Below are 56,228 nucleotides of genomic sequence, written 5' to 3' on the forward strand. Positions count from 1 at the left end.
GGGGGCGACGGCGCGCTCGGCGATCCGCTCGGCGCCGCGCAGCTCGGCGACGCGGCGGCGGGCCTCGCCGGCGACGAGGGCGCGGAAGTCCTGGATGCGGCGGCGGATCTCGTCGGCGAGGACGACGTCGGAGAGGTCCTGGGTGCTGTTCCGCTCGCGCAGGGCGGCGAGGACGCGGGCGAGCAGCGTCTCCGGGGAGAGCCGGCCGAGCGCCTGGTGGGCCGACCAGCCGTCCGAGCCGGGGGCGGAGCCGGTGCCGTAGCGGCCGAAGGCCTCGATCGCCTCGCCCGCCAGCGCGGCGAGGGCGGCCCGGTCGTCGGCGGCGAGCGCGGCGGCGATGCGCTCGCGCAGCTCGTCGCGGACGGGGTCGGGGCGGCCGAAACGCGGTGCGTCGTCCTGCGGTTCGACGTGGCGTGCGGCCTCCGGGGCGCCGACGCCGAGCGGGAAGAACAGGTCGAACGTGGCGTCGAAGACGGCCCGTTGGCCGTCCGAGCGCAGCAGCGCGGCGGCCAGCCCGGCCCGCATCTGCTCGCGGTCGGCGAAGCCGAGGACGTCGAGCACGGCCGCCGCGTCCACCGTCTCGGCCGGGCCGATCCGCAGGCCGTGCCCGCGCAGGGCGCGCACCAGGCCGGTGAGCCGGGCGGCGGTGTCCCCCGGGCTCGCCGGGCCGACCGGGCTCGCCGGGCTCGCCGGGCCGACCGGGCTCGCCGGGCTCATGCGAGGGTGAGCTTCTGGGCGGCCTTCCGGACGTCGTCCTGGTGCTTGAGGATCACCCCGAGGGTGTCCCGGACCACCGTCTCGTCCAGCGTGTCCGCGCCGAGCGCGAGCAGCGTGCGCGCCCAGTCGATCGTCTCCGCGACCGACGGCGGCTTGCGCAGCTCCATCGCGCGCAGCGCCCCGGCCACCCGCACGAGCGACGCGGCGAGCGTCTCGTCCAGACCCGGCACCTTCGAGCGGACGATCCGGCGCTCCAACTCGGCGTCCGGGTAGTCGAGGTGGAGGAAGAGGCAGCGCCGGCGCAGCGCCTCCGACAGCTCGCGGGTGGCGTTGGAGGTGAGCAGCACGAAGGGCCGGCGGCTCGCCGTGATGGTGCCGAGCTCGGGCACCGTCACCTGGAAGTCGCTGAGCACCTCCAGCAGCAGCGCCTCGACCTCGACGTCGGCCTTGTCCATCTCGTCGATCAGCAGCACCGTCGGCTCGTCACCGCGGATCGCGGTCAGCAGGGGACGGGTGAGCAGGAACTCCTCGCCGAAGATGTCGGTGCGCGCCTCGTCCCAGCCCTCGTCGCGCCCGGCGGTGATCCGCAGCAACTGCTTGGCGTGGTTCCACTCGTAGAGGGCGCGGGCCTCGTCGATGCCTTCATAACACTGCAGCCGAACCAGTCGGGCACGACCGATTTCGGCCACCGCCTTCGCCAGTTCCGTCTTCCCGACCCCGGCCGGCCCCTCGACGAGCAGCGGTTTGCCGAGCCGGTCGGCGAGGAACACCGTCGTCGCCACCGCCGTGGACGCGAGGTACCCGACATCGGCCAACTGCGTTGCGGCGTCCGCCACCGACGTGAAGAAACCCGTTCCGTCGCCGTTCATTGCCCGCTCCGCCTCCGCTCGCGCCGACCGTCCGCCAGCACCCTACCGGCCGGTCACTTCGCTGTCGCGGGGTCGCGTGGGGAGGTGTACGAACCGGGCGAGGCGGGCGAATCGGTACTTTGCCATCACTTGGCTGGATCTATTGCGTACTTATGTCACCGCCAGCCGAATCACGTCGAAAATCAGCCAGTTGGCATGCGATCAAGACGAACTCCTTCCGCCCCTTCTTTTCGGCGTTTTCGGCACTAGGCTTCCTCCGGGCATCGGGGCAACGGCCCTGGTGACAGCCGTTTCTGACGGACCAGGGGACAAGGGGAAGAGGGGGAAAATGGGTAACTCGCCAATGCGCGCTGGACCGCCCGGCCGCATACGCGCCCGGATCCTGTCGGCCGCGACGATGGTGCTGGCCGCGACCGTCATGGGGACGACGGTGGCCTCGGCACTCCCGTCCGACGCGGGCCCGGCGCCGCTGCCGACCGAATACCGCTCACAGGTGGTCGACGCCTGGACGGGCGGCGGCCTCGCCGTCCGCGACGAGGCGGAGAAGGCGCTGCGCGGCTCGGACGCCGACATCACGACCTTCCTGACCAGCACGCGCGCCCGCGCGCAGGCATCGGACGAGCGGTTCGCCGTCATCTCGATGCTGAGCAACACGGGCAAGGGCGTGCGTGACGCCGCGTCGAAGGCGCTGAGCGGCTCGGACGCCGACGTCCACGCGTTCGTGACCAGCGGCTGGCAGAACCCGATGATGGACGACCGCCGAGTGGCGATCCTGTCCATCATCACCGGCGCCGACACCGGCGTCCGGACGGCCGGTGGCAAGGCGCTCGACGACGGCTCGGCCCAGGCCATGGACGACTTCCTGACCAGTGGCCGGTTCAAGGCGCAGGAGGACGACGACCGTGTCGCCGTCCTGCGGCTGATGAGCGTCTACACCGGCGCGGAGTTCACCAAGCAGGCCAACCGGGTGCTCAACGGCACCCCCGCCGACATCCGCGAGTTCCTGCGCAACGGCCAGTACCTGGCCCAGGCCAGGGACCAGGAGACGCTCTCCGTCAAGCAGCTCGCCCAGGCCGCGAGCGACGCCACCAAGCGGGCCCAGACCGAGACCGCCGCGGCCAAGGAGGCCGGCGACCAGGCCGAATCCGCCGCCACGCATGCCAAGGAGGCCGCGCAGACGGCCGCCGCCGAGGCCGCCGCCGCCAAGGACGACGCGGACAAGACCGGCGCCGCCGCCAACAACGCCGCCCAAGCCGCCCAGGCCGCCGCGCAGGCCGCGAAGACCGCGATCGACGCCTCCAACACGGCGGTGTCGGCGGCGCAGACGGCCGCCATCGCAGCCCGCTCGGCCGCGTCCGCCGCCGCTGCGGCGGGCCAGGCCGCCAGCCGCGCCTACAACGCCGCCGCCGGCGCTGCCGGCGACGCGAGCCAGGCCAAGGCCGCCCGCGAAGCCGCCCAGAGCGCGCGCGACGCGGCCGCCGGTGCGCGCGATGCAGCGAAGGCCGCCTTCGACGCCGCCGACGCCGGCACCAAGGCCGGCCAGGCCGGCTCCGCCGCCGCCCGTGCCGCGAACAACGCCGCCGCTGCCGCCGAGGCGAGTGCCCAGGCGGCGAGCTCGGCCGGGTTGGCCACCACCCAGGCCGCCCGGGCCCGCAACGCGGCCACCACGGCGCGCAACGCGGCCAACGCGGCCACGATCGCCGCCACCCGTGCCGAGAACCTCGCCACCTCGGCCGCCGCGGCCGCGAGCGAGGCCAACGTCCGGGCCAACGCCGCCGCCGACCACGCGGAGAAGGCCGCCAAGGCGGCCGACGACGCCGCCAACGCCGCGGGTCAGGCCCAGAACTGGGCGGACATCGCGGGCCGGCACGCGGACGCCGCGGCAGCCGCCGCCAAGACCGCGTCCGACGCGGTGACGCAGGCCCAGAACATCGAGAAGCTCGCCCGTGACGCCGAGGCCGCGAAGCTGGAGGCGGACAAGCAGCTCGGCGTCACCCAGGCCGACCTGCTCCTCAAGGACGAGCAGGCCAGCCAGGTCCGCTTCGACCAGCAGCAGACCGAGGCCGCTTCGCAGGACAGCGCGACCAAGGACCTCGTCAAGCAGGCCGCGGCCCCCGGCGCCGACACCAAGTCGGCGGCGAAGGCCGGCCGCGCGGCGGCGGTCAACCTGCTGAAGTCCACCGGCGCCTGGACCCGCGCCTCGGCCCAGGCCGCCCTCGCCGGGCCGGACGAGGCCGTGGTGAGCTGGGCGAAGACGGACTACCAGCGCAGCATGCGGATGGACGACCGCGAGAAGATCGTCGCCGTCTCGAAGGTCGGCAACGCGACCCTCGCGAGCGCCGCCCAGAAGTCGCTGGAGAGCACCGACCCCAAGGCGGTCGAGGCCTTCCTCAGCGGCGGCGCGCTCCAGGCCCAGTCCGACGACATGCGGATGCAGATCCTCCGGCTGATCACCGGCGGCGGCAAGGCCCTCCAGCGGGACGGCGGCGCGGCCCTGAGTGACGGCAGCGTGCCGGTCATGGCCGCGTTCCTGTCCAGCGGTTACGCCAAGGCGCTCGCCGAGGACGACCGGGTCGCCGCCATCGGGATCGTGACGAACGGCGGGCCGAACGTGCAGGCGGCGGGCGCGGTGGCGCTGGCCGGACCGTCCTGGATGCAGCACGACTTCGTCACGAAGACGCAGTTCAAGGCGGCCCAGAAGGACGCCGACACCGACGCGCACGTGTCCTCGGTGCTGGCGATGATCTCCAACGCGGCGAAGGACGCGGTCACCGCGAGCCAGAGCGCCCAGCTCGCCTACCAGATCGCGGCGAACGCCCGCGGTGCCGCGGCGGACGCGGCGAACTGGGCGAACCAGGCGCAGAATTCGGCCCAGCAGGCGAAGGGGTACGCGGACGACGCCAAGGCCAAGTCCACCGCCGCGGACGCGTCCGCCGCCGCTGCCGCCGCCTCGGCGCAGAAGGCCAGGAGTGCGGCGGCCACCGCCCAGAGCGCCAACCGCCAGGCCAACTACTCCGCCACCCAGGCCACGGCCTCCGCGAGCCAGGCCGTGAACTCGGCGTCGAGCGCGAAGGCCTCGGCCGCCGCGGCCGCCGCCAGCGCGAGCGCCGCGGGCAAGGACGCGAGCGCGGCCGCCCAGGCCGCGAGCGACGCCAACGGGATCGCCGCTCAGAAGCGCGAGCAGGAGCAGGCCGCGGCCGCGGCCGCGGCCGCAGCCCAGGCCCAGGCCAACGCCGCCAACCACGTCGACCCGGTGAACCAGCCGGCCAACGACTCGGTGACCGTCCCGGTGGTGAGCAAGCCGACGCCGGGACAGCCGCCGAAGGACGACAAGCAGTTGTTCCGCGACTACGGCGACTTCCTGGGCAACGTGAGCACCTGGACCGGAATCGCGGCGGGCGTCGCGGCGGTCATTCCGGGCGGACAGCCCATCGCTGCCGGCCTCACGGTGATCTCCCTGGGCGCGGGTGTCTTCGGAAGCCTCTACAAGGGGATCGGCTACGGCTTCTCCAGCCACGAGTTCGTCTTCTCCGCGGCGACCACGGCACTCTCGGGCATCGGAGCCGGAGTGTCCGGCGTGATGGCGTGGGGCCGAGCGGAAATGGCCAAGGCCGGCGTGAAGGTGGTCGAGTCGGTCGGCGAGAAGTTGTCGAACGCCGGGCACAACATCGTCTCGTCCTTCGTCAGCCTGTTCGGGGACGACGACTAGCCTGTCGGTGATCGAACGAACCTGATGGCACAAAGCTGCGGGGCCCGCGCAAGGCGCGGGTCCCGCAGCCCGAACGAGGGGGTGTGCGGTGACTCCGCTGGGGCTGAGCGTCGCGTCGTGGCTGTGGATCGCCGTTCTGGCGGCGGGCGTGTTCTGGGCGGTCGCGGTGCCGGGGATGCCCACCCGTGACCACCGGATCAGGACCGCCTTGGCTCCCGTCGTCGGGGCGATCACCGCGTACGCGTACTACCGCGTGGGGCACAAGGACCCTGCCACCGTGACCGTGTTCTACACGTCGGTCATGTTGGCCTTCACGGCGGGCATGATCGGCCACCGCAAGGAGCTGGCGCGGCGGTTGATGGAGGCGAAGCGCAAGGGCGAGCCGGAGGACGCCACCTGGTCGGTCGCCATGATGGCGCAGGTCCTCCTCTCCCTCGTCGTGTTCTGCATCGCGGCGTTCTGGATCATCTGAAGCCGCATCCAACTTTTTTCAATCCGTATCAATTCACTTTTTCAACAGGGGGTTTACCCATGCGTTCCATCGCCAGGTCCGCCGTCATCGGCACCATCGTCGGCGCGGTCGCCGTGTCCGGCATCGTGGGGGCCGTCGCGGCCGACGGCGGTGCCGCCGTCGCCCCGGTGGCGTCGGCCGACACCCCGCCACCGCCGGCCGTGGAGGACTTCGCCTACCCGGGCGCGGACCAGATCTTCAAGGACCGCGGCATCAAGCTGAAGACCGGCGACGGCAACATCATCCTCGCCGCGACCTGCTCGCCCGGCATGCTGGAGATCGACGCTCGCACGATCAACATCGGACGGTTCTGCTTCACCACCACGGGGGCGAGCGGCCGGCTGACCCTGGAACTTCCGTCGACCGTGGGCGTCAGCACCCCGGCCAACTACTCGGCGCGCATCACCCTGGTCAACGGCGACGCGACCAAGATCCAGGACCTGAAGCCGGGCACGTGGACCGGCGTGGGCGAGACCACCGACCCGCAGCAGCGTCCGTTCACCACGCTGGAGATCACCACCGCCCTCGTCAAGTAGGGCTCCGGCCGAGCACATCGACGCACAGTTCACTTTCCCAACGAGGAGTTCCATCGTGTTTCGCTCACGTCCCCGCGCCGCGTGGATGACGGGGATGCTCGCCTCGGCCGCCGTCGTCGGCAGCCTGGTGAGTGCAGGTACGGCCAACGCCGTGGTCGGCGACACCGTGCCGAACGGCACGTACGCCTTCACCACCAAGCTGAACATAGGCGACGGCCAGCGCTCGTGCACCGGGTCGCTGGTGGACCCGTACTGGGTGCTGACGGCGAGCAGCTGTTTCGCCGACGACCCGGCGCAGCCGCTGGCGCTGCAGGCCGGTGCGCCGAAGCTGAAGACGGTCGCGACGGTCGGGCGCACCGACCTGACGACCAGCACCGGGTTCTCGTCCGAGGTGACGCAGCTGGTGCCGCGCGCCGACCGTGACCTGGTGCTGGCGAAGCTCGCCGCTCCCGCCCAGGGCATCCCCACCGTCGCCGTGGGCGCCGCGCCGGCCGCCGGCGAGACGCTGACCGTGGCCGGCTACGGCCGCACGCGGGACGAGTGGGTGCCCAGCACTCTGCACAGCGCCTCGTTCACCGTGCAGTCCTCGACCGCCACCACCGTCGCGATCACCGGCAAGACGGCCGGCAAGGACGCGATCTGCAAGGGTGACACCGGCGGCCCGGCGCTGCGCGCCACGGCGGGCGGCGGGGTCGAGCTGGCGGGCGTCAACAGCCTCTCCTGGCAGGGTGGTTGCCTCGGCTCGGGCGCGGAGACCCGCACCGGCGCGGTGGAGACCCGGGTGGACGACCTGGCGAGCTGGGTGTTCGACACCCGCCTGCACACGGCCTCTCTGAAGAACAACTACAGCGGCCTGTGTGCCTACGTGCCGTGGCAGACCCCGCAGGACATGGCCAACCTGGTCCAGGTCGGCTGCGACCGCCAGTACGTGGACCAGATCTGGGACCTCCAGAAGGTGGACGGCGGCTACCAGCTGCGCAACGTCAAGTCCAACAAGTGCGCCTACGTGCCGTGGCAGACGCCGAACAACGGCGCCGAGGTGGTCCAGATCTTCTGCGACCCGCAGTACGCCGACCAGGTGTGGAAGCTGGAGCCCGTGAAGGGCGGTTACCAGCTGCGCAACGTCAAGAGCAACAAGTGCATGATCGGCTGGTCGCCGGAGGCGGCAGCCGGCCAGAAGCTGACCCAGTTCGACTGCATCCCTGAGTACTCGGACCAGGTCTGGACGATCTGACGTTCCGTCATCGCCAAGGCGGCGTCCGGCGACTTCGGTTGCCGGGCGCCGCTTCGCGTGCGTGCTCGGTCAGTTCACGTAGATCGCCGGGCTGCCCGCGACCGAGGTGTCGGTGACCGGGCCGTAGGAGGCGGTGAAGTAGCCGGTCTGGAAGCACAGGCCCGAGCCGGAGGAGAGGTTGAACGGCTGGGCGGCGAAGGAGATGCTGGTGTCGCTGTTGGACGTGGTGCCGGAGATGCTGGTCGCCTGCTGGTAGACGCAGGTGACGCTGCCGAGGATGGTGTTGAGCACCACGGTGGTCTGCATCGGGCCGGCCGCGCCGGGGGCGAGGGTGACCGGGCTGCCGGCGCCGTCGCCGACGGTGTTGGTGTAGGCGAGGTTGTCGACGCTGATGCTCTGCACGCCGGTGACACCGAGGACGCTGGAGCTGCAGCCGTCGAAGGTCTGGGTGTTGAGGGACTCGACGGCGTTGCCGGGGGCGGCCGGGTTGGCGGTGACCGTCGAGGAGAACGAGGAGCTGGTGCAGCTGATCCCGTTCGTGCTCGTGGCGCTGTCGTAGAAGTTGGCGGTGGTGCCGGGGGCGAGACTGGCGTTGAGCACGTCGCCGACGGCTGCCGCCGGGCCGCCGAGGCTGCCGGTGGTGAGCACCGCGGTGGCATCGGCCTGGGCGGGGGCGACGGCGGTGGCGGCGAAGGCGAGGGCGGCGAGGGCGGCCGTCCCGAGGGTGCGGCGGATGCGCATGTGGGTGCCTCTCCGTACGGAGTCGGGTGGGGGTTGCCCGCGTGCGGGTGTGGCGGCGTGCACGGCGGGGGAGGTGCGGGGCACGGCGGGTGCGGCTCCCAGCGGGCCGCGCCGGGGCGGGCCCGGCGCCACGGGCCCGCCCTGCGGCGGAGGGGTGCGGAGGTGCGCGGTGCGATGGGGCGCAGGCCGGCGGCTGCCACCGCCGTGCGTGCGTCCGCCGTGGTCCCGGGCCCGGGTGGCGCAGTCGGCGCCGGTGGGCCCTGGCGGGTTCTCCGGTGGCTGGTCGCCCACCGGTTGGAAACCTGCCAGTGTTGTAAACCCGGTGTTGCATCAATGTCAAGACAGAGAACGGGAGTTGGGGATGGAGTGGAACGCCGTCCAGGGGGCGCGTGATGCTCCGGCTACTGGCGGGCATGCCGGCGTTCGCGACGATGGCGTGATCGAGATCGAGGCGATCGGCCCGGCGGGGAGGCGGGATCGCGAACAACTCCCGAAGAGGTTCCGGGCGCTCTTCGCCGAAGTGCCCGGAATCATGAATTCCATTGTGGAGTCGATCATTTGACGTTTGGTCAAACTGTTTCATGGAGTTGATTGTTCGGTGAAGATCCCTTCGTGCACTTCTATTGACCGGGCGAATACCGGGCAGTAGCTTCTCGGTTGCTCCAACCGCGGTCCGACCGGTTCCGCCCCGCTGCCGAGGGGTGGCCGACCAGCCGGCCGCGGAACGCTGTCCGCGCCAGGACAACGTGCCAGTGCCTGCCCATCCCAACCCACTCCAGGGAGCACACATGGCCATGTCCGAGGACGCCGCCGCCACGGCGGAGGCACCCGACACACCGGCCGGGCCCGGAAGAGGACGCGTCCGGCTGAAGCGCACCGCCCTGATGGCCGTCCCGGCCGTCATCGCGGGCGGCGTGCTGATGACGCTCACCGCGCAGGGCGTGCTCGCCGCGCAGTTCTCGATCTCCGGCATGCCGTTCACGATCACCGCCGACCGATTGAAGGGCGACGGCTTCGAGCAGTTCGGGAGCCTCGACCACATGATCAAGAACAGCCCCAACCAGGGGCACACCGGTGGCCAGGTGCTGGTCGCGGTGTCGGCGATCAAGAAGGCAGAGATCACCAACCTCTGCCAGAGCGTCGACCTCGGCGGCGTCAACCTGGTGATCCACGCGGGTGACGCCGGAACCCCGGTCACCGCGCAGGACCTCACCACCGACTCCGACCTGCTGTCCGGCGACGCCTCGTTCACCAACATCGAGATCGGCGGAGACGCCAGCGAGTACACCAAGGCCGGGGTCAAGGGGAAGCCGGGCGTCTTCGGCCAGCAGGCCGACACCGTCGACATGGTGAACGTGAACCAGCACAACTACGCCAGCACCGCGGCCGTTTTCAAGCTGCCGCACCTGAAGCTGAGCTTCAGCTCGAAGGGCTGCTGATGGCGGAGCCCACACCGCCGCCCGCCGGTGCCGGAGGGGGAGGGGCCGAGGGGACGGCTCCCACCCCCGCTGAAGCGGGCGCCGATCCCGCGCCCGGCCCCGGGTCCGCACCGACCACCGGGGCCGCGGCAGCCGTCGCGCACACCCGGCCGGTCCGGCGCGACTGGCGGGGGCGGCGACCGTTCTGGGGCGGCCTGCTGGTGACGCTCGGGGGCGCCGAGGTCCTCTTCACCCTGCGGGCGCCGCTGCCGGTCGTCCTGCACATCGGGATGCAGGGGATGGCCGGCTACCTCGTGCCGGCGGTGATGGTGCTCTGCGGTGTGCTGATCGTCTTCAACCCGGCGCAGCGGCTGTTCTACTCGATCATGGCCGTGCTCGCGTCGCTGGCCAGCTGGCTGACGTCCAACCTGGGCGGCTTCCTGTTCGGGATGCTGCTCGGCGTGATCGGCGCCTGCGTCACCTTCGGCTGGGTGCCCGACCAGCCCCTGCGGCGCGGCCGGGCCCGGCGCGAGCAGCGCAGGGCGCAACGGCGCGCGGCAGGCGGCAAGGCGGCCGGTCCGGCCGGTGCGTGACGGAACCGGAGCGTGACGACAGCGCCCCGCCCCCGGTGTCGGGAGAGCACCGAGGGCGGGGCGTCACTCGGCGTCCACGGTCTGCGATCAGATGGTCGCGACGTCGATCACGAACCGGTACCGGACGTCGCTCGCCTGCACCCGCTCGTACGCCTCGTTGATCTGGTCCGCGCGGATCAGCTCGATCTCCGCGGTGATGCCGTGCTCGCCGCAGAAGTCCAGCATCTCCTGGGTCTCCGGCAGCCCGCCGATCATGGAGCCCGCGAGCGAGCGGCGGCCGGTGAGCAGCGCGTGCGCGTTCACCGTGACGGGCTTCTCCGGTGCGCCGAGCTGGACCATCGTGCCGTCGACGCGCAGGAGCCCGAGGTAGGCGCTGAGGTCGAGGTCGGCCGAGACGGTGTTGACGATCAGGTCGAAGCGGCCCGCCAGCTCGGTGAAGGTGACCGGGTCCGAGGTGGCCCGGTAGTCGTCGGCGCCGAGCTCCAGCCCGTCCTCGCGCTTGCGCAGCGACTGGCTGAGCACGGTGACCTCCGCGCCCATGGCGTGGGCGATCTTCACGCCCATGTGGCCGAGGCCGCCGAGGCCGACGACCGCCACCTTCTTGCCCGGGCCCGCGCCCCAGTGGGTGAGCGGCGAGTACAGGGTGATGCCCGCGCACAGCAGCGGCGCGGCTGCGTCGAGCGGCAGGCTGTCGGGGATGCGCAGCGCGTACCCCTCGTCGACGACCAGTTCCCTGGCGTAGCCGCCGTAGGTGGGCCGGCCGTCGCGGCCGACACCGTTGTAGGTGAAGGTGGCGCCGCCCTCTCCGGTGCAGTACTGCTGCAGGCCGGCCTTGCAGTTGTCGCACTCGCGGCAGGAGTCGACGAAGCAGCCGACGCCGACGCGGTCGCCGACCTTCCACCTGGTGACGCCGGGGCCGACCTCGCTCACGATGCCGGCGATCTCGTGGCCCGGCACCATCGGGAAGATGCCGGTGCCCCAGTCCTCGCAGACCTGGTGGATGTCGGAGTGGCAGATGCCGGCGAACCTGATGTCGATCACGATGTCGTGCTCGCCGACCGCCCGGTGCTCGACGGTGGTCTTCTGCAGCGGGGAGTTCGGGGTGAGCGCCGCGTAGGCGGCGACGGTGCGGGTGGCGCCCTGCGCCGAGTCGTGCGTGTCGTTCGTGATGCCCGTGTTCGTCATGTCCTCAAGGCTGCGTCCGTCCGGCCGGGCCAACCAGACCAACGATCAACGTACGCAACCCGGGTGTACGAAGCCTGAACGTACGCGGGCCGAACGTAGGAGAGCACAACCTACGCACGGCAGTATCACCCTCGCACGCCCCCGGGCGGCCGATCGCCCGCATACTGCTGGCATGGACCAGCGCACCGAACTCAGCGAGTTCCTCCGATCCCGCCGCGCCCGGCTGCGGCCCGAGGACGTGGGCCTGCCCGACCTCGGCACCCGCCGCCGGGTACCGGGCCTGCGCCGTGAGGAGCTGGCCCAGCTCGCCGGGGTCAGCACCGCCTACTACACGCGGCTCGAACAGGGCCACGGCGAGAGCGTCTCCACCGCCGTCCTGGACGCCATCGCCCGCGCCCTTCGACTCGGCCCGGCCGAGCGCGACCACCTCGGCCGGCTCACCAAGCCCGCCCGCCGCCGCTCCGGCCGCGCCGCCGCCCGGATCCAGCAGGTCCGGCCCGCGCTCCAGCAGCTCCTCGACGCGATGGAGGGCGTGCCCGCGTACGTCCTCGGCCGGCGCCTCGACATCATCGCCTGGAACCGGCTCGGCACCGCCCTGCTCGGAGACTTCGGCGCGATGCCGCCCGAGCAGCGCAACATCGCCTGGCAGGTTTTCCTCGACCCGGCCGCCCGCGAGCTGTACGACGACTGGGAGGGCAAGGCCAGCGACGTCACCGGCCTCCTGCGGTTCGAGGCCGGCCGTGACCCGGACGATCCCGGGCTCGCCTCGCTGATCGGTGAACTCTCCGTCAAGAGCGCGGACTTCCGCCGCCTGTGGGCCGCGCACGGCATTCAGGACAAGGGCCACGGCACCAAGGAGCTGCACCACCCGGTGGTCGGTCGGCTCAGCCTCCAGTACGAGACGCTGCGCCCGGCCGGTGACGATTCCGAGCAGGTCCTCGTCGCCTACCACGCCGAGCCCGGCTCCCCGTCGGCCGAATCCCTGCGCCTGCTGGCGAGTTGGGCGGCGACGGAGCTCGCGGCAACGGCCGAGGCGGAACCCCGGCCCGTCGGCGAGGGACGGGAGGCCCGGTCGGAGCCCAAGGGCTGACGCCCGGTCCGATGGTCCTGGGTGCGCCCGGGGCCATCGGCCCTTCCTGCCGGGCCGTGCCAGGCCGTTGACTGGGCGGGTTATGGAGAGCAGCAGCAGTCCCACGACCACCACCGCCGAATACGACCGGCTGATCGCACGCCACCACGCGATGCGCCTCCGGCGTCAACTCCTCACCCCTTCGGCGCCGTTGGAACCGGACGCCGAGGCCTGCGGGTACGACGGCGACGCCGACCAGCGCCTGATCCGGCGCGACCTCCCGCTCGTCGAGCCGCTCGCCGGCCTGATCGACCGCCTCTACGCCGTCATGTTCCACCGCCGCCCCTACCTGCGGCCGCTGTTCCCCGCCTCCATGGAGTTCCAGCGGGCCCACCTGGAGCGGATCTTCCGACACCTCGTCGACCACCTCCACCGGCCGGCTGAGCTCCAGATGATGCTCCGTCAACTCGGCCGCGACCACCGAAAGCTGGGTGTCCGGCCGGTGCACTACGAGGCCTTCGAAGAGGCCCTGTGCGAGGCCCTGCGCCACCGAGCGGGCACCCGGTGGAGCGCGGAGCTGGAGGAGGCCTGGATCCGGATGCTGCGCTTCGCCGTCGACGCGATGACGGCCGGCGCCGACTCCGCGCTCACCGAACCCCCGTACTGGCACGCCGTGGTGACCGGCCACGACCGCCGCCGCCCCGACCTCGCCGTCCTGCGCGTGCGCACCGGCGAGCCCTACCCGTACCGCGCCGGGCAGTACGGCACCGTCGAGCACCCGCTGCTGCCGCACACCTGGCGGCAGTACTCGATGGGCTGCGCACCGCGCGCCGACAACGAGGTGGAGTTCCACGTCCGCCGCACCGGCCCCGGCGGGGTCAGCGCCGCGCTCGTCGAGCGCACCGCCGTCGGCGACACGCTGCGCCTCGGCCCGCCGCGCGGCACCCTGCTGCCCGCCGAGGACGACCGCGACCTCCTCCTGGTCGCCGGAGGCACCGGCCTCGCGCCGATGAAGGCGATCGTCGAGCAGCTGGCCGGACACCGCCCGCGCGGCCGGCGGGTCCACCTGTTCGTCGCCGCGCGGGACCGGGCCGGCTTCTACGACTGGCCGGCCCTTGCCGAACTCGGCTGCCACAAGCCGTGGTTGGAGATCACCCCGGTGACGGCCGGGCCGTCCGGGCGGCGGCTCACCGACGCGCTGTCGGGCGCCGGCGACTGGAGCGAACACCTGGCCTGCGTCAGCGGGCCGGCCGCCATGGTGGCCGCCGTCCGCGCCGGACTGGTCGCGACCGGACTTCCCGCGGCCCGGATCCGCCACGACCAGGTGCTCACCCCGGGCGGCGGCTACCGGTAGCGCCTCCCGATCAGCGGTGGCAATACGAGTCGGAGGACGCGTCGCCGCCCGCGAGGTGGGTCTGGTGCACCCGCAGCCCGCGGAACTCCTCGCCGTGCGGGAAGAACCGCTCGTCCACGGTCAGCCCGCCCGCCTCGGTGTCCGCGTCCAGCTTGACGATCCACGGCTCGATGCCGTCCGGGTAGAACTGGTCGTCCCACGCGCCGTACAGCGAGTTGGTGAGGTAGAGCCGCCGTCCGTCCCGGCTGATCTCGACCATCTGCGGCGCCCCGCTCAGCGGCCGCTGCGGCTCGGCCGGGTGCGGGGTGCGGGCGATGACCCCGCCGAGGCGCACCGAGGCGGTCTTCCGCGGGTGGAACGGGTCGGACACGTCGAACTGGAACAGCTCGCCGGTGCCCCACGCCGACACGTACAGCCAGCGGTCGTCGACCGACAGGTTGATGTCGGTGACCAGCGGCGGCACCGCGCCGAACGGCTGGAGCGCGGGCGGCAGGTCCTCGGTCTTGGCGGCCTCGGCGGGGATGTCGATCACCTTGCGCGCGGTGAAGGCCGGCCCGTCCCGGTACCAGAGCCACACGGAGGACGACAGGTCCTCGACACTCGCCACCACGCCCGCGAAGCCCCACTCCGCCTGCGGGTCGTGTGCCGGGCGCAGCTCCAGGACCATCTGGTACTGGTCGCCGAAGTCGACCCGCTGGAGGTGCCGCCCCGAGTCCAGCTCCCAGAAGTGCAGCGCGTGCCCGTACTTGCGCCCGAGCAGCAGCTCCGGCACCACCCCGTCCTCGACCATCCACGGCGTGCCCCACTCACTGGTGACGCCCACGTTCGTCCCGAGGTGCCACCACACGTCGTACGCGAGGTGCTGCGGACCGCGCTCGGTCTCCCACGCGCGGAGCACGTCGAAGGTGGTGTGGTCGAGCAGCGCCACCCCGCCCGGCCCGTCCGTCCCGTCCCCGGCCCCGAGGCAGGACAGGAACACCCCGTCCGGCCCGCAGTGCAGCGTGTGCGGCCGCGAGTACCCCGCCCGGGCCGCCAGCTCCGCCGCCTCGACCGTCTTCACCAATCGCGGCCGCACCGGATCCGGCCGGGTGTCCATCACGTGCACCCGCGACGACCGCAACCCGGGCAGCAGCAGGTACCGCCGCTCCGGGTTCTCGTGGCACGCGTGGGCCAGCGCACTGGAGCACGCGTTCCACCCGAAGTGGTGCAACTCGTCCCCGAGGGTGGGCAGTTCGGCGAAGTTCAGTACTCTCCCGTAGCTCGCCGACCCCGGGTCGACGTCCACCGTCAGCAGCGCGTCCGGCCGCCGCCCCGCCCGGTCGAACCCGGCGACGTACGCCAACGTCTCCGCCGGCGCCGCCATCGCCTCCGCCGCCGACCGGTACAACGACGGATCGGTGTGCCCCACCATCGAACCCTCACCCTGCGCCATCTGCAGAACTCCTCAACTCGCCTGTCAACCACGGGAAGTGACGCGCGTCCGGGTAGCGTTCCACACCCCCACCGGCGCACTGCAGGCGCACGGGGAGCGGGCCGGTGGTGCGGCGATCCGGGACCCGGCGGTCACCCGCCGGGTGGGCACCGCCGAGCGGGGCGGGGATACCGGCCGGTATGGTCGGGCTCGGGAAGGAACGGTGGAGACCTGCTGCGGCGGGCCCGAGTGCGGATAGGTGCGGCGGAGTGATGGAGTTTCGGGAAGACATCCTGGGTGCCCCTTACGAGGCGGTCGAGCTGCCGTTGCGGCGGGACGACGAGGGGGAGGTCTGCGCGACGCTCGTGCGCCGGCTCGTCCCGGACTCGCGGAAGGCCGTGCTGTACATCCACGGGTACAACGACTACTTCTTCCAGACCAACCTCGCCGACCACTTCGTCGCGCTCGGGTTCTCCTTCTACGCGCTCGACCTGCGCAAGTACGGGCGCTCGCTGCGGCCGCACCAGTCGCCGAACTTCGTGCGCGACCTCGCTGAGTACGACGAGGAGATCGACGAGGCGGTGCGGATCGTCCGCGAGGTGGACGGGCACCGGCAGGTGCTGCTGAACGGGCACTCCACCGGCGGGCTCGTCGGCGCGCTGTGGGCCGGGCGGCGGGCCGGGCACGGGCTGGTCGACGGGGTGTTCCTGAACAGCCCGTTCCTGTCCATGCCGGCCTCGGCCGCCGTGGTGACGGTCGGCGGGCCGGCCGTCGCGGCGATCGCCCGCGTCGCTCCGACGCGCGTGCTGCCGACCGGGCTGAACCCGCACTACACGCACAGCCTCCACAAGGACCACCGCGGCGAGTGGGAGTTCGACCTGCGGCTCAAGCGGCCCGAGGGCTTCCCGCTCTTCGCCGGCTGGCTCGCGGCCATCCACCAGGGTCACCGGCAGGTGCGGCGCGGGCTCGGCATCGACGTGCCCGTGCTCCTGATGGCCTCCACCGCCTCGATCTCCACCACCAAGTGGCACAACGCCCTGCACCACGCCGACGCCGTGCTGCGCGCCGACGACATCGCCGCGCAGGGCCCGCACCTCGGCCGGCACGTCACCGTCGTCCGGATCAAGGGCGGCATGCACGACCTCGTCCTGTCCGGCGAGGCCGCCCGCACCCGGGTCTTCGACGAGCTGGACCGCTGGCTCGCCGTCTACTTCCCGTCCGTACGGGCCGGGGAACGCGCGTGACGGACGAACCGGTGCCGGTGGGGCGGGCGACCGACCTCGGGTTCGCCAAGCTCATGCCCGACATCGACCGCGACGGCGGCTGGCTGCTCACCCTCGACGGCACCCCGCAGTCGTACGTCGACCTCGCCGACCCCACCCACCTGGAGTTCGAGTACACCCGCCGCCTCGGCCACCTCGCCGACGCGCTCGCCCCCGCCGGGCGGCCCCTCGACGTGCTGCACCTCGGCGGCGGGGCGCTCACCGTGCCCCGGTACGTCGCCGCGACCCGCCCCGGGTCGCGGCAGCACGTGGTGGAGGTGGACGGCCCACTGCTCGCCCTCGTCGAGGAGCACCTGCCGTGGCAGGGGCCCGGTGTCGACATCACGGCGACGGTCGGCGACGCCCGCGCCGCCCTCGCCGAGGTGCCGGGCGGCTCGCTGGACCTCGTCATCGCCGACGTCTTCCACGGCTCGCGCACGCCCGCGCACCTCACGTCGGTGGAGTTCGTCGGCCTGGCCGCCGCCGCGCTGCGCCCCGGCGGCTGCTACGCGGCCAACCTCGCCGACGGCCCGCCGCTCGCCTTCGCCCGGGCCCAGGCGGCGACGCTGCGCGCGGTGTTCCCCGAGGTCTGCCTGATCGCCGAGGCCCCGGTGCTGCGCGGCCGCCGGTACGGCAACATCCTGCTGGCCGGCTCGACCGTCCCGCTGCCGGTCGCGGAACTGTCCCGGTCCCTGGCCGCCGACGTCTTCCCGGCCCGCCTCACCGAGGGCGCCGACCTGGCCGCCCTCGTCGGCCGCACACCCCCGGTCACCGACGCCGACGCCACCGACTCCCCACCACCCCCGGACGGCGCGTTCAGCGTCGGGTGAGGGACGCCAGGGTGTCAGAATCGGCGGGTTCGACGGGGAGTACGGCAAAGGGAGTGTGCGATGGGCGGCGCGGCGCGGCCGGAGTTGGGGGAGGTGCCGGAGACGGCGCTGTGGACGCTGTGGCACCGGGCGGTGGAGGCCCGGCGGCCGGACTCCGTCCTGCACGATCCGAAGGCGGTCGAGCTGGTCGGGCGGATCGACTTCCCGTTCGAGGAGCGGTTCGGGCACCATGCGGCGGTCGCACAGCTCCAGGCGCTGCGGGCGGCTTGTTTCGACCGCGAGGTCGCCGACTTCCTCGCCCGGCACCCACGCGGCACCGTCGTCTGCCTGGGGGAGGGGCTGGAGACCCAGTACTGGCGGGTGGACAACGGGCGAGCCCAGTGGCTCACCGTCGACCTGCCCGAGGTGGTGGCGCTGCGCGAGCAGTTGCTGCCCCCCGGGCCGCGGCAGCGCTGTCTGGCCGCTGATGCCACCGAGCTGGGCTGGGCCGACGAGGTCGATCGCAGCCGTGCGGTACTGGTCACCGCGCAGGGCCTGGTGATGTACCTGCGCCCGGTCCAGGCGCGGGAGCTGATCGCGGGCTGCGCCGACCGGTTCCCGGGTGGCTCGCTGGTGCTGGACGCCGTGCCGCGCTGGTTCGGCCGTCGCACCCTGAGCGGCAGGATGCGCACCCGCGGCTACCGGGTTCCGCCGATGCCGTGGGCGATGGACGCGGGTGAGCGGGACAAGCTCCGCACCGCCAGTCCGGCGGTGGCCGCCGTGCGGGACGTCCGGCCTGTCGGCGGGCGTGGGCTGGTCGGCGCCCTGCTGCCGCTCGCGCTCACCATTCCGCCGGTGGCCGGCCGTCGTCCCTCGGTCACCGTCGTGGAGTTCGCCGGGCAGCCTGAACGGCCGTAGACGGGGCGCGGGGGGAAACCGGGAATCACGGATGAACCAATCGTCGGCTTCAGGCCCCGGGCGTCGGCGGTGCCGTCTGGCTGCGTCGGCGGCGCAGCCAGAGGTAGAGCACCAGGCACGGCAGCAGTAGCCCGACGGTGCTGAGCGTGAGAAACGCCGTCAGGCCACTGATGTGGCTGACCAGCCAGTCGAAGTTCTGCCCGAAGAAGCCGACCACGAAGGACAGCGGGAGGAACACGGTCGCGATGATCGTGAGCCGTTCCATCGTGGCGCTCTGCCGGAGATTGATCTTGTTCTGCTCCACGGAGATCACCGCGATGTTCGCCTCCAGGACGGTGGCCAGGAGATCACGCTGGGCGGCGACCTCGTGCGCGCGATGGCCTCCTCACCGTTGGCGGCGCCGCCGACCACGTCGATCCCGGGCACCATGTCGAGCAGGGTCATGAGGCGACGAGGGGACGAGGGGACGAGGGGACGAGGGCGGACGTACAGCCCGCTTCGGCCGTATGCGCCGACCGGCGTAGCGGTCATCTCGCGTACTGTTCTGGCATGGCTCGATCCGATGGCACCCCTTCCGCTGGGCTGCGGGAACGCAAGAAGGCCGAGACCCGGGAGGCGCTGCGTGCCGCGGCCGCGCGGCTGTTCGCCGAGCGCGGGTTCGCCGAGACGACGGTCGCGGAGATCGTCGAGGCGGCCGGGGTGTCGCCGCGGACGTTCTTCCGCTACTTCGACAGCAAGGAGGACCTGCTGCTGCCGGATCTCGCGGAGTCGTTCGACCGGATGGTGCACGAGCTGGCCTGCCGCCCGCTCGAGGAACCAGCGTTGGTCGCGTTGCGCGAGGCGGTGCTGGCGGCGGTGGCCAGTGCCCCGCAGACCACCCTGGTCGCGCTGGCCCATCCGATCGAGGGTGCGGAGGCGTTGGTGACGGACCGGCTGGTGTACGCCTTCGTGCAGTTGGAGAGCCGGCTCACCAAGCTGCTCATGGAGCGGTTGCCGCCCGGCCCCGATGCGGATCTGCGGGCTGCCGTGGTGGCGATGTCGGCGATGTCGGCGGTGCGTGCGGTGGTTCGTACGGTGCGGGAGCGGCGCAAGGCCGAGGAGGTGCCGGTCGGCGCCTTCGCCCGGTTGCTGCCGAGCGCGTTCGCGGTGCTGGCCGAGGCGAGCGCGGACCTGTGACGGTTGCGCGCCCGCCCCTGGCCACCGCCGGTCAGCCGGCCTGGGCCGCCGGGTCGGGCCGGGTGAGGGCCGCGAGGTGGGAGCGCAGCGCCCGGGGGCTGTTCCATCCGAGCGCGCCGGTGACACGGCCCTGCGTGCGGTAGAGGGCGACGAAGGAACGTTCCTCCGGGTCCCCGTGCACCACCTCGATCCTCGTGTCGCCGGCGCACGTCCCGTACGCCTGGATCCTGGCGTCGTACTGGTCGCTCCAGAAGTAGGGGAGCGGTGCGTACGGTTCGTGGGCGCCGAGCAGGTTGCGTGCTGCGGCGATGGCCTGCTCGGCGGCGTTGGTACGGTGCTCCAGCCGCAGGGTGCTGCCGAGGCGCGGGTGGTACCAGCGGGCGACGTCCCCGGCGGCGTAAACGCCCGGCGCGGCTTGGCAGTAGGCGTCGCAGAGCACGCCGTCGCCGATGCGCAGGCCGCTGCCGCGCAGCCAGTCGGTGGCGGGTGTCGAGCCGATGGCCACCACCACGGCGTCGGCTTCCACCAGGGAGCCGTCGGTCAGTTGCAGCCCCGCCACCTGCCCGTGTGACCCGATCAGGGAGGTGACGCGGACGCCGGTGCGCAGCCGTACGCCGTGGTCGGTGTGGAGCTGGGCCACCGTGCGGCCCAGGTCGGGGCCGAGGCGTTCGGCGAGCGGCGAGGGGCCCTGGCAGATCAGGGTGGTCTCCAGGCCGAGGGTGCGGGCGGTGGCGGCGACCTCGGCGCCGGTGAACCCGCCGCCGACGACGGCGAGCGTGGGCCGGCGCAGCAGGTGTCGGCGCAGGCGCAGGGCGTCGTCCAGGGTGCGCAGGACGTGGACGCCGTCGAGGTCGTGCCCGGTGGGCAGCCGGCGGGGCGTGACACCGGTGGCGATGACCAGCCCGTCGTAGTCGAGGCTTGTGCCGTCGTCGAGTCGGACACCGCGCCGGTCGGGGTCGAGTGCTACGGCCCGGCGGCCGGGCCGCAGGTCGAGATCGAGCCGCGCGTAGTCGTCCGGGCCGCGCAGGGCCGAGGCGGTCGGCTGCCAGTCGCCGGCCAGGATCTGCTTGGACAACGGCGGTCTGTCGTACGGGAGGTGGGGTTCCTCGCCGAGGAGGGTCAGTCGGCCGTGGTAGCCCTCGCGACGGAGTGTTTCCGCCGCCGTGAGCCCGGCGGCGCAGGCGCCGACCACGACCACGCGGCGCAGCGCGGTGTTCATGCGCCGGCCTCGCGGGGTGCCGGGGTGTGCTCGCTCACCGAGCCTCCACCCGGATGGCGGCGGCGGGGCAGCGGGCGGCCGCGTCTTGGACCGAAGTGGCCAGGTGTGTGGGCGGGTTGGGGTCGAGGAGGACGGCGATGCCGTCGTCGCGCTGGTCGAAGACCTCGGGAGCGGTCATGACGCAGGTGCCCGCGCCGCAGCAGCGGTCCTGGTCGAGGGTGATGTGCATGGGGTGTCCTTGCCGGGGGGTCGGGGCGTGGTTCACCAGGTGACGGGCAGCTGGTGCAGGCCGTAGATGATCATGTCGTTGCGGAACGGCACCTGGTCGGCCGGGACGGCCGGTCGCAGGCCCGGGAAGCGGGCGAACAGCGAGGTGAGGGTGATCTGGAGTTCGGCGCGGGCGAGTTGCTGGCCCAGGCACTGGTGGGGTCCGTAGCCGAAGGCGACGTGGGCGGCGGGGTCGCGGGTGATGTCCAGCCGGTCCGGGTCCGTGATGCCGAGGCCGGGGTCGCGGTTGGCCGAGGGCAGTGCGGCCACGACGTACTCGCCGGCCTTGATCGACTGGCCGTGGAGGGTGAGGTCCTCGGCCGCCACCCGGACCAGGCCGAACTGGATGATCGTCAGATGGCGCAGCAGTTCCTCGACCGCGCGGTCGGCCAGGGCCGGGTCCCCGCGGAGGGCGGCGAGCTGGTCGGGGTGCTCCAGCAGCGTCAGGGTGCCGAGCGCGATCATGTTGGCGGTGGTCTCGTGACCGGCGATCAGCAGCAGCGAGCCCAGGACGGTGACTGCGATGTCGGTCAGCGGGCTGTCCGGATCGGCGTCGGCCTCGGCGATCAGGGTGCTGAGCAGGTCGTCACCCGGCTGCTCGCGCTTGGCGGCGACCAGGGCGGCGAGGAAGGAGGCGAGTTCCGCCCTGGCCTGCTGTGCCTGCTCGGGCGAGGTTTCGATGGCCAGCAGTCGGCCGGCCAGGCTGTGGAAGGTGTCGCGGTCGTCGTAGTCGACGCCGAGCAGTTCGCAGATGACCAACGAGGTGACCGGCAGAGCGAGTTCGGCGACCAGGTCGACCGGACCGCCGGCCCGTTCCATCGCGTCCAGGCGCTCGTCGACGATCTGCTGGATCCGCGGCCGAAGCCGCTGGACGCGCTTGACGGTGAACGCCCGCATGACCGGGCGCCGGTAGCGTGCGTGTTCCGGTTCGTCCAGGCGCAGCAGTGCGCCCGGGAGTGGCTGCTCGGGCAGGGCCGCCGGCGCGGGGCGGACGTGTGGCGCCGCGGTGCTCAGCCGTGAGCTGAACCTGGGGTCGGCCAGTATCGCGCGGACGTCCTCGTACCGGGTGGCCAGCCAGCCGGATCCGCCGCCGGGGAAGGAGATCCGGCTGATCGGATCCTGCTCGCGCAGCCGCGCGTACTCGGGCGCTGGGTCGAAGGGGCAGCCGCGCTGCCTGGGCAGGCCTGGCAGGTCACTCGGGAATGCCCGGTTGACGGCGGTGTCGGTCATGGATTCCTCCAGCGGTTTCGGTGGGGGACGGGACGGCTGCGGGCATGGCGGCATGCCACCGGTGCAGGGCCGGCCCGCCGAGCGCGATTGCCAGGAACAGGCCTGCTCCCACGATCAGTTGGGCGTCCGGCGTCCACCGGTCGAGGATGAGCCCGGCACCGAGCGCCAGGACGACCAGCAGCAGCTTGCCCAGGATCAGGTTTCGCAGCGGCAGCCGGAGCGGTCCGGCCGGGCCCCTGCGGCGACGGCGCTGCCATCTGACTGCCTGTGCCAGGGCGGCGAGCACAGCCATCAGGGCCAGCGCGTGCAGGGCGCGCTGCCACGCGGGGCCGTGCTCCACGAACGCCCAGCGCCAGCCGAAATAGGCCCCGGCCACCGCATAGCCGATGTGGATCAGGCGATGGCCCGGGACACCGCCCCGGAATCTGAAAAGTGGCACAACTGCCACAATAGAGAAAGTGGCACAAGTGTCAAGATGCACTGTCCGTGAAGCCGTCGTGACACACCCTTGATGACACTCCGTGGCGGAGTCGTCCATTTGCGTGGCGAGCTCCCCCTCCTGCATGGTGGAGTCGACCATGCAGGATGTGTACAGACCTTGATTCAAAGGCGCATCGGCCTGGGCGAATGCTGTACCCGGGTAGGGCCGGCGCGGCCGCTGGACGACCCGTGACCACCCGGGCTCGTTGGGGCCGCCCCCGCGCGGCCGAGAGTTCAGGATGGTGCGATGGGCATCGCAGGCAAGGGCCCGGACAGCGACCGCACGTCGGGACTGCTCCCTGCCGTGGCCCAGATCCTCGGACCAGGCGGTGAGGTGGTCGGTGCCGGCTTCCTGGTGGCCGACGGTGTCCTGGTCACCTGCGCGCACGTCGTGGGCGACGCCGGAGGCGGGCCAGGTGGCAGCGTGCGGCTGGTCTTCCCGCACGTCGCGGGTGCACCTGCGGTCGAGGGGCAGGTCCTGGGCGAGCCGTGGCGTGGCGCTGAAGGCGACGATGTCGCCATCGTGCGGCTGAGCGGAACGCCCATGGGAGCGCGGGCTCTGCCGTTGGGCTCTGCGGCAGGTTGCACGAGTCACCGGGTGCGGTCGTTCGGGTTCCCCGCACAGGCCCCACAAGGCGGGCACTTCGGCTTCGGTGTTGCCGGTGACCTGCTGCCGCCCGGCGAGGGCAGGGGCGCGCTTCTGCAGTTGACCGATGCCAACGACCTGACCACCGGGTTCAGTGGTGGGCCGGTCCTGGACGAGGTGACCGGTTTGGTCATCGGAATGGTCACTGAGATCACCGCCCCCGACGCGTACCAGAAGGGACTGGGCATCGCCTATGTCACACCGGCGCAGACACTGCGCGAGATCTGGCCCGACCTCGCCGAGCGAGACGTGTGCCCGTACCGGGGACTCGAGCCGTTCACCGCAGAACAGGCCCGGTGGTTCGAGGGCCGGAAGGACGCGGTGCGGCAGGTACTGGCGAGTCTGGCGCGGCAGCAGCGCCTGACGCTCCTTCTCGGCCCGTCCGGCTCCGGCAAGTCATCCTTGATCCAGGCCGGTGTCCTGCCCGCGCTGGCCGCAGGTGAACTGCCGGGCAGTGACCGCTGGTTGCCCGTGCTTGCCAGGCCGAGGCAGGACCTGCTGGCCGAACTCGAACGCGCCGGCCTGTCCGGGGTCGCCACGGACGGAGTCGCCGCAGCCGTCACCCGCAGACTCGCGGCCGACCCGACGCGTCAACGCATCGTCCTGGCCATCGACCAATTCGAGGAACTCCTCGCCCAGCCCGCCAACGGCGCGCAGAAGGACCTCCGTCTGGCCGCCATCGAGCAGATCACCACGGCGGTCGAGTCGGACGCCCGGCTCCAGGTGATCCTGATCATGCGTGACGACTTCTACCACCAACTGGCTTCCCTGGCACCCAGCTTGCTGGACGCGGCACTGCCCGGGCTCCTCAACGTGCCGGGCAGCCTGAGCCGCGACGACCTGCGTGACATCATCACCCTGCCTGCCCAGGACGTGGGCGCTCACTTCCAGCCCGGGCTGCCCGAGCAGATCATCGCCGACGTCCTGGCCACCACCCCCGAGGGAGCTACCACCCGCCAGGCGCCCGTCACCGTCCTGCCCCTGTTGGAGCTGGCGCTCAGCCAGCTATGGCTACGGCGCCAGGACGGATATCTCAACCACGACGCCTACCGGCGCATCGGCGGAGTCACCGGAAGCCTGACGACCTGGTGCGACACCGCCGTCGAACAGCTACCCGCCGATCACCGGCCCGTCGCGCGGCGGCTCCTGACCTCGTTGGTGCGACCCGCCGACCCGAGTCACCAGATTCCCGCCATCCGGGCACAGGTCCCCTTGCGAGAACTGCGCGACCTGGCAGCCGACACCAGCGCTGCACCGGGTGGCGACAGAGCCGTTGACGAGGTTCTCGCCGCTCTCACAGGCCGTCGCATCATCATCACCCACACGCCCCGCACCCTTGGAGACCCCGAGGCCCCTGCCGGGGAGCCGGTGGCGGAGCTGATCCATGACGCGCTCATCCGTGACTGGGGCACCCTGCGTGAGTGGGTCAGTCAGGATCACCGTTTCCAGGAATGGCTCGAACACACCCGTGACCGGCGGGCACGTTGGGTCGCGGGGGCCGACCCCGGAGACCTACTGGGCGGAACAGCACTGGCTGAAGGCCTCGAATGGTCACAGCAGCGCCGTCTACCGGGCCATATCGCTACCTTCCTGACCGCCAGCAAGCAGCGCCAGCAGGCTGTCATCCGGCGGAGCAGACGCCTCAATACGATCTTGGCCAGCATCCTCGTCCTCGTGCTCGTCGCGGCAGGAGCGGCGCTCTGGCAATGGCGGACAGCCGTATCCGAGCAGCAAGCAGCCCTGTCCCGGCAACTCGCCACCCAGTCCGACACGCTCATCGGCACGAACCCTGACCTCGCCTCACTGCTGGCCGTCCAGGCATACCGCGCCAGCCACACTCCTGAATCCGTCGAAAGCCTGGACAACGCCGCTGCCCTGCCGCTTCAGCGGCGCCTGACCGGCCACACCGCGATGGTGCAGTCGGTCGCGTTCGCTCCCGACGGACGCACCCTCGCCACCGGAAGCGGTGACCACACCGCGCGCCTGTGGGACACGGCCACCGGCACCACCCGCGCCACCCTGACCGGCCACACCGACGCGGTGACCTCGGTCGCGTTCGCTCCCGACGGGCGCACCGTCGCCACCGGAAGCGGTGACCACACCGCGCACCTGTGGGACACGGCCACCGGCACCACCCGCACCGTCCTGACCGGCCACACCGACGCGCTGAGCTCGGTCGCGTTCGCTCCCGACGGGCGCACCGTCGCCACCGGAAGCGGTGACCACACCGCGCGCCTGTGGGACACGGCCACCGGCACCACCCGCACCGTCCTGACCGGCCACACCGACGCAGTGGCCTCGGTCGCGTTCAGCCCCGACGGGCACACCCTCGCCACCGGAGGTTTCGACAGTACTGTGCGTCTGTGGGACGTGGCCACCGGCACGCAGCGGACCGCTCTGACCGGGATCACCAACCCGGTGACCTCGATCGCGTTCGCACCCGACGGACACAGCCTCGCCACCGGCAGTCGTGACGGAAGCGTGTGGCTGTCGGACGTGACCACAGGAACGGTCCGCGCCACCCTGGCCGGCCACACCAACGCGGTGACCTCGGTCGTGTTCAGTCCCGACGGACATACCCTCGCCACCAGCAGTCTCGACGAGGCCGCGCGCCTTTGGGACGCGGCCACCGGCACGCCATCCGCCACGTTGGTCGGCCACACCGGCTCGGTGTGGGGGGCGGCGTTCAGCCCCGACGGGCGCACCCTCGCCACCGGAAGCGACGACGAAACCGTACGACTGTGGGACGTGACCACCATCGTCCTGACCGGCCACACCGGCCCGGTGAGCTCCGTGGCGTTCAGCCCCGACGGACGCACCCTCGCCACCGGAAGCTGGGACAACACCGCGCGTCTGTGGGACACGGCCACCGGCACCACCCGCGCCACCCTGACCGGCCACACCGGCCCGGTGAACTCGGTGGCGTTCACCCCCGACGGGCGCACCCTCGCCACCGGAAGCAGCGACGGAACCGTGCGCCTGTGGGACACCGACACCGGCACCCAACTCGCCGCACTGCCCACCCAAACCAGCTCGGTGTTGGCGGTGGCCTTCAGCCCGGACGGGCATACCCTCGCCACTGCCAGCGGTGCCGTCGTGCGCCTGTGGGACGTGGCCACCGGTACTGCTCGAACACCGTTGGTCGGCCACACCAACGGGGTCTGGTCGATGGCGTTCAGCCCCGACGGGCGCACCCTCGCCACCGGAAGCAGCGACGAGACCGCGCGCCTGTGGGACACGGCCACCGGAGCCACCCGCACTACCCTGACCGGCCACACCGGCCCGGTGAACTCGGTGGCGTTCGCCCCTGACGGACACACCCTCGCCACCGGGAGCCACGACAACACCGCGCGCCTGTGGGACACCGCCACCGGAGCCACCCGCACGACCCTGACCGGCCACACCAACTGGGTGAACTCGGTGGCGTTCGCCCCCGACGGCCGCACCCTCGCCACCGGAAGCTTCGACAGCACCGCGAGGCTGTGGGGGGTGATGACGGGCAGGAGCCAACTCACCCTGACCGGAGCAACTCTGGGCGTGAACTCCGTGGCGTTCAGTCCCGACGGGCACACCCTCGCCACCGGAAACGGCGACAACACCACACGCCTGTGGAACATCGTCATTCCCCCGCCGGCCGGAGCAGTCCAGAGAATCTGTCGAGCCGTCGGCCGCGACCTCACTCCGCAAGAACGGGCGGCGTACCTTGCGGGACAGTCGGTCGGTTCGGTTTGCCCTGACTCGAAACCGCGCTGACTTACGCCGTCGAGGCGAACGGTCGCCATCGGTCCCTCGGGCGGCTTCCGATCCGTGCGGGCTCTCGGCCATGCGGTGTAGTTCGCACGGATAGTTCCGGATGCGGCATGCACCTGATTCGATGACCATTCGAGGCAGAGGGCGCCCGGCGCATCTCCGCGCCGCTAGCGGCCGCGACGGCACGAGGTCACACTCGGACCGTCTGCGGCGTGCCGGTCGGCGTCGACGACGAGCAGGAACAGGCGAAGGAGGAGGCTTTGGCACCTCTGGCTCGGATCCCGTTGGAGGGCGGGGGCTTCATCCTGGTCGAGGCGCCGGGTGCGGCGGAGGGGCCGGTGAAGGCCGGCCGCGTCAGTGATGCCATTCACGACCTGCCCGGGAGTCTGCAAGGGGCGTTGGAACCTGTCGCCGAGGCGGCCCGGGCCACACTCGACCAACTGCGCAAGGTCGGCCCGGACGGGATCGCCGTCGAGTTCGGGATCGACCTCGCGGTCGAGGCCGGAGCCGTGATCACCAAGGGCAGCGCCAACTGCCACCTGACGGTGACCCTGATGTGGGAGAAGAACCGTCCCGGCGACCCGGGCACTGAGCGTTCGGACATGTTCAGTGGACTGCGCTGACAGAGGGCCCGACAGGGGCCGTACGCCGGAACTGCTGAGCGCCATCGCCCAGGTCCTTGGACCGGACGGTGAGGTGGCCGGGGTCGGTTTCCTGGTTGCCGAGGGCCTCCTGGCCACCTGTGCGCACGTCGTTCGTGCTGCCGGAGCCGGGCCCGGTGAGGGGGTGCAGCTGCTCTTTCCTCATATGGAAGGCGCGCCGCGGGTTGAGGGACACGTCCTGGCGGAGGCGTGGCGTGATCCTGGAGGCGAAGACGTGGCCGTCGTTCGCCTGGACAGCACCTCGGCGGATATGACGGCCTTGCCGTTGGGTTCCTCGGCGGGCTGCCGGGGCCACCAGGTGCGCTCGTTCGGGTTCCCCGTCCAGGCCCCGCCGGGTGGGCACTTCGGCTTCGGTGTGGCCGGTGATCTGCTGCCGGCCACCGAGGGCAGGGGAGTGCACCTGCAGTTGACCACGGCCAACGACCTGACCACCGGGTTCAGCGGTGGGCCGGTCGTCGACGAGGTGACCGGGCTGGTGATCGGCATGCTCACCGAGATCACCGCCCCCGACGAGTACGGACGGGGGCAGGGCATCGCCTATGTCACGCCGACGCAGGTGCTGCGGGAGATCTGGCCCGAACTGGCCGTGCAGGAGGTGTGCCCCTATCGGGGGCTGGAGCCGTTCACCGCGAAACACGCCCGCTGGTTCGAGGGCCGAAAGGACGCGGTACGGCAGGCGCTGGGCAACCTGGCCCAGCAGCGGCGGCTGACGCTGCTGCTGGGGCCTTCCGGCTCGGGCAAGTCATCCTTGATCCAGGCCGGTGTCCTGCCCGCGCTGGCCGCGGGCGAGCTGCCGGGCAGCGACCGGTGGCTGCCCGTGACCGCCCGACCGCGGCAGGACCTGCTCGCCGAACTCGAACGCGCCGGACTGCCCGGGGCCACCACGGACGGGATCGCCGCGGCCGTCACCCGCAGACTCGCGGCCGACCCGACCCGTCAGCATGTCCTCCTGGTCATCGACCAGTTCGAGGAGTTCCTCGTCCCGTCCGCCGACGGTCGGCAGCAGGACCGCCTGGCTGTCACGGACCAGCTCACCGCGCTGGCCGACTCCTCTGCCCAGCTGAGCGTGATCCTGGTCATGCGTGACGACTTCTATCCCCAACTGGCTGCTTGGGCCCCCAAGTTGCTTGAGGCTGCGTTGCCGGGGCTGCTCAATCTGCCGGCCTCCCTGAGCCGGGACGACCTCCGCGACATCATCGCCCTGCCCGCCCAGGACGTGGGCGTCCACTTCGAGTCCGGACTGCCCGAGCGGATCATCACCGACGTCCTGGCCACCACCCCCGAGGGAGCGGTGACCGGGCAGGCGCCCGTCACAGTGCTGCCGCTGCTGGAGCTGGCGCTGAGCCAACTGTGGCAGCGGCGGCAGGACGGGTATCTCACCCATGACGCCTACCAGCGCGCCGGCGGAGTCACCGGGAGCCTGACCACCTGGTGTGATTCAGCGCTCAATCAGCTGCCTCCCGATCATCTGCCCATCGCGCAGCGGATCCTGACCTCTCTGGTGCGACCAGCGGAGCCCGGATACCAGATTCCCGCCATCCGTGAACAGATCCCCCTGCAGGAACTGCGCGAGTTGGCCGTTCCCGGCACCGACGCCGTTCCCGGCACCGACAAAGCCATCGATGACGTCGTCGCCGCCCTCACCAGCCACCGCATCATCGCCACGTACACACCCCGCACCTCTGAAGGCCCGGATGTCCCCGGCAGGCCGCCAGTGGCCGAACTGATCCACGAGGCACTCATCCGGGACTGGGGCACGCTGCACGACTGGGTGGACCAGGACCACCGCTTCCAGGAATGGCTCGCGACCACTCGCAACCGGTACTCCAACTGGGCCGAGGGACACGACCCCGGAGACCTGCTCACGGGCAAAGCACTCGCCGAAGGCCTCGAATGGCCACAGCAACGCCATCTGCCAAGCGACATCGCCGCCTACCTCACCGCCAGCCAACTACGCCAACAGGCCGCCATCCGACGCAGCAGACGCCTCAACACCATCCTGGCCTCCGTGCTTGTCCTCGCACTGGTCGCCGCAGCAGCGGCCTTCTGGCAGTGGCGGAAAGAAGTCACCCAACAGCGGGTAGAGCTGTCCCATCAGCTCGCCGGCCAGTCCGACACCCTGATCAGTGCGAACCCCGACCTTGCCTCGCTGCTGGCCATCGCGGCGTACCGCACCAGCCACACCCCGCAATCCATCGAAAGCCTGGACAACGCCGCAGCCCTCCCGCTCCAGCGGCGCTTGACCGGCCACAGCAACTACGTGAACTCGGTGGCGTTCAGTCCTGACGGGCGCGTCCTCGCCACCGGCAGCGGCGACAAGACCGTGCGGTTGTGGGACGTGCCCACCGGCACCGCCCGGGCCACCCTCGCCGGCCACACGGGTGGGGTGTACTCGGTGGCGTTCAGTCCTGACGGGCACACCCTCGCCACCGGCAGCGCCGACCAGACGGTGCGGTTGTGGGACGTGGCCACCGGCGCCGCCCGCGCCACGCTCACCGGCCACAGCAACTACGTGAACTCGGTGGCGTTCAGTCCTGACGGGCACACCCTCGCCACCGGCAGCGCCGACCAGACGGTGCGGTTGTGGGACGTGGCCACCGGTACCGCCCGGGCCACGCTCACCGGGCACACCGACGCGGTGGGCTCGGTGGCGTTCAGTCCTGACGGGCGCGTCCTCGCCACCGGCAGCGGCGACCGGACGGTGCGGTTGTGGGACGTGGCGACCGGTACCGCCCGGGCCACTTTCGCCGGCCGCACCGACGCGGTGGGCTCGGTGGCGTTCAGTCCTGACGGGCACACCCTCGCCACCGGCAGCTCCGATGACACGGTGCGGTTGTGGGACGTGGCCACCGGTACCGTCCGGGCCACGCTCACCGGGCACACCGACGCGGTGGGCTCGGTGGCGTTCAGCCCTGACGGGTACGTCCTCGCCACCGGCAGCTCCGATGACACGGTGCGGTTGTGGGACGTGGCCACCGGCACCGCCCGGGCCACGCTCGCAGGCCATACCGGGGACGTACGGTCGGTGGCGTTCGGTCGTGACGGGCACGTCCTCGCCACCGGCAGCGCCGACCGGACGGTGCGGCTGTGGGACGTGGCCACCGGCGCCACCCAAGCCACGCTCACCGGCCACACCGACGCGGTGGGCTCGGTGGCGTTCAGTCCTGACGGGCATGTCCTCGCCACCGGCAGCTCCGACCGGACGGTGCGGTTGTGGGATGTGGCCACCGGTACCACCCGGGCCACGCTCGCGGGCCATACCGGGGACGTACGGTCGGTGGCGTTCAGTCCTGACGGGCGCACCCTCGCCACCGGCAGCGGCGACCGGACGGTGCGGTTGTGGGACGTGGCCACCGGCGCCGCCCGCGCCACGCTCACCGGCCACAGCAACTACGTGAACTCGGTGGCGTTCAGTCCTGACGGGCGCACCCTCGCCACCGGCAGCACCGACAAAACCGTGCGGTTGTGGGACGTCGAGACCAGTACCGCCCGCGCCCCTCTCACCGGCCACACCAGAGGGGTGTGGTCGGTGGCGTTCAGCCCCGACGGGCACACCCTCGCCACCGGCAGCACCGACCAGACGGTGCGGTTGTGGGACGTGGCCACCGGCACCGCCCGCGCCACCCTCGCCGGCCACACCAGAGGGGTGTGGTCGGTGGTATTCAGTCCTGACGGGCGCACCCTCGCCACCGGCAGCGCCGACCAGACGGTGCGGCTGTGGGACGTGGCGACCGGTACCGCCCGTGCCACGCTCACCGGCCACACCGACGCGGTGGGCTCGGTGGCGTTCAGCCCTGACGGGCGCGTCCTCGCCACCGGCAGCGCCGACCAGACGGTGCGGCTGTGGGACGTGGCCACCGGTACCACCCGGGCCGCTCTCGTCAGCCATACCGGGGACGTACGGTCGGTGGCGTTCAGCCCTGACGGGCACGTCCTCGCCACCGGCAGCGGCAACAAGACCGCTCGCGTGTGGGATGTCGTTCTGCCCTCGCCTGCCGAAGCCATCCAGAAGATCTGCCGGACCGTCAACCGCAGCCTCACCCCAGAGGAACGGGCGGCGTACCTGTCCGGCCAACCAATCGATCCCGTATGCCGAGCGGGCTGACGCACCATGGGCGGATCGCCGATCGGAGAGGTGGCGAAACGCCGTGAAGCGAGCAAGCACTTCCTGCCTACCCGGCGGAAGTGGGCGCAGCCGCGGCTACCGGGTTCCGCCGATGCCGTGGGCGATGGACGCGGGTGAGCGGGACGAGCTCCGCACCGCCAGTCCGGCGGCGCCGCCACCAGGTGGGACGGCGCCGCCGACAGTGCGTGCGGCGCGCGTATCCGAGTGTGACGCCGGTCTCGACCCGGGGTGATCATCTGCACACAAAGCTGCGGCGGCACTGCGCTCAGTAGTGGACAAATCGCCCTAAATCACCACGAAACCGTGAGCCCGCTCACACTCGAACGGGGTCCACGACGGGCGATAGTGGCTGCACCCTGGCGCCACCCGCAGGCCCGAGCGCGACATCTGTGCAGCTCGGCGACGTTGGGCGGCCGTGGAGCCCGCTCCGTGAATCGACGCCGACCGCCACCGAATACGACGGCGGATCGTAACAAGGGGGTCTTGTCGACGGTCGATTCCCCCTGGCAACAATTGCTCCACGCAGCCACACCGGCTCCTGTCCCGCCGGATGTGGTTCACCGCCGAGTCGCACCCCGTGACCAATTCGGCCCCTGTCCGGCCATGGTCGAGGCGGGGTGTGACACCGGCCCAACCCGATTGAGGTCTTGCTCTACATGCCCGCTATCAAGCTCTGTATGCGCACCTCTGCCGCGATTCTCGCCGGCGCCGCCGGTCTGACCGCCCTGGGTGCCGCCGTGGTCCCCGCCGCCGCCTCCGCCGACACCCCTTCCCCGCAGGCCATCGCCGCCCGGATGGTGCCGGCGGACCAGCTCGCCTCGTTCAGCCAGATCATCTCCCACGAGTCCGGCTGGAGCGTGACGGCGACCAACCCGAGCTCGGGCTCGTACGGCCTGGGCCAGGCGCTGCCGGCCTCCAAGATGGCCTCGGCCGGCGCGGACTGGAAGACCAACCCGGCCACCCAGATCAAGTGGGCGCTGGACTACATGAACTCCCGCTACGGCAGTCCGAACGCCGCCTGGGCGTTCTGGCAGACCCACCACTGGTACTGAGCCGGCCGGTCGGCTCGCCGAACTCCCACCCATGACCTTGATCACTCTGCCCCTCACCCCGGGGGTCGGACAGGGACCATCGGGATGACCCGAAAGGGCCCGTGCCCGCGCGATCCGCGTGGCACGGGCCCTTTCGCGGTTCCACCGCCTGCCCCGCGCCATTCGTCCGCCCGCCGTCTGTCCGTCCGCCTGCCGGTGCGGCTTGCCGCGCGTGGCCTCTTGACTTGAGATCAGCCAAAGATTTGCCATGATTTTGATGGGGATTTCACTGGATGGCTCATCAAATGCGATATCATGGCAAAATTTTAAATCCACTTTTCATGGATTGTGCTTGCCGATCCCATGGCTCGGATCGACGATGGATTGAGGGGGAATCGTAGGAAGGTTTGATCATGGGACTCCTCGAAAACCTTCGTGGCCTCGTTAGCTGGGGTGGCGAGGGTGATGACCGCGGCGACTTCGGAGGCCGTGGTTTCGACGAAGGAGAGCGCGGAGACTTCGAGCACGAAGGCGGCCGCGGAGGCTACGAAGACTACGGCGACTACGGTCGCGGCGGCGGCTGCGGCGACTGACGTCCGCAGTGGCCGAATGATTCCATTCCGTTGCGACAGCAGGCCGGGCATGTTGCGTGCCCGGCCTGCTGTTCGCCTGCCCGGTCCGTCCGGTCCGCGCCACCCGGCGGGTTTCAGGCCCGGGGCGGGGTTCGGCAGGGCGACCGTTGCCGGGCGGCAAGCGGGAAGACCCTGAGATGACGCGAAAACGGACCCTCCGGGGGCTGCTCGTCGTCGAGAGCTCCGACGCCCTGGTCGCCGCGGCACCGCCGGTCCCGCTCCGGGAGATCTTCCGGCGCTTCTGGCCCTACACCAAGGGCGGCCGCCGCTGGCTGGTGGTGCTGCTGGTCCTGGTCGTGGTGGGCCCGGCGATCGAGGGGGCGGAGGTCTGGCTGTTCAAGATCGTGATCGACGACATGCTCGTCCCGCACAGGCTGAACCTGTTCCTGCCGATCGCCTCGGCGTACGCCGGGCTGGCCCTGCTCTCCGGGGCGCTGGGCTTCGCCCGCCGGGTGACCTCCACCTGGGTCAGCGAGCGCTTCCTGCTCATCCTGCGATCCGACGTGTTCCGGCACCTCCAGGGCCTGTCGCTCGGCTTCTTCGAGCGTCGGCAGCTCGGCGACGTGCTGTCCCGGGTGACCGGCGACGTCGACGCGGTCGAGACCTTCCTGCTCTCCGGGATCGTCAACGCGCTCAGCCAGGCTGCGCGGCTGGGCATCTACGTCGGCCTGCTGCTGGCGCTGCGCTGGGACCTGACGCTGACCGCACTGGTTGCGGCGCCGCTGTTCCTCCTCACCGCCCGCCGCTTCGCCAAGCTCATCCGGGCGGCCTCGCGCGAACGGCGCCGGCGCGGCGGTTCGATCAGCGCGGTCACCGAGGAGGCGCTCGGCAACATCGCACTCGTCCAGGCGTACAACCGCCAGGACTGGGAGCACACCCGGTTCCAGCGCGAGAGCATCGGCCGGTACCACGCCGCGATGGCCTCGACCCGGATCGGAGCGCTCTACGGACCGACGGTCGAGTTCATCGAGCTGCTCGGTGCCCTGGCGGTGATGGGCCTCGGGACCTGGGAACTGGTCCGTGGCCGGCTCACCCTCGGCGGCCTGATGGTCTTCCTCGCACTGCTGAGCCGGCTCTACGGCCCGATCCGGGGCATGTCCGGGCTCGGCAACACCTTCTACAGCGCCTCCGCCGCCGCCGAGCGCATCATCGAACTGCTCGACCAGCGCCCGCAGGTCGTCGACCACCCGACCCCGCGGGCGATCGGCCGGGCCCGGGGCGCGATCGAGTTCGACGACGTGACCTTCTGCTACCCGGAGGCGGCAGCGCCCGCGCTGTCCGGGGTGTCCTTCAAGGTGGCGCCGGGGAAGACGCTGGCCCTGGTCGGTGCGAGCGGCGCGGGGAAGTCCACCGTCGCCAAGCTGCTGCTCCGCTTCTACGACCCGACCTCCGGCGCGGTCCGGCTCGACGGTGTCGATCTGCGCGACCTGTCGCTCACCGAACTGCGCGAGAACGTCGCCGTGGTCCTCCAGGAGACCCTGGTCTTCCACGGCACCGTCCGGGAGAACATCGCGTACGGGCGACCGGAGGCGACCGAGGCCGAGATCCTGGCGGCCGCCAGGGCGGCGGACGCCCACGAGTTCGTCAGCCTGCTGCCCGACGGCTACGACACCGTGGTCGGCCAGCGCGGACGACTGCTCTCCGGCGGCCAGCGCCAGCGTCTGGCCATCGCCCGTGCGATGATCCGGGACGCGCCCGTCCTCGTCCTGGACGAACCCGCCACCGGCCTGGACGCCGAGTCGACCCAGCGGATCATGGGCCCGCTGCACGTGCTGATGGCCGGCCGCACGACGATCATCATCTCGCACAACCTGCTCACGGTTCGCGACGCGGACCAGATCGTCCTTCTCGAACAAGGCGGGCTCGCTGCCCACGGCACCCACGAGGAACTCCTCGCCCGCAGCCCCGCCTACGCCGGCCTCCACCAGCTCCACCACCCGCGGGGCGAGTCGGTGAGGATCGTCCCCTGAGTCTTCGGCCCGCTCGGCGTTCCTGCCGCGTCACCGGTCGGGCGGGTGCCATTCGAAGAGCAGGATGGTCGCGTCGTCCTGCAGGTGGTCGGGCTGGTGGTCGAGGATGTCGTGCATGAGCAGCCGCAGCACCTCGGCCGGGCGCTGGCCGGCGGCGGAGGAGCGGATGATGAAGTCGGTGAACTGGTCGAGGCCGAACTCCGCACCGTCCGCGCCGCGTGCCTCCACGATGCCGTCGGTGTAGAGCAGGACGCGGTCGCCCGGTTCCAGGGTCGTCCCGTGGACCTGTCGGGCCGTCCGGGCGAGGTGGTCGGCCAGGCCGATCGGGGGCTGCGGGGGGCTGTCCAGCGCTCCGTCGACCACGCGCTTGCCACGGATCAGCAGCGGCGGCGGGTGACCGCAGTTGACCCAGTGCAGCACGCCGGTCTCCGCGTCGAGCCGGCACAGCACGCCGGTGCAGAAATGCTCGGGCAGCCACTGGCCGAGCGCCCGGTCGACGCGGCCGACGACATCGGCCGGGGAGCCGCCGCCGCGGCGGGCGTTGCGCGCCGCCGCCATGGCGACCGACGTGGTCAGGCCGGCGGTCAGATCGTGACCCATGGAGTCGAGGATCATGGCGTGCAGCACGTTCTTGATCACCGAGTGGTCGAAGGCGTCGCCGGCGATGTCGTACGCCGGTTCCAGGACCGCGGTCGAGACGCACCTCCTGCTGCCGACGGTGTGGGGTGGCAGGAAGGCCCGCAGCATCTCGGCGGGCAGCCCCATGGCCGTGGTGCGGGTGAGGGCGGCGAGCCAGTCGCTGTAGCCGCGCTTGGAGGTGATCAGCATGGCGAACAGATGGGCCAGCATCCGGCTGCGGCGCATCCGCACCCCGTCGAGCGAGGAGGTCCGCACCGCCAGCACGCCCAGCCGCTCCGCACCGTCGACCATGGGCATCCAGACGATCATGCCGTCGTCGGCGTCGACCACCCGCGGGGAGATCGTGCGGTATGCCCAGCCGGCCGACGAGTCGTCCACCGGCAGCGGCTCCAAGGCCTCGTCGAGGGGGACGAGCAGCCGTTGTTGCAGGTCGACGACGTAGATCAGCGCGGTGTCCAGGCCGAGGGCCACGGCGCACCGGTTCGCCAGGGCGGGCAGTTCGACCGGCAGGGCCGTCTGCGCCTCGATGATCAGCTCTTCCAGCCGGTTCTCGTCGACGGCGGTGTCGGGACCGGTGGACGAGTGCGGTGGGTCCGGCACGGGGATCACCCCTTCCGTGCCCAGTCTCACACCGATCCCGGCCCCTCTCACGTCAGGCACGATCGCGCCGGGTGCGGCCGCGGCAGCACCCCGGCCGCCACGGCATCGGCACCGGCCGGCGCGCCGGTGCCGTTCGCGGCCCGCGTGAACGCGCGGCCGTCCGTGGTCGCACCGCGCTTTGCCGAAACGAGAGGTTCGGCGGACCGTATCGGAACCACGGCCGGGGCCCGTACGTCGTAAGACCCGGTAGGACCAGGCGATCGGTGGGGGGCTGCGCGCCCACCAGGCACGTTAGGCTGCCTGGCCAGAGGGGGAGCGGCCTGGTGCCGCCAACGGACGACCGTCGGGACGGGCGCCCCGCCGAGGGGGTGCCCGCGCCGACCTGCCACGGAGGTACTGGCCTTGCACATCGACGCCTGGATCGAGAGCGTCCCCCCGGGCGCGGTGTACGCCCTCGTGGGCCTGATCATCGGGCTGGAGTCGCTGGGCGTCCCGCTGCCCGGCGAGATCGCGCTGGTCACGGCGTCGCTGATGGCGGTCAAGGGGGTCGTGAGCCCGTACGGCATCGCCGGGGTGGCGATCGCCGGCGCGATCATCGGCGACTCGATCGGCTACTCGATCGGGCGCAAGGGCGGCAAACCGCTGTTCGAGAAGCTCGGCCGCAAGTTCCCGAAGCACTTCGGGCCGGCCCACCTGGCCACCGCCGAGCGGTCGTTCCAGAAGTGGGGCATGTGGGCGGTCTTCTTCGGCCGGTTCATCGCGCTGCTGCGCATCTTCGCCGGGCCGCTGGCGGGCGCGCTGAAGATGCCGTACTGGAAGTTCCTGATCGCGAACGTGCTGGGCGGCGTGATCTGGGCCGGCGGTACGACACTGCTGGTCTACAAGGTCGGCAAGAGCATCGAGCCGTGGCTGTCCCGCTTCTCGTGGGCCGGTCTGGCGGCGGCCGTCGTCGTGGGCGCCGTCTCGGCGTGGGTCATGAAGCGGCGGGCCGCGAAGGCGCACGCCGCGCACGAGGCGGCGGAGGCCGCGACCGTCAAGGAGCCGGTGGCGGACTGACGCCGAGGTGGGACCGGGGTGGCGTTGGGTTGACGGCAGGGTGACGGCTGGTCAACACCGGGTTGACGGCGCTCGGCCGTGCGGTCGGGGTGCGCAGTAGCATCGGCGGGCAACCGCTGATCATGCACCCCACGCACCACCCCGAGCACTGGAGGCCCCGATGACGCAGCCGATCTGGGACGCCGTGGACGCGTACTTCTCGGAGAAGCTGGTCGGCCCCGACCCGGCGCTGGAGGCCGCGTCCGAGGCCGCCGACGCGGCCGGTCTGCCGCCCATCGCCGTCGCCCCGAACCAGGGCAAGCTGCTGCACCTGCTGGCGCTGAGCATCGGGGCCCGGCGGGTCCTGGAGGTCGGCACGCTCGGCGGCTACAGCGCGATCTGGCTGGCCCGCGCCCTGCCGGCCGACGGCACGCTGATCACCCTGGAGATCGACCCGAAGCACGCCGAGGTGGCCCGCGGGAACCTCGCCCGTGCCGGGCTGGACAAGGTCGCCGAGGTGCGGCTCGGCAGCGCCCTCGATTCGCTGGCCGCGATCGGGGCGGAGGGCGCCGAGCCCTTCGACCTCGTCTTCATCGACGCCGACAAGGTCAACAACCCCGCGTACTTCGCCTGGGCACTCAAGCTGACCAGGCCGGGCGCGCTGATCATCGTCGACAACGTGGTGCGCGACGGCGCCGTCGCGGACGCCGACAGCACCGACGCCGCCGTCGTCGCCACCCGTAAGCTGCACGACGTGATCGCGGCCGAGCCGCGGGTCACCGCGACGTCCGTGCAGACCGTCGGCAGCAAGGGCTACGACGGCTTCACGCTGGCGCGCGTGCAGAGCTGAACAACCCGCAACGTGGAGGACCCTGTGCGAATCGGACTGCTGGGCACCGGCCCCTGGGCGGAGCGGGTGCACGCGCCCGTCCTCGCCGACCACCCCGGGCTGGAGTTCGCGGGCGTCTGGGGGCGGCGCCCCGAAGCCGCCACGGCGCTCGGTGCGGCGCACGGGGTCCCCGGGTACGCGGACCTGGACAAGCTGTTCGCCGAGGTGGACGCGGTCTCGATCGCGCTGCCGCCCACCGTCCAGGCCGACCTCGCGGTGCGCGCCGCCGAGGCCGGCTGCCACCTGCTGCTCGACAAACCGGTGGCGCTGACCGTCCCGGACGCGCGCCGGACGGCCGAGGCGGTCAAGCGGCACGGCGTCGCGTCCGTCGTCTTCTTCACCGTCCGCTTCGGCGGCGACCAGATCCCGTGGATCGAGCAGCAGGCCGCGCTGGGCGGCTGGTTCACCGGCCGCTCGGACTGGCTCGGCTCGGTGTTCGCCCCCGGCAGTGGCAGCCCGTACGCGGCGTCGCCGTGGCGGCAGGAGAAGGGCGCACTGTGGGACGTCGGCCCGCACGCGCTGTCCGTGCTGCTGCCCGTGCTCGGCGACGCGACGCACGTGACGGCGGTGGCGGGCCCGCTCGACACCGTCCACCTGGTGCTGCGCCACGCGGGCGGCGCGTCCAGCACGCTGGCGCTCAGCCTGACGGCGCCGGTCGCGGGCGGGGGCACGGGCATGGAGATCCGCGGCGAGCACGGCGTGGCCCACCTCCCGGAGCGCGGCGAGGGCCCGATCGCGGCCCTGCACCGCGCCCTCGACGCCCTCCAGGACTCCGCCCGCACCGGTGAACCCCACGCGTGCGACGCCGACTTCGGCGCGCGCGTGGTCGAGATCCTCGCCGCCGCCGAGCGCTCCCTGGACTCGTCGGCGCCGGTCGAGGTCTGACCGAGGCCCGGCGGGTCCGTCGTGGCTCGTCTTCGTGGGGCCCGTCAGCGGGTCGGCCGAGATGATGCGAGTCGGTCGACGTCATACGACGTCAGGCGGGTGGCAGGGGCGGCAGGGGCGGCAGGGGTGGCTGGGGCGGGCGGGGCTGGTCGGGGCGGCGGTCGGTGGGGCGGGCCGGGGGGATGACGGGGGCGCGGAAGTCGCGGGGGCCGGTCCAGAGGGCGGGGACGGCGTCGCTGCGGCGGGCGAGTTCGTAGGCGAGGGCCTCGTAGTTGACGCGCCAGCCGTGGAAGTGGGGCCAGGCGTCCTCGACCGCGCGTTCGCGGTGGAAGCCGGCGGCCGTGATCATCGCGACGGCACCGAGGTACTCGGCGTAGGTGAGGCGGATCGGGATCGCAGGGTCCGGGTCGGGGTCGAAGTCGATGCGCAGCGCGCGGGCGATGTCGCGCATCGCGGTGAAGCCGGCGCGGATCACCAGACGCGCCTCGGGCGGCGCCGTGCGCGGACAGAGGGCGAGGTGGAGGGCGGCGGCGTCCATGACCGCGATCAGGCCGACGACCCAGCTGCGGTTGGGCTGCGGGGAACGGAAGGAGAGCAGCACCGGGTAGTTGGAGTGGCTCTCGCCGATGTCGGCGGCCAGCCGCTCCCAGTCCCGGTAGAGCTGGGGCAGGGCGGTCTCGGTGTCGACGAGGGACTGCCGGGCGAGCAGCTCCGGGCCCCAGACCGGTTCGCCGGCCCGGGACTGGAGCAGGGTGACCTCGGTCTCGCGCCGCTGGTAGGCCGCGTAGAGGGTGGGCAGGTAGGCGATCTGCAGGGCGATCACCAGTGGACCGCTGGCGGCGGCCATGAAGTCGATCACGGACAGGTGCAGGCGCTCGCCGCTGGCGAAACCGAGCGTGAAGAGGCTGGACCCGGCCTCGCGGAAGGAGACGGACCAGCTGAGCTCCGACGTGCCGTGGAGCAGCAGCATGTACGCGAGCAGCATCCCGCTGAGCCACACCCCGAGCATGCCCAGCAGCACGAACGGTGCCAGCCAGGTGAGTGTCCGGTCCTGCGCCCGGTACGTGCCGAACGGCGCCGCCCAGAGCCGCAGCACGGTCCGGAGCGTCGCCCAGAGCCGGAACACCAGGGCCGAGTACAGGCCGCGCGGGACGACCAGCGTGCGCAGGATGCTGCCGATGACGAGCAGGAGCAGGAGCACTCCGGCCACGGTGTGGATCAACCTCATGCGGCCATTCTGACGGTCGTCCAGGTCAGGCGCGGAACGGGGCGCCGTCGGCGGCGGTTCAGCGGACGGCGTCGTACGCGGTATGACCATGATCACACCGGTTTGGTGCCGCCCTGGTGGGGTCCCGAGCGCGTCTATGTGTTCCAGGGGGTCTGTTTCACCAACGGATCGGAGACCGGACTGTGCGTTTACACCAGGGCTGCGGGGACGAGGAGAAGCAGCCCGGACGTCGGCGACGGCGTCCGCTGCGGCGGATCGACTACCCGCGCAGAGGGCGGCGCGGGGTCCGCCGCTGGCTTCCGTCCTGGCGGCAGCTGCTCCTGGTCTCCGGCGCCGGGACGGCGGTGCTGACGGGGCTGACGGCCTGGTTGTACGCGACCACCGAGGTGCCCGAGGACCTGAACGCCTTCGCCACCCAGCAGAACAACGTCTACTACTGGGCGGACGGCACCGAGATGGCCCGGGTCGGCGAGACCAACCGCCAGGAGGTGCCGCTCGACCGGGTGCCCGAGCCCGTGCAGTGGGCGGTGCTGTCCGCGGAGAACGAGACCTTCTACTCGGATCCGGGGATCTCGCTCTCGGGCATCGGCCGGGCGGTCTGGGCCATGGCCTCGGGCGGCGACACCCAGGGCGGCTCGACCATCACCCAGCAGTACGTCAAGAACGGCTACCTGAACCAGCGCCAGGACGTCTCCCGCAAGCTCCGCGAGGCCGTCATCGCGATCAAGCTGGACCGGCGGATGAGCAAGCGGGACATCCTGGCCGGCTATCTGAACACCAGCTGGTTCGGGCGCGGCAGCTACGGCATCGAACGGGCCTCCGCCGCGTACTACGGGAAGGACGTCTCGCAGCTGAACCCGAGCGAAGGGGCCTTCCTGGCGGCCCTGTTGAAGGGGGCCGGGCAGTATGATCCGGCGCTCGGCGCGGACAACCGCAAGCGGGCCGAGGAGCGGTGGTCCTGGATCCTGGACCGGATGGTGAAGGCGGGCAGGCTCTCCGCCGCCGAGCGCGCCGGGTACACGGTGTTCCCCGAACCCCGGCCCCAGCCGAAGGCGGCGGGGCTGAGCGGCCAGGTCGGTTACCTGGTGGACATGGCCAGGAACTACGTGGAGGGCCACAGCGACATCACCCCGGCCCAGTTCGACCTCGGCGGCCACCAGATCTTCACGACCTTCGAGAAACCGAGGGTCACCGCCCTGGCCGCGGCCGTGCAGGAGGCCACCAAGGGGATCGACCCGAACAGCCGCGAGGCCGACAGGCTGCTGAAGGTCGGCGCCGCCTCGGTGGCCCCGGACGGGCGGATCGTCGCGCTCCACGGCGGCCCGGACTACCTGAAGCAGGGCTTCGACAACGCCAACACCTCGACGGTGCCGATCGGTTCGGCCTTCACCCCGCTGGTGTACGCGGCCGGGCTCGGCCAGGGCGTGCAGCACCAGCGGGGCGGCAGCCGTACGCCGGTGACGCCGGCAACCGTCTACAACGGCGACAACGGGGTGAACGTGATGACCCCCGAGGGGCCGTACTGGGGACGGGACGGGAAGATCGCGAAGACCGCCAACGACGGCGGGCGCAGCTGGGGCCCGGTGAGCCTGCGCAGCGCGGTGGAGCAGTCCGTCAACGGGCCGATGATGCAGCTCGGCATGGACGTCGGCCTGGACCGGGTGCAGCAGACCGCCGCGGACCTGGGCCTGCTGCCGAGCAGCATGGGTGAGCTGGTGCCGGCCTTCGGCGTCGGGAACTCCACGCCGAGCGCGATCAGGACCGCCGGCGCGTACGCCGCCTTCGCGGCCCGCGGCAGCCACACCGACCCGTACTCGGTGCTGCGGATCACCCGCAACGGCGAGCCGCTCGCGCTGCAACTGCCCACCGCTGTACAGGCGCTGAGCGCGGCCGCCGCGGGCGAGGTCGACGCGGCGCTCAAGGGCGCGGTCCGGGGCGGGAGCGCGAAGGCGGCGGCGGAGGCGGGACCGGGTCTGGCCGCGAAGCCCGGCACCACCGTGGACCGCACGGCGGGGTGGTTCGTCGGCTACAACGGGCAGGTGTCCACGGCGGTGACGGTGTTCCGGGCGGACCTGAAGGACATGAAGCTGCTCTCGCTGGAGGGGCTCGGCGGGGCCGCCCCGGACACCCCGGACTCCGAGCTGCCGGCGCGGATCTGGACCTCGTTCATGAAGGCGGCCGGGTAGGGCTCACGGTGTCCACGGCTCGCGCCGGGCCACCAGGCCCGGCGCGACGGCCCTCAAGGTCACACGGGCGGCATCAGGTCGCTCTCGCTGATGGTGTACGTCAGCAGGGGGTAGATGAAGTCCGTTTCATTGTTCTCACGGCGCCGTAGTTGGCAGAACTCGCGCCTCTGATCATCGTCGGCCGACATGAGGCGCGCACCCTGCGGGAGGTGTGCATGCCCGTCGCGAAACCGAACGAAGGTCCTCGACGCCGTTGAACCCTTGAAGCTCTCACGGGGCTCGACAGCCGGGCAACGGGTTGAGCGTGCTGGTGCTGGGGCGGCCCTGACGGTCATTTGACGAGGCGGGACCAGTCGGCAGGCTGGCCCGGGTCGAGCTGCCGGAGCTTGTCGAGGACCTTCGGGTCCTGAGCGTCCAGCCAGTCGGCGACCTGGCGGAAGGAGACGCAGCGGACGCCGTCCCGCTTGCAGACGCTCTTCATCACGTCCTCGATGGCCTGCATGTAGATGCCGCCGTTCCAGGTCTCGAAGTGGTTCCCGATGAAGAGCGGGGCCCGGCTGCCGTTGTAGACCCGCTCGAAGCCGGCCAGGTAGCTGTCCCGGGCCTCCTTCTCCCAGGCCGGGTACTTCTTCGGGTCGCCCTTGGCGCTGTCCCCGGACTGGCCGGCGAGGAAGTTGTAGTCCATCGAAAGGCCCTGCGAGGACCTGGCGGGGAACGGCAGCAGCTGCAGCGGGAAGTTCCAGATGCCGTTCTTCTTGACGGGCCAGACCTGGAACTCGCCTTTCGAACTGGCGTCGTAGCGGAAGCCCGCGGCCTTCTCGGCCGGGAGCAGGGCCTTCTGGCCCTCCAGGCAGGGGGCGCGACCACCGACCAGCTCCTTGGTGTAGTCGAAGGGCAAGGGCGGGAGGTCCTTGTAGCCGGTGTTGGTCTTCCAGTTGGCGACGAAGGAGACGGACTGGTCGAGTTCGCTCTTCCACTCCTCGGTGCTCCAGTCGCCGCCGCCCTTGGGCCCGCAGAAGTGGCCGTTGAAGTGGGTGCCGATCTCGTTGCCGTCCTGCCAGGCCAGGCGCAGCTGCTCCAGGGTGTCCTTGATGTGGCCGTCGGTGGCGAAGTCGATCGAGGCGGCGCCGGCGTCGTGCTGCGGCGGGTGGTAGAGCGTGCGCTTGGACTTGGGCAGGGTGTAGATGCCGGTCAGGAAGAAGGTCATCTGGGCGTCGTTCTCCACGCCGAGTTTGCGGAAGCGGGAGAACAGGTGTTCATCGCCTTCGAGCGCGCCGTCCCAGGAGAAGACGACGAACTGCGGCGGCTTCTCGCCGGGTTTCAGCTTCTCGGGCGTGGGTTGCTTGGGCTGGGGGCCGGTGTAGGAAGTCGAGCCGTCGCCGAGAACCTTGACCTGGCCGTCCCAGGGCGGGGACGCGCTGGGGGAGGGGGCGGGGGTGTCGTCGGTCGGGTCGGGTGCGGGACTCGCGGGAGTGGTGCCGGCGGCGGTGGGTCTGCCCTGCGAGTCAGGGCCTCCCGCGACCAGGGCGAGGGCCGTAATGACCCCCACCGCCAGCAGACCGGTTGTGCCGCGAGCGTTCCGCACCGTACCTCCGTGAGTAGATTGACAGTTCGATCACCAGAACACTCTGATCAACGCCTGTCGACGTGAGGTGGGTTGCATCCGCGGCAGTGAAATCTTTGAGCAACTTCCTTATGGTTGAAGGAAGCTGAGTTGCCGTCTGAAAGCTTCGGCGGACGCGCGGGTGTAGAAGCGCCTGATCCGGTCCGAGGAGCCTGGCGCACGGAGGTACTCGCGGCCGGCGTGGTCCCAGATGCCCCAGCATTCGAGGAGGAGGAAGTGGGGGCTGCGGGAGTCGATCAGGCGGATCTCGTAGGTGTCGGTCACGAGGTCTCGTTTCTGTGCACCCAGCTCAGGGCTCGGTCATAGGAGTAGAAGCGGAGGGGCTCGGGCCGGGGCGGGAGGGCGCGCACCAGGCGGCGGGTCCGGTGGCTGTAGATGACCCAGGTCGGGTGCGGGGTGTTGGCGGCGCGGACGATGGAGAAGCGGCGGACGGTCACCGGCGGGCCACCTGGATGAAGCCGCCGGCCTTCTCGACCTGCCGGGAGAACTCGTGGAACTCGCCGTCGATCGGCGAGATCGTGGCTTTGCCCGGGACGAGCAGCGCGCCGGATCGGGCGGTGCGGATGTGCTGGAGAGCGACCTGGAGCTTGGCTCGGTGCTCCGGGGAAGTGTTGAGGTCGTCGTCCACGACGGTGAGGCAGACGCCCCAGTTGAAGGCGAGGGCGTACTCCTCGCAGCTCCGCATCTCCAGTTCGGGGAAGCCGGAGCCGGTCTTGGCCAGGTAGATCACGGCCTGGAGGCGTTCGAGGGCCTCAACTCGGGGGGCGTGCAGGGTGCGTGGGGGCTTGCGGCTGTTCAATGTCCGCTCCTTTCCGTAGTTGGATGACTACCGGGAGCGCCCACTGTTGCCTAAGCTGGGCAACCGTTCAACTTGTCTGCGTATCAAGTGGAATTGGATGTGGGCTGTGAACCGCAAGGAACTTGATCCAACGTCATCCCCTCGTGAGGCCTTCGGTGCGCTACTTCGCAGCTCACGCGAAGCGGTTGGCTGGACCCAGGATGACCTGGCCGAAGCCATGAAGTACTCGGACAGCTACATCTCGGCCGTGGAAACGGGCCGCAAGTCCACCAGTCGTGACTTCGTCAGGGCGGCCGACAAGGCGCTCGGGACCGGCCAGACGCTGGAGTTGATGTGGGTCGGGATGAGGAGGAAGGGGTTCCTGGAGGGCTTCCCGGAGCACGCTGCGCAGGAGGCGCGTGCGTCGGAGATCAGGATCTATGAACCGAATCTCATCCCTGGACTGCTCCAGACCAAGGCCTATGCTTCCGCGATCGAGGCGGCTGCGGTGCAGCGAGGAAGCAGTGCGCCGGACCAGGCTGACGAGCGAGTGAAGTTCCTCCTCACGCGGCAGCGGCTGCTCAAGCGTGCTGTGCCGCCGGTCATCCACGCGGTGATAGATGAGAGTGGCCTCTATCGCCAGGTGGGTGGTGCAGCGACAATGTGCGCACAGCTGGATCATTTGGCTGAAATGGCCGCAAAGCCTTACGTGATCCTCCAGGTGGCCCCGTTCAGCTTGGCTGAGCACGCCCCGTTCTGGTCGTTCGTCACTCTGCTGACCTTTGCCGACCGCTCTGTGGTCGGTTACACGGAATCTGCGGATCAAGGCTTCGTCGTGCGGGAAGACGGGACTGTCAGGGCATGGGAAAGGGCCTACGATCGGTTGCAGGTGGAAGCGCTGACCAGAGCAGCGACCCTTGACCTGATTCGCAAGGCCCGAAAGGAACTTTGACCCATGACCCGCCCAGACCTGTCCTGCGCTTCCTGGTTCAAGTCGTCGCACTCCGGTAACGGCGGTTCGTGTGTCGAGGTCTCGCCCGACTTCCCCGGGGTCGTTCCCGTCCGCGACTCGAAGGACCCGGAAGGGCCCGCGCTCGTCTTCCCCGCCGACGTGTGGCGGTCTTTCATTGCCGCGATTGCTGCCAGCGAGTTCGGCGAGATCTGACACGCGACGGGGGTGGGCGGGCCGAGTGGTCCGGCCCGCCCACCCCCGGCTCAATCAATCCATCGGCCAGGAGTCCGCCGGGGTGTCCAGCCATGCCTGGTGGCCCTCAGGTGTGACGGTGAGTCCGAACCGGTCGGGCCCGGGTCGGCCGTTGGCGACCCACCACAGGTGGGCCGCTTCGATCTCAGTCGCACGTCAGTTGTCGCTCATCCTGGCGTGTATGCGTACGACATCTCCGGGCTTTGGCCAACCTGACCGGTGTCCCCTGGACCGCCCGGTCCGGGGGCTCGTCTCATTGACAGGGGGAGCGCCGGGATGAATGCTAAGCAAGCGCTTAGTCAACGACACGGAACCGACGCCACCCCCCAAGGAGCCGCCCGATGCCCGAGACCCCCGCCGATCCGCCCGGCCTGGATCTGGGCCGCCTCCGCGCCCACCTGGACCGTGAGCTGCCCGGCCTCGTCCAGGGCCCTCTCGGTGCCTCCCTCATCGAGGGCGGGCGCTCCAACCTCACCTACGTCCTCACCGACGGCTCCTCCCGCTGGGTCCTCCGCCGACCGCCTCTCGGGCACGTCCTCGCCACCGCCCACGACATGGGGCGCGAGTACCGCGTCATGACCGCCCTCCGGGACACCGACGTGCCCGTCCCGCGCACGCTGCTCCTCGACCCCGCCGCCGACGTCCTCGGTGCGCCCTGGTACCTCATGGAGCACGTCCCCGGCGCCGCCCACCGGGACGCCGCCCCCCTCGCCGCCCTCGGCGAGGACCGTGTCCACGCCCTCGGCCGCCGCCTCGTCGCCACCCTCGCCGCCCTCCACCGGATCGACCCGGCGGCCGTCGGCCTCGCCGACTTCGGCCGCCCGGACGGCTACCTGGAGCGCCAGCTGCGCCGCTGGTCCACCCAGCTCGCCGCCTCCCGCAGCCGTGACCTGCCCGAGCTCGACAGGCTCCACGACATCCTCGCCAAGCGCAGGCCCGCCTCTCCCGCCCCCGCCCTCGTGCACGGCGACTACCGCCTCGACAACGTCCTCGTCGACGACAGCGACGCGATCACCGCCGTGCTCGACTGGGAGATGTCCACCCTCGGCGACCCGCTCACCGACATCGGCCTCCTCGTGATGTACACCGAGGTCGCCGGCGTCGGCGGCGGCATCATCCCGGCCGCCATGACCGCTCCCGGGTTTCCCTCCAGCAGCGAAATGGTCGCCCACTACGCCGAGTTGACCGGCCGCCAAGCCGCCGACCTCGACTGGTACGTCGCCTTCGCCGCCTTCAAGCTCGCCGTCGTCGCCGAGGGCATCCACTACCGCTACCAGCAGGGCCGCACCCTCGGCGCGGGCTTCGAGCGGGCCGGTGAGATGGCCCCGATCCTCGCCCGGTACGGCCTGACCACCCTGAAGGAAGACTGATGGACTTCGCCTACGACGCCCGCACGAACGTCCTCCGCGAGCAGCTGCTCGCCTTCATGGACGAGCACGTCCACCCCGCCGAACCCGTCCTGGAGGAACAGCTCGCCGACCCCGCCCGCCCCGCCTGGAGCGTCCCGCCGATCGTCGCCGAGCTCCAGGCGGAGGCCCGCAAGCAGGGCCTCTGGAACCTCTTCTTCACAGACAAGCACAGCCTCCCCGGCGAGCAGGGCGCCGGCCTCACCAACCTCCAGTACGCCCCGCTCGCCGAAATCACCGGCCGCAGCCCCCAGTTGGCCCCGCCCGCGCTCAACTGCGCCGCCCCCGACACCGGCAACATGGAACTGCTCGCCCAGTTCGGCAGCCCCGAGCAGCGCGAGCGCTGGCTGCGCCCCCTCCTCGACGGCGAGATCCGCTCCGCCTTCGCGATGACCGAGCCCGAGGTCGCCTCCTCCGACGCGACCAACATCGCCACCCGCATCGAGCGCGACGGCGACGAGTACGTCGTCAACGGCCGCAAGTGGTACATCACCGGCGCGATGAACCCGCAGTGCCGGATCCTCATCGTGATGGGCAAGACGGACCCCGCCGCCGCCAAGCACCGGCAGCAGAGCATGATCCTCGTGCCGCGCGACACCCCCGGCGTCACCGTCAAGCGCGGCATGAAGGTCTTCGGCTACGACGACTCCGACCACGGCGGCCACGCCGAGGTGCTGTTCGAAGACGTCCGCGTCCCGGCCGCCAACCTGATCGGCGAGGAGGGCGCCGGCTTCGCCATCGCCCAGGCCCGCCTCGGGCCCGGCCGCATCCACCACTGCATGCGCGCCATCGGCATCGCCGAGCGGGCACTTGAGCTGATGTGCCGCCGGACGGTCGAGCGCGTGGCCTTCGGCCGTCCGCTCGCCGACCAGGGCGTCGTGCAGGACTGGATCGCCGAATCCCGGGTCCGCATAGAGCAGTTGAGGCTGCTCGTCCTCAAGACCGCCTGGCTGATGGACACCGTCGGCAACCGCGGCGCGCACACCGAGATCCAGGCCATCAAGATCGCCACCCCGCGCACCGTCGAGTGGATCCTCGACAAGGCCGTCCAGGCCCACGGCGCCGCCGGCGTCAGCCAGGACACGCCGCTCGCCCAGCTCTGGGCCGGCAACCGCACCCTGCGCCTGGCCGACGGGCCGGACGAGGTGCACAAGCGCTCGCTGGCCCGGCGGGAGCTGAACAAGTACATCTGAGCCAGGAGACGTCATACCGGGGTAGTAGTGGGTGACTTGGCACCCCGGTATGACGGCCTCGGACCCTCCTCGCCCGTACCGTCGCTCGCATCGGAACACGAACGAGGAGGAACGGCGATGAGCGGGCGGGGACGGGCCGTGGCGGCGGTGCTGCTGGCGGCGACGGCGACGTTGGGCGTGGTCGGCGCACCGGGCGCGGTGGCGGCACGGGGGGAGAGCATCGGGCAGCAGGCCCGGGCCTGGCTGCCGCGGCCCACCGGGCCGTACCCGGTCGGCACGACGGCCCTGCGCCTCACCGACGACCGCCGGGACGACCCCTGGAAGCCCGGGCGGCACCGCGAGCTGATGATCAGCTTCTGGTACCCGACCACCCGGCCCGCCACCGGCTCCGACCGCGCGCCGTACATGGTGCGCGACGCCGCGGACCACTTCGGCAGCGCCGGGAGCGTTGGCCAGAGCGACTACGGCTTCGAGCCCGGCCGCACCGACTGGGCCGCGATCCGCACCCACGCCCGCACCGACGCGCCCGCCCTCCCCGGCAGCAAGCGGCCCGTCGTGCTGTACTCGGCGGGCTTCGGCGACCCGCGCACGTGGGGCACCGGCCTGGTCGAGGACCTCGCCTCGCGCGGCTACGTCGTCGTCACCGTCGACCACACCTACGACGTCTCCGAGGTCGCCTTCCCCGACGGCGACCTCGCCACCTCCGTCTTTCCGGCGCTGATGGCCCAGCCCGGCCTCGACATCGGTGCCCTCCTGCGCAAGACGCTGCAGACCCGGGTCGACGACACCCGCTTCGTCCTGGACCAGCTGGCCGGGCTGCGCCAAGACAAGCAGCTGCCGGCCGGCCTCGCCGCCTCCCTCGACCTCGACCGGATCGGCATGGTCGGCCACTCCGGGGGCGGTTCCGCCGCCCTCCAGACCATGCACGACGACCCCCGTCTCAAGGTCGGCGTCAACCTCGACGGCCAGCTGCACTTCCCGGGGCCGGACGGCACCGGCGTCCACCTGACCACCGTCGCCGAGGACGGCCTGACCCGGCCGTTCCTGCTCATGGGCACCCAGAACCCCGACTCCGGCAGCTACCACCAGCAGCCAGGCTGGGACGCCCTGTGGCAGCACAGCCCCGGCTGGCACGCCGACGTCACCCTCACCGGCTCCCGCCACAGCTCCTACACCGACGCCCAGTCCCTGCTGCCCCAGCTCGCCCGCCAGGGCGCGATCAGCCCGGCGAAGCTGAACGACGACGTCGGCGACGTCCGCCCCGACCGCGCGGTGCTCGCCACGCGCTCGTACGTCGCGTCGTTCTTCGACCGCTGGCTGCGCGGCCACGACGACCACCTCCTGGACGGCCCGTCGCCGCGCTTCCCGGAGATGGTGTACGAGCGGTAGTCAGGGGCCGGGCCCGCCGGGCCCGGCCCTGGACTCCTCCTCACCCCCGGACTCCTACTCGCCCCGGACGACGATCCGCCCCACGCTCAGCCCGTCCGCCACGCGCTGGACGGCGTCGGCGGCCGACACGAGCGGGAGGCGGGCGCTGACCAGCGGGCGGACGGCGCCCTCCTCCGCCAGCTTGGTCAGCTCCTCGTGCGCGGCCTGGACGGTCTGCGGGGCGTGCGTGTTGTAGAGGCCCCAATGCAGGCCCAGGATCGCGTAGTTCTTCACCAGCGCGTGGTTGAGCGCGGGCGCCGGGATCTGTCCGGCGGCGAAGCCGACCACCACGATCCGGCCCTCGAAGGCGATGCACTTCGTCGAGCCGGTGAAGGCGTCACCGCCGACCGGGTCGAAGACGACGTCCGCGCCGCGGCCGCCCGTCGCCTCCTTGACGGCGGCGACGAAGTCCTCGGCCGTCCGGTCCACCACGAGGTCGGCGCCGAGCGCACGGGCCGTCTCCGCCTTGGCCGGGCCGCCGGCCACGGCGATCACCCGGGCTCCGGCGGCGCGGCCGAGCTGGACCGCCGCGCTGCCGACCCCGCCCGCCGCCGCGTGCACCAGCAGCGTCTCGCCGGCGCGCAGCCGGGCCCGGCGGTGCAGGGCGAACCAGGCGGTCTGGTAGCCGATGTGCAGTGCGCTCGCCTCGGCGTCGTCCAGCGTCTCGGGGGCGGGGAACGCGGCGGCGGCGTCGAGCAGCGCGTACTCGGCGAACGCGCCGTGCGGCAGCACCGGGTTGCCGATCAGCCGCTCGCCCCGCCGGGCGCCGTCCACCACCTCGCCGCACAGCTCGACGCCGGGCGTGAACGGCAGCGGCGGGCGCACCTGGTAGTGGCCGCGCACCATCAGCGCGTCCGGGAAGTTGACGGCGGCCGCGCGCACCCGGACGAGCAACTGCCCGGGCCGGGGCACCGGTTGCGGCACGTCCTCGGCCAGCCGCATCACCCCGAGCGGCTCGCCGAGCTCGCCCACCTGCCAGGCCCTCATAGCGCGTTGCCCTTCTCAAGTCCCTGCTGGAGCCGGTTCATCGCGGCGAGCCAGCGGTCCGGCTCGGTGGCGCGGGTGCGGTAGTACTCGGCGACCTCGGGGTGCGGGAGGATCAGGAAGCGGTCCTCGCGCAGGCCGGCGAGGGCGGCCTCGGCGACGTCCTCGGGGTCGAGGGCGGTCGGCGCGAGCAGGGCCTCGCCGACGGCGCCGGTGGCGGCGAGCATGTCGGTGCGCACGCCCTGCGGGCAGAGTGCGTGGACGTGGATGCCGCGGTGGCGGTAGGTGGCGGAGAGCCACTCGGCGAAGGCGAGCGCGCCGTGCTTGGTGACGGCGTAGGGGGCCGAGCCGAGCATGCTGAGCAGTCCGGCGGCGGAGACGGTGGCGAGGAAGCGGCCCCGGCCGCGTTCCAGCCAGTCGGGGAGGAGTAGGTCGGCGGCCCTGACGTGGGCGAGGACGTTGACCTCCCAGGCGCTCGCCCAGGCCGCGGCGGGCGCGTCGGCGCCGCCCACCGGGGCGACGCCCGCATTGGCGCACCACACGTCGATCTCGCCGAGCGTCTCCCGGGCCCGCCCGACGAGTGCGGCGAGTCCGTCGGCGCTGGCCGCGTCCCCGGGCAGCGCGGTGCCGCCGACCTCGGCGGCGACGGCGCGGGCGGCCTCCGCGTCCAGGTCGTTGACCACGACCCGCGCCCCGGCGGCCGCGAAGGCCGTCGCGAGCGCGGCGCCGATGCCCCGGCCGGCGCCGGTGACGACGACACCCTGTCCGTCGAATCCGTCGAGGCTCACAGCCCGCCGCCCAGCGTGACGCCGCCGTCCAGGACGAGGGTCTGACCGGTGATCCACCCGGCGTCGGGGGAGAGCAGGAAGGCGACGGCGCCGGCGATGTCCTCGGGCACGCCGAGGCGGCCCAGCGGGTACTTGGCGGCGACCTTCTCCTCGCGGCCCTCGTAGAGCGCCTCGGCGAACTTCGTCTTGACGATCGCGGGGGCGACGGCGTTGACCCGGATCCCCTGCGGGCCGAGCTCGGCCCCGAGCTCCTCGGTGAGCCGGATCAGCGCGGCCTTGCTCACGCCGTACATGCCGATGCCGAGCGAGGCCCGGATGCCGGCGACGGACGCGACGTTGACGATCGAGCCGCCGTGCTCGCCCATCCACGCGGCGTGCGCCCGGCGGGTCCAGGCGAGCGGGGCGAGCACGTTGACGGCGAGGATCTTGGCGGCGGCGTCCTCGTCGGTGGTCAGCACCGGGCCGTAGACCGGATTGATCCCGGTGTTGTTGACCAGGTGGTCGAGCCGCCCGAAGGCCTCCAGGGTGCGGGCGACGGCCTCCTCCTGGTGGGCCGGGTCGTCGGACCGGCCGGCGACGGCGATCGCGTTGTCCGGCCCGCCCAGGTCGCGGACGGCGTCGGCGAGCGGCTCGGGGGAGCGGGCGGTCAGGCAGACCTTGGCCCCGCGGGCGACCAGCTCGCGCGCGATCCCGAGGCCTATGCCCCGGCTCGATCCGGTGACGACGGCCACCTTGCCCTTGAAGGAGTGCACCACGGAGGGTCCTGCCTTTCGCGCGGTTCGACGTGAGGAGCTGCGGCTAAACCAGCTGACTAAGCGCTTGCTCAGCATGGTGTCGGTGCGGGAGCCTGTCAACAGCCCGTCCGCTGCGGCCGGCCCGGGGCCGGCCAGGTCCGTCCGGCGGCCGGGGCGAACGCGCGTACGACTTCTCTGCGAGGATGACGCCATGACCAGCACGCCCATCGCCGACCTCTGGCCCGCTCTGCCGGGCGGCACCGACACCCGCCCCGAGGCGGCGTACCGGCTGCTCCAGGCCGCCGTCGAGTCCTTCGCCGAGCGCGGCTTCCACGCCACCACCACCCGGGACATCGCCACCGCCGCCGGGATGAGCCCGGCCGCGCTGTACATCCACTACCCGTCGAAGGCCGCGCTGCTCGCCGAGATCAGCCAGGCCGGGCACGCCGCGACGCTGGCACTGGTCCGGCGGGCGGCGGCGGGCGCGGGGGAACCCGCGGAGCGGATGCGGCGGCTGGTCGAGGAGTTCGCCGCGTGGCACGCGCGGGGGCGCATGGTCGGCCGGGTGGTCAACTACGAGCTGCACGCACTGCCCGAGGACGCGTACGCGGTCGTCGCGGCGCTGCGGCTGGACATCGAGCGCGAGGTGAGCGCGCTGATCGAGGAGGGCGTCGCGGCGGGCGCCTTCACGGTCTCCGAGGTGCGGACGGCCGCCCGCGCGGTCACCTCACTCGGCATCGACGTGTCCCGCTGGTACACCGACCGCAGCACCGAGACGCCGGAGGAACTCGGACGTCGCTACGGCGAGTTGGTGCTGCGGATGCTCGGCGCCGAGGTCTGACCGCCCACTCTCCTCCAGCCTTTCCAGGCCTTGACCGGGCTCCCGGCGGCGAGCAGACTCGTATACGAAGTACGTGTGCCTCGTAGGTCGACAACGCAGGTGTGCGCCGCAGGTGCGCACCGCCGCTCGGGTGCCCGCCACGGTCGGTCGTGGCGGGCACCCCGCTGTCGGGCGCGATGGTCTATGCGGTGGCCAGGCAGAACCCCACGAGTCCGGCGTCGACGTCGAGGATGATCCGCTCCATCTCCGTCCAGTCCGGCTGGAAGCCCTGGCCCCACTCGACGGTGAAGCCGAGCACCTTCCCCTGGTCGGGGTTCACGAAGTGCCGGGAGAACGCGTAGTCGTCGCTGGTGCCGCTGGTCGGGTAGAGCTGGAAGCCCTGCTCCGGCGTGTACGTGACGCCGCGGACGCCGTTGAGCGCCTGGCAGAAGCCCTCGGCGAGCAGCACGGCGTTGTCGGAGTCGGTCTTCTCGATGAACTCGGCGTACGCGAGGTCGCCCTTGAGGCCGCGGGTGTGGTCGAAGGCCGGATTCAGGAAGTTCTCCGCAGGGTCGGTCGACTGGTTCTCGTCGTCGCCCCAGTTGCGGAGGATGTCCCCGCCGTAGCTGTGTACGTCGACGAGCCACCTGGTCCCGGGGAACTGCTCCAGCACCGAGCGGACGTTGCGGGTCTCGGGCTCCGAGAAGGCGCTCGGGCCCTCGTAGACCTGTGGGTCGCACGGGTCGGCCGAGGTGTGCGGGTCGGCGGTCGGGGCGAAGGCGGTGGCGAAGTCGAAGAGGAAGTCGAAGTTGCGGTTGATGTCCACGCCGACGCAGGCCGGGTCCGAACGGCCGCCGCTGTTGGCCGGGTTGCGGTTCTTGCGCCACATCGGGTCGACGGTCTGGCTGTACAGCCGGCCGTCCGGGTTGACGAGCGGGAACAGCACCAGATCGAGGCGCTGGAGCAGGCCCTGCACCTGGTCGGCGGTGTAGGTGGTGCCGCCGTAGCCGAGGCCGGTCCCGCCTTGGAAGGCCTCGAGCAGGTCGGCGGCGAGGTGGACGAGGATCTCGCAGCTGCCCCACTCGCGGGCGTGCACGCCGCCGAGCATGACCACGCAGTCCCGTGAGGCCGACGTGGCGGTGCTGATCCTCAGGGCGTGCGAGGTCCGGCCCTCGACGGAGGGTTCGGGCAGTGTGACGAGCTCGGTGAGATTCGGGAAGGAGGTGGCGAGGGCGGCCACCGCGGAGTCGACCTCGTCGATGTTCAGGTAAGGCATGACGGCTCTCCTCCCGGGTCAGCCGGCGAGTTTGGTGGCCAGACCGCGCGGCACGGCGCCTGCGGCGAACCGGTTGCCGGTGCCGACCTGGGCCTGGGCGGCGCGGCCTTCGGCGCTGGCGTTCCCGACGCGGGTGACCGTGACGCCCTCGCGTTCGAGGGCGGGGATCCGCTGGTCCGGGACGTACGCGTCGATGCTGACGCTGCCGTCGGGAGCGATGCTGGGGCGGCCGCCCGTGTCGGGGCGGACCTCGCGCAGCAGCGCGCGCAGGGTGTCCGCGTCCCTGGCGGTGACGCGGACGCGGAGGATGTCGTTCGGGAGGGGATCGTTGGGGACGGCGGACATGACGGCCTCTTTCAGGCGCGCTCTTCCGGGCGCTGGGGATATGTCCGACGTGTACCTCGTATCCTCAGGATGCGCCGCCGCCGTAGAACGCGTCAAGCGGGGCCCGGGGCATCCGGTCGAGCAGGCTGTCCAGTCCGGCCAGCAGCTCGGCCTCGTCGTCGAAGTCCGCGAACCGGGGCACCAGCGCGCGTAGTCGGGGGTAGTCGGTGGCCGACAGCCGGTGCAGGCCGAGGCGCAGCGCCGGGTCCGGCTCGGCCTCGTTGTCGACGACCTGGCGCTTGTCGACGAGGTTGCAGCCGAGGTTCCAGGCGACGAAGGCGCGGTAGACGGTGAGGGCGGTGGAGTCGTCGAAGCCGGCGCGGCCGAGGACGGCGAGGACGTGTTCGGTGAGGTCGAGCACGGGTGCGGGCCGCCGGGCCATGGGCACCGCGAGCGGGCGGGTGGCGACGAGCGGCAGGATCTCGGGGTGGGCGTGCGCGACGGCGGCGAACGTCCGCGCGATGCGGCGCAGTTCGGCGCGCCAGGCGGGCTCGGGGGTCTGCGCGGAGCGGCGGAGGCGGTCGTTGACCTCTTCGAAGAAGGCCTCGATCAGCCCGTCGAGCAGGGCCTCCTTGCCCGGGGTGTACCGGTAGAGGGCCATGGACTCGACGCCGAGCTCTCC

The 56,228-nt window shown here is 71.7% G+C and carries 52 protein-coding genes (2 of these 52 running past the window's edge); 29 read left to right on the forward strand and 23 right to left on the reverse strand.

Annotation, left to right across the window (positions count from 1 at the left end):
- Both ACWCXH_RS13125 and ACWCXH_RS13130 read right to left on the reverse strand, forming a co-directional pair.
- A protein-coding gene (locus tag ACWCXH_RS13125; protein WP_449801495.1) for a vWA domain-containing protein crosses the window boundary here: on the reverse strand, positions 1–717 show its start. Its footprint begins 744 nt before the window's first position; 717 of the gene's 1,461 nt are visible here — the first part of the coding sequence; it begins with the start codon at positions 715–717; the stop codon falls past the left edge of the window.
- A complete protein-coding gene (locus ACWCXH_RS13130) occupies positions 714–1,586 on the reverse strand; it encodes an AAA family ATPase (protein ID WP_449801496.1) in 873 nt (290 codons plus the stop codon). The genes ACWCXH_RS13125 and ACWCXH_RS13130 overlap by 4 nt, the downstream gene beginning before the upstream one ends.
- 328 nt (positions 1,587–1,914) lie before the next feature.
- On the opposite strand from ACWCXH_RS13130, the gene ACWCXH_RS13135 reads away from it, so the two are divergent.
- The 4 genes from ACWCXH_RS13135 (at position 1,915) to ACWCXH_RS13150 (ending at position 7,576) form a co-directional block, all read left to right on the forward strand.
- Positions 1,915–5,295: an ALF repeat-containing protein gene (locus ACWCXH_RS13135; RefSeq protein WP_449801497.1), complete on the forward strand. Its 3,381-nt coding sequence runs from the start codon at positions 1,915–1,917 to the stop codon at positions 5,293–5,295.
- Positions 5,296–5,383: 88 nt separating this feature from the next.
- The gene (locus ACWCXH_RS13140) at positions 5,384–5,767 is read left to right on the forward strand and encodes a hypothetical protein (protein ID WP_449801498.1); all 384 of its coding nucleotides are present in this window, start codon (positions 5,384–5,386) and stop codon (positions 5,765–5,767) included.
- A gap of 59 nt (positions 5,768–5,826) precedes the next feature.
- Positions 5,827–6,342 (forward strand): hypothetical protein, encoded by a 516-nt coding sequence (locus ACWCXH_RS13145; RefSeq protein ID WP_449801499.1) that lies wholly within the window; start codon positions 5,827–5,829, stop codon positions 6,340–6,342.
- A 55-nt stretch (positions 6,343–6,397) separates the two neighbouring features.
- Complete coding sequence (locus tag ACWCXH_RS13150; RefSeq protein ID WP_449801500.1) at positions 6,398–7,576, forward strand: trypsin-like serine protease; 1,179 nt, start codon at positions 6,398–6,400, stop codon at positions 7,574–7,576.
- A gap of 69 nt (positions 7,577–7,645) precedes the next feature.
- Here the strand turns inward: ACWCXH_RS13150 and ACWCXH_RS13155 are convergent, their stop codons facing one another.
- Entirely contained in the window at positions 7,646–8,317 is a 672-nt protein-coding gene (locus ACWCXH_RS13155; protein ID WP_449801501.1) for a Tat pathway signal sequence domain protein, read from the reverse strand.
- A 361-nt stretch (positions 8,318–8,678) separates the two neighbouring features.
- On the opposite strand from ACWCXH_RS13155, the gene ACWCXH_RS13160 reads away from it, so the two are divergent.
- From ACWCXH_RS13160 to ACWCXH_RS13170, 3 genes are all read left to right on the forward strand, one after another.
- Complete coding sequence (locus ACWCXH_RS13160) at positions 8,679–8,879, forward strand: hypothetical protein (protein ID WP_449801502.1); 201 nt, start codon at positions 8,679–8,681, stop codon at positions 8,877–8,879.
- A gap of 226 nt (positions 8,880–9,105) precedes the next feature.
- Positions 9,106–9,756, forward strand: coding sequence for a DUF6230 family protein (locus ACWCXH_RS13165; RefSeq protein WP_449801503.1), 651 nt, complete (start codon positions 9,106–9,108; stop codon positions 9,754–9,756).
- Positions 9,756–10,328 carry a DUF6114 domain-containing protein gene (locus tag ACWCXH_RS13170; protein WP_449801504.1) on the forward strand — a complete coding sequence of 191 codons (573 nt, stop codon included), beginning with the start codon at positions 9,756–9,758 and terminating at the stop codon, positions 10,326–10,328. Before ACWCXH_RS13165 ends, ACWCXH_RS13170 begins: the two co-directional genes overlap by 1 nt.
- Before the next feature lie 87 nt (positions 10,329–10,415).
- Here ACWCXH_RS13170 and ACWCXH_RS13175 read toward each other — a convergent pair whose 3' ends face one another.
- Positions 10,416–11,513, reverse strand: coding sequence for an NAD(P)-dependent alcohol dehydrogenase (locus tag ACWCXH_RS13175; RefSeq protein WP_449801505.1), 1,098 nt, complete (start codon positions 11,511–11,513; stop codon positions 10,416–10,418).
- 172 nt (positions 11,514–11,685) lie between these two features.
- Between ACWCXH_RS13175 and ACWCXH_RS13180 the strand changes: the two genes are divergently transcribed.
- On the forward strand, positions 11,686–12,603 hold the full coding sequence (locus tag ACWCXH_RS13180; protein WP_449801506.1) for a helix-turn-helix transcriptional regulator: 918 nt from the start codon (positions 11,686–11,688) through the stop codon (positions 12,601–12,603).
- An 82-nt stretch (positions 12,604–12,685) separates the two neighbouring features.
- Positions 12,686–13,936 (forward strand): globin domain-containing protein, encoded by a 1,251-nt coding sequence (locus ACWCXH_RS13185; RefSeq protein ID WP_449801507.1) that lies wholly within the window; start codon positions 12,686–12,688, stop codon positions 13,934–13,936.
- Positions 13,937–13,946: 10 nt separating this feature from the next.
- On the opposite strand, the gene ACWCXH_RS13190 is transcribed toward ACWCXH_RS13185, so the two are convergent.
- Positions 13,947–15,368, reverse strand: coding sequence for a selenium-binding protein SBP56-related protein (locus tag ACWCXH_RS13190; protein WP_449801508.1), 1,422 nt, complete (start codon positions 15,366–15,368; stop codon positions 13,947–13,949).
- 251 nt (positions 15,369–15,619) lie between these two features.
- Here ACWCXH_RS13190 and ACWCXH_RS13195 point away from each other — a divergent pair, with 251 nt between their 5' ends.
- From ACWCXH_RS13195 to ACWCXH_RS13205, 3 genes are read left to right on the forward strand one after another with little or no spacing between them, the layout of a single operon-like run.
- Complete coding sequence (locus ACWCXH_RS13195) at positions 15,620–16,591, forward strand: alpha/beta hydrolase (RefSeq protein ID WP_449801509.1); 972 nt, start codon at positions 15,620–15,622, stop codon at positions 16,589–16,591.
- A 53-nt stretch (positions 16,592–16,644) separates the two neighbouring features.
- Entirely contained in the window at positions 16,645–17,439 is a 795-nt protein-coding gene (locus ACWCXH_RS13200; protein ID WP_449801563.1) for a spermidine synthase, read from the forward strand.
- A 60-nt stretch (positions 17,440–17,499) separates the two neighbouring features.
- Complete coding sequence (locus ACWCXH_RS13205; protein ID WP_449801510.1) at positions 17,500–18,336, forward strand: class I SAM-dependent methyltransferase; 837 nt, start codon at positions 17,500–17,502, stop codon at positions 18,334–18,336.
- Positions 18,337–18,385: 49 nt separating this feature from the next.
- Here the strand turns inward: ACWCXH_RS13205 and ACWCXH_RS13210 are convergent, their stop codons facing one another.
- Together ACWCXH_RS13210 and ACWCXH_RS13215 are read right to left on the reverse strand one after the other, a co-directional pair.
- Complete coding sequence (locus tag ACWCXH_RS13210) at positions 18,386–18,640, reverse strand: CorA family divalent cation transporter (RefSeq protein WP_449801511.1); 255 nt, start codon at positions 18,638–18,640, stop codon at positions 18,386–18,388.
- A gap of 5 nt (positions 18,641–18,645) precedes the next feature.
- On the reverse strand, positions 18,646–18,780 hold the full coding sequence (locus ACWCXH_RS13215; RefSeq protein WP_449801512.1) for a hypothetical protein: 135 nt from the start codon (positions 18,778–18,780) through the stop codon (positions 18,646–18,648).
- Positions 18,781–18,885: 105 nt separating this feature from the next.
- Here ACWCXH_RS13215 and ACWCXH_RS13220 point away from each other — a divergent pair, with 105 nt between their 5' ends.
- Positions 18,886–19,512, forward strand: a complete 627-nt coding sequence (locus ACWCXH_RS13220; RefSeq protein ID WP_449801513.1) for a TetR family transcriptional regulator — start codon at positions 18,886–18,888, stop codon at positions 19,510–19,512.
- Between the two features lie 31 nt (positions 19,513–19,543).
- Here the strand turns inward: ACWCXH_RS13220 and ACWCXH_RS13225 are convergent, their stop codons facing one another.
- The 4 genes from ACWCXH_RS13225 to ACWCXH_RS13240 are packed head-to-tail and all read right to left on the reverse strand — an operon-like array spanning position 19,544 to position 22,808.
- Positions 19,544–20,731, reverse strand: a complete 1,188-nt coding sequence (locus ACWCXH_RS13225) for an NAD(P)/FAD-dependent oxidoreductase (RefSeq protein WP_449801514.1) — start codon at positions 20,729–20,731, stop codon at positions 19,544–19,546.
- A gap of 34 nt (positions 20,732–20,765) precedes the next feature.
- The gene (locus ACWCXH_RS13230; protein ID WP_449801515.1) at positions 20,766–20,960 is read right to left on the reverse strand and encodes a ferredoxin; all 195 of its coding nucleotides are present in this window, start codon (positions 20,958–20,960) and stop codon (positions 20,766–20,768) included.
- 32 nt (positions 20,961–20,992) lie between these two features.
- A complete protein-coding gene (locus tag ACWCXH_RS13235; RefSeq protein WP_449801516.1) occupies positions 20,993–22,228 on the reverse strand; it encodes a cytochrome P450 in 1,236 nt (411 codons plus the stop codon).
- Positions 22,191–22,808 carry a hypothetical protein gene (locus ACWCXH_RS13240; protein WP_449801517.1) on the reverse strand — a complete coding sequence of 206 codons (618 nt, stop codon included), beginning with the start codon at positions 22,806–22,808 and terminating at the stop codon, positions 22,191–22,193. The genes ACWCXH_RS13235 and ACWCXH_RS13240 overlap by 38 nt, the downstream gene beginning before the upstream one ends.
- Before the next feature lie 147 nt (positions 22,809–22,955).
- Between ACWCXH_RS13240 and ACWCXH_RS13245 the strand changes: the two genes are divergently transcribed.
- The 6 genes from ACWCXH_RS13245 to ACWCXH_RS13270 all read left to right on the forward strand — a co-directional run bounded on the left by ACWCXH_RS13245 (position 22,956) and on the right by ACWCXH_RS13270 (position 35,525).
- Positions 22,956–27,107: an nSTAND1 domain-containing NTPase gene (locus ACWCXH_RS13245; RefSeq protein WP_449801518.1), complete on the forward strand. Its 4,152-nt coding sequence runs from the start codon at positions 22,956–22,958 to the stop codon at positions 27,105–27,107.
- Between the two features lie 257 nt (positions 27,108–27,364).
- Complete coding sequence (locus ACWCXH_RS13250; protein WP_449801519.1) at positions 27,365–27,727, forward strand: CU044_2847 family protein; 363 nt, start codon at positions 27,365–27,367, stop codon at positions 27,725–27,727.
- Positions 27,714–31,871 carry an nSTAND1 domain-containing NTPase gene (locus tag ACWCXH_RS13255; RefSeq protein ID WP_449801520.1) on the forward strand — a complete coding sequence of 1,386 codons (4,158 nt, stop codon included), beginning with the start codon at positions 27,714–27,716 and terminating at the stop codon, positions 31,869–31,871. The genes ACWCXH_RS13250 and ACWCXH_RS13255 overlap by 14 nt, the downstream gene beginning before the upstream one ends.
- A 698-nt stretch (positions 31,872–32,569) precedes the next feature.
- A complete protein-coding gene (locus ACWCXH_RS13260) occupies positions 32,570–32,944 on the forward strand; it encodes an aggregation-promoting factor C-terminal-like domain-containing protein (RefSeq protein WP_449801521.1) in 375 nt (124 codons plus the stop codon).
- A 392-nt stretch (positions 32,945–33,336) separates the two neighbouring features.
- Positions 33,337–33,516 (forward strand): hypothetical protein, encoded by a 180-nt coding sequence (locus tag ACWCXH_RS13265; protein WP_449801522.1) that lies wholly within the window; start codon positions 33,337–33,339, stop codon positions 33,514–33,516.
- 176 nt (positions 33,517–33,692) lie between these two features.
- Positions 33,693–35,525, forward strand: coding sequence for an ABC transporter ATP-binding protein (locus ACWCXH_RS13270; RefSeq protein WP_449801523.1), 1,833 nt, complete (start codon positions 33,693–33,695; stop codon positions 35,523–35,525).
- Positions 35,526–35,555: 30 nt separating this feature from the next.
- On the opposite strand, the gene ACWCXH_RS13275 is transcribed toward ACWCXH_RS13270, so the two are convergent.
- A complete protein-coding gene (locus ACWCXH_RS13275; RefSeq protein WP_449801564.1) occupies positions 35,556–36,773 on the reverse strand; it encodes a PP2C family protein-serine/threonine phosphatase in 1,218 nt (405 codons plus the stop codon).
- A 393-nt stretch (positions 36,774–37,166) separates the two neighbouring features.
- On the opposite strand from ACWCXH_RS13275, the gene ACWCXH_RS13280 reads away from it, so the two are divergent.
- From ACWCXH_RS13280 to ACWCXH_RS13290, 3 genes are all read left to right on the forward strand, one after another.
- Positions 37,167–37,820, forward strand: coding sequence for a DedA family protein (locus ACWCXH_RS13280; RefSeq protein ID WP_449801524.1), 654 nt, complete (start codon positions 37,167–37,169; stop codon positions 37,818–37,820).
- Positions 37,821–37,980: 160 nt separating this feature from the next.
- Complete coding sequence (locus ACWCXH_RS13285) at positions 37,981–38,649, forward strand: O-methyltransferase (RefSeq protein WP_449801525.1); 669 nt, start codon at positions 37,981–37,983, stop codon at positions 38,647–38,649.
- 24 nt (positions 38,650–38,673) lie between these two features.
- A complete protein-coding gene (locus ACWCXH_RS13290; RefSeq protein WP_449801526.1) occupies positions 38,674–39,573 on the forward strand; it encodes a Gfo/Idh/MocA family protein in 900 nt (299 codons plus the stop codon).
- Positions 39,574–39,664: 91 nt separating this feature from the next.
- On the opposite strand, the gene ACWCXH_RS13295 is transcribed toward ACWCXH_RS13290, so the two are convergent.
- On the reverse strand, positions 39,665–40,801 hold the full coding sequence (locus ACWCXH_RS13295; protein ID WP_449801527.1) for a hypothetical protein: 1,137 nt from the start codon (positions 40,799–40,801) through the stop codon (positions 39,665–39,667).
- Between the two features lie 182 nt (positions 40,802–40,983).
- Here ACWCXH_RS13295 and ACWCXH_RS13300 point away from each other — a divergent pair, with 182 nt between their 5' ends.
- Positions 40,984–42,987 (forward strand): transglycosylase domain-containing protein, encoded by a 2,004-nt coding sequence (locus tag ACWCXH_RS13300; protein ID WP_449801528.1) that lies wholly within the window; start codon positions 40,984–40,986, stop codon positions 42,985–42,987.
- Between the two features lie 331 nt (positions 42,988–43,318).
- Here the strand turns inward: ACWCXH_RS13300 and ACWCXH_RS13305 are convergent, their stop codons facing one another.
- The 4 genes from ACWCXH_RS13305 to ACWCXH_RS13320 form a co-directional block, all read right to left on the reverse strand.
- Positions 43,319–44,572 (reverse strand): hypothetical protein, encoded by a 1,254-nt coding sequence (locus ACWCXH_RS13305; protein ID WP_449801529.1) that lies wholly within the window; start codon positions 44,570–44,572, stop codon positions 43,319–43,321.
- A 108-nt stretch (positions 44,573–44,680) separates the two neighbouring features.
- Positions 44,681–44,875, reverse strand: a complete 195-nt coding sequence (locus ACWCXH_RS13310; protein ID WP_449801530.1) for a hypothetical protein — start codon at positions 44,873–44,875, stop codon at positions 44,681–44,683.
- Positions 44,872–45,048, reverse strand: coding sequence for a hypothetical protein (locus tag ACWCXH_RS13315; RefSeq protein ID WP_449801531.1), 177 nt, complete (start codon positions 45,046–45,048; stop codon positions 44,872–44,874). Before ACWCXH_RS13315 ends, ACWCXH_RS13310 begins: the two co-directional genes overlap by 4 nt.
- Complete coding sequence (locus ACWCXH_RS13320) at positions 45,045–45,410, reverse strand: hypothetical protein (protein WP_449801532.1); 366 nt, start codon at positions 45,408–45,410, stop codon at positions 45,045–45,047. Before ACWCXH_RS13320 ends, ACWCXH_RS13315 begins: the two co-directional genes overlap by 4 nt.
- 106 nt (positions 45,411–45,516) lie before the next feature.
- Between ACWCXH_RS13320 and ACWCXH_RS13325 the strand changes: the two genes are divergently transcribed.
- From ACWCXH_RS13325 to ACWCXH_RS13345, 5 genes are all read left to right on the forward strand, one after another.
- Positions 45,517–46,341, forward strand: a complete 825-nt coding sequence (locus ACWCXH_RS13325) for a helix-turn-helix domain-containing protein (RefSeq protein WP_449801533.1) — start codon at positions 45,517–45,519, stop codon at positions 46,339–46,341.
- Between the two features lie 3 nt (positions 46,342–46,344).
- On the forward strand, positions 46,345–46,554 hold the full coding sequence (locus tag ACWCXH_RS13330) for a DUF397 domain-containing protein (RefSeq protein WP_449801534.1): 210 nt from the start codon (positions 46,345–46,347) through the stop codon (positions 46,552–46,554).
- Positions 46,555–46,934: 380 nt separating this feature from the next.
- Entirely contained in the window at positions 46,935–47,963 is a 1,029-nt protein-coding gene (locus ACWCXH_RS13335; RefSeq protein ID WP_449801535.1) for a phosphotransferase family protein, read from the forward strand.
- A complete protein-coding gene (locus ACWCXH_RS13340) occupies positions 47,963–49,192 on the forward strand; it encodes an acyl-CoA dehydrogenase family protein (protein WP_449801536.1) in 1,230 nt (409 codons plus the stop codon). Before ACWCXH_RS13335 ends, ACWCXH_RS13340 begins: the two co-directional genes overlap by 1 nt.
- A 117-nt stretch (positions 49,193–49,309) precedes the next feature.
- Entirely contained in the window at positions 49,310–50,581 is a 1,272-nt protein-coding gene (locus ACWCXH_RS13345; RefSeq protein ID WP_449801537.1) for an alpha/beta hydrolase family protein, read from the forward strand.
- Positions 50,582–50,635: 54 nt separating this feature from the next.
- On the opposite strand, the gene ACWCXH_RS13350 is transcribed toward ACWCXH_RS13345, so the two are convergent.
- The 3 genes from ACWCXH_RS13350 to ACWCXH_RS13360 are packed head-to-tail and all read right to left on the reverse strand — an operon-like array spanning position 50,636 to position 53,147.
- Complete coding sequence (locus tag ACWCXH_RS13350) at positions 50,636–51,607, reverse strand: NADPH:quinone oxidoreductase family protein (RefSeq protein ID WP_449801538.1); 972 nt, start codon at positions 51,605–51,607, stop codon at positions 50,636–50,638.
- On the reverse strand, positions 51,604–52,392 hold the full coding sequence (locus tag ACWCXH_RS13355; RefSeq protein ID WP_449801539.1) for an SDR family NAD(P)-dependent oxidoreductase: 789 nt from the start codon (positions 52,390–52,392) through the stop codon (positions 51,604–51,606). Before ACWCXH_RS13355 ends, ACWCXH_RS13350 begins: the two co-directional genes overlap by 4 nt.
- Positions 52,389–53,147 carry an SDR family oxidoreductase gene (locus ACWCXH_RS13360; protein WP_449801540.1) on the reverse strand — a complete coding sequence of 253 codons (759 nt, stop codon included), beginning with the start codon at positions 53,145–53,147 and terminating at the stop codon, positions 52,389–52,391. The genes ACWCXH_RS13355 and ACWCXH_RS13360 overlap by 4 nt, the downstream gene beginning before the upstream one ends.
- A gap of 190 nt (positions 53,148–53,337) precedes the next feature.
- On the opposite strand from ACWCXH_RS13360, the gene ACWCXH_RS13365 reads away from it, so the two are divergent.
- Complete coding sequence (locus ACWCXH_RS13365) at positions 53,338–53,967, forward strand: TetR/AcrR family transcriptional regulator (RefSeq protein WP_449801541.1); 630 nt, start codon at positions 53,338–53,340, stop codon at positions 53,965–53,967.
- Between the two features lie 181 nt (positions 53,968–54,148).
- On the opposite strand, the gene ACWCXH_RS13370 is transcribed toward ACWCXH_RS13365, so the two are convergent.
- From ACWCXH_RS13370 to ACWCXH_RS13380, 3 genes are all read right to left on the reverse strand, one after another.
- A complete protein-coding gene (locus ACWCXH_RS13370; RefSeq protein WP_449801542.1) occupies positions 54,149–55,222 on the reverse strand; it encodes a M14 family metallopeptidase in 1,074 nt (357 codons plus the stop codon).
- Positions 55,223–55,240: 18 nt separating this feature from the next.
- Complete coding sequence (locus ACWCXH_RS13375) at positions 55,241–55,567, reverse strand: hypothetical protein (protein ID WP_449801543.1); 327 nt, start codon at positions 55,565–55,567, stop codon at positions 55,241–55,243.
- A 64-nt stretch (positions 55,568–55,631) separates the two neighbouring features.
- Positions 55,632–56,228, reverse strand: partial view of a TetR/AcrR family transcriptional regulator gene (locus tag ACWCXH_RS13380; RefSeq protein WP_449801544.1) — the 3' portion only. 135 nt of this gene lie beyond the right edge of the window; 597 of the gene's 732 nt are visible here — the last part of the coding sequence; its start codon lies beyond the right edge, outside the window; it ends in the stop codon at positions 55,632–55,634.

The organism is Kitasatospora sp. NPDC001660, assembly GCF_053596725.1.

Excerpts from the sequence above, each read along its gene's own strand:
- ACWCXH_RS13130 (WP_449801496.1), bottom strand. The coding sequence starts at position 1,586 with ATGAACGGCGACGGAACGGGTTTCTTCACGTCGGTGGCGGACGCCGCA.
- ACWCXH_RS13135 (WP_449801497.1), top strand. The coding sequence starts at position 1,915 with ATGGGTAACTCGCCAATGCGCGCTGGACCGCCCGGCCGCATACGCGCC.
- ACWCXH_RS13145 (WP_449801499.1), top strand. The coding sequence starts at position 5,827 with ATGCGTTCCATCGCCAGGTCCGCCGTCATCGGCACCATCGTCGGCGCG.
- ACWCXH_RS13155 (WP_449801501.1), bottom strand. The coding sequence starts at position 8,317 with ATGCGCATCCGCCGCACCCTCGGGACGGCCGCCCTCGCCGCCCTCGCC.
- ACWCXH_RS13160 (WP_449801502.1), top strand. The coding sequence starts at position 8,679 with ATGGAGTGGAACGCCGTCCAGGGGGCGCGTGATGCTCCGGCTACTGGC.
- ACWCXH_RS13165 (WP_449801503.1), top strand. The coding sequence starts at position 9,106 with ATGGCCATGTCCGAGGACGCCGCCGCCACGGCGGAGGCACCCGACACA.
- ACWCXH_RS13170 (WP_449801504.1), top strand. The coding sequence starts at position 9,756 with ATGGCGGAGCCCACACCGCCGCCCGCCGGTGCCGGAGGGGGAGGGGCC.
- ACWCXH_RS13175 (WP_449801505.1), bottom strand. The coding sequence starts at position 11,513 with ATGACGAACACGGGCATCACGAACGACACGCACGACTCGGCGCAGGGC.
- ACWCXH_RS13180 (WP_449801506.1), top strand. The coding sequence starts at position 11,686 with ATGGACCAGCGCACCGAACTCAGCGAGTTCCTCCGATCCCGCCGCGCC.
- ACWCXH_RS13185 (WP_449801507.1), top strand. The coding sequence starts at position 12,686 with ATGGAGAGCAGCAGCAGTCCCACGACCACCACCGCCGAATACGACCGG.
- ACWCXH_RS13190 (WP_449801508.1), bottom strand. The coding sequence starts at position 15,368 with ATGGCGCAGGGTGAGGGTTCGATGGTGGGGCACACCGATCCGTCGTTG.
- ACWCXH_RS13195 (WP_449801509.1), top strand. The coding sequence starts at position 15,620 with ATGGAGTTTCGGGAAGACATCCTGGGTGCCCCTTACGAGGCGGTCGAG.
- ACWCXH_RS13200 (WP_449801563.1), top strand. The coding sequence starts at position 16,645 with ATGCCCGACATCGACCGCGACGGCGGCTGGCTGCTCACCCTCGACGGC.
- ACWCXH_RS13205 (WP_449801510.1), top strand. The coding sequence starts at position 17,500 with ATGGGCGGCGCGGCGCGGCCGGAGTTGGGGGAGGTGCCGGAGACGGCG.
- ACWCXH_RS13215 (WP_449801512.1), bottom strand. The coding sequence starts at position 18,780 with ATGACCCTGCTCGACATGGTGCCCGGGATCGACGTGGTCGGCGGCGCC.
- ACWCXH_RS13220 (WP_449801513.1), top strand. The coding sequence starts at position 18,886 with ATGGCTCGATCCGATGGCACCCCTTCCGCTGGGCTGCGGGAACGCAAG.
- ACWCXH_RS13225 (WP_449801514.1), bottom strand. The coding sequence starts at position 20,731 with ATGAACACCGCGCTGCGCCGCGTGGTCGTGGTCGGCGCCTGCGCCGCC.
- ACWCXH_RS13230 (WP_449801515.1), bottom strand. The coding sequence starts at position 20,960 with ATGCACATCACCCTCGACCAGGACCGCTGCTGCGGCGCGGGCACCTGC.
- ACWCXH_RS13235 (WP_449801516.1), bottom strand. The coding sequence starts at position 22,228 with ATGACCGACACCGCCGTCAACCGGGCATTCCCGAGTGACCTGCCAGGC.
- ACWCXH_RS13240 (WP_449801517.1), bottom strand. The coding sequence starts at position 22,808 with ATGGTCGACTCCACCATGCAGGAGGGGGAGCTCGCCACGCAAATGGAC.
- ACWCXH_RS13245 (WP_449801518.1), top strand. The coding sequence starts at position 22,956 with ATGGGCATCGCAGGCAAGGGCCCGGACAGCGACCGCACGTCGGGACTG.
- ACWCXH_RS13260 (WP_449801521.1), top strand. The coding sequence starts at position 32,570 with ATGCGCACCTCTGCCGCGATTCTCGCCGGCGCCGCCGGTCTGACCGCC.
- ACWCXH_RS13265 (WP_449801522.1), top strand. The coding sequence starts at position 33,337 with ATGGGACTCCTCGAAAACCTTCGTGGCCTCGTTAGCTGGGGTGGCGAG.
- ACWCXH_RS13270 (WP_449801523.1), top strand. The coding sequence starts at position 33,693 with ATGACGCGAAAACGGACCCTCCGGGGGCTGCTCGTCGTCGAGAGCTCC.
- ACWCXH_RS13285 (WP_449801525.1), top strand. The coding sequence starts at position 37,981 with ATGACGCAGCCGATCTGGGACGCCGTGGACGCGTACTTCTCGGAGAAG.
- ACWCXH_RS13295 (WP_449801527.1), bottom strand. The coding sequence starts at position 40,801 with ATGAGGTTGATCCACACCGTGGCCGGAGTGCTCCTGCTCCTGCTCGTC.
- ACWCXH_RS13330 (WP_449801534.1), top strand. The coding sequence starts at position 46,345 with ATGACCCGCCCAGACCTGTCCTGCGCTTCCTGGTTCAAGTCGTCGCAC.
- ACWCXH_RS13335 (WP_449801535.1), top strand. The coding sequence starts at position 46,935 with ATGCCCGAGACCCCCGCCGATCCGCCCGGCCTGGATCTGGGCCGCCTC.
- ACWCXH_RS13340 (WP_449801536.1), top strand. The coding sequence starts at position 47,963 with ATGGACTTCGCCTACGACGCCCGCACGAACGTCCTCCGCGAGCAGCTG.
- ACWCXH_RS13345 (WP_449801537.1), top strand. The coding sequence starts at position 49,310 with ATGAGCGGGCGGGGACGGGCCGTGGCGGCGGTGCTGCTGGCGGCGACG.
- ACWCXH_RS13350 (WP_449801538.1), bottom strand. The coding sequence starts at position 51,607 with ATGAGGGCCTGGCAGGTGGGCGAGCTCGGCGAGCCGCTCGGGGTGATG.
- ACWCXH_RS13365 (WP_449801541.1), top strand. The coding sequence starts at position 53,338 with ATGACCAGCACGCCCATCGCCGACCTCTGGCCCGCTCTGCCGGGCGGC.
- ACWCXH_RS13370 (WP_449801542.1), bottom strand. The coding sequence starts at position 55,222 with ATGCCTTACCTGAACATCGACGAGGTCGACTCCGCGGTGGCCGCCCTC.
- ACWCXH_RS13375 (WP_449801543.1), bottom strand. The coding sequence starts at position 55,567 with ATGTCCGCCGTCCCCAACGATCCCCTCCCGAACGACATCCTCCGCGTC.